Genomic DNA, 56,011 nt, shown 5'->3' with positions numbered 1-56,011 from the left:
AAGCGTTTCGCATCGTCCACGGTGGTAAAGGCCGCTTCGCTCATTTCCACTTCTTTGCCATCTTCTGAGCCGCCAATCGCGCCCAGTTCAGCTTCCACAGAGACGTGCAGCGGACGCGCCATATCAATCACCCGGCGGGTATTAGCAATATTTTCTTCAATCGGTAAGTGCGAGCCGTCATACATAATCGAGCTGAACCCGGCATCCAGTGCAGTCTGAATCGCCGCCAGATCTGAACAGTGATCCAGATGTAAACAAGTTGGCACATTACGGCTCTCTGAGAGTGAGCAAATAGCATCGACTAATAATTTATGGCCGAGATATTTTGCCGTGCCGGTGGAGATCTGAATCATTAACGGACTATTGGTTTTCTCCGCTGCGGTGAAAAATGCGGGTAACATTTCCAGGCAATGTAAATTAAAGGAACCGAGAGCTTTAAATTCACGTTCTTTAGCCACCTGTAACAGATCGGTAAAGTTATAAAGTTTCATGGAGTTTTTCCTCATGGGGTTTAGTGGATTTTCCGTTAACAAACCAGGCGAGCAGGGTGATAAAGGCAATAAACAGGGCAACGAACAGCCAGTTATTCTGGAAGGCATGGCCCAGTACCAGGCCGGTACTGATCACGTCGGAATCACTGAATGTCACGCCGGTGAAGCCGTAGCTCTCCAGCATCGGTACCAGAATGGCCGGCAGGAAAGTGATAAACAGCCCGTGAACGAAGCCGCCAATCACCGCACCGCGACGGCCACCAAGCGCATTACCGAACACGCCAGCTGTGCCGCCCGCAAAGAAGTTGGTCAGCAGACCCGGCAGGATCATCGCCAGACCAAACATCGGGAAGACCAGCATGCCGACAACAGAGCCGAGCGTGGTGGCAAGGAAGCCGACGATCACGGCGTTGGGTGCGTAAGGGAACATGATCGGGCAGTCGAGAGCCGGTTTAGCATCCGGGACCAGACGCATGGCGATACCCCGGAAGGCAGGCACCAGTTCGTTAAGCAGCAGACGCACGCCGCTATAAAGCACAAAGACACCGGCGACGAACTGAACCGACTGCATAAAGGCATACATCAGGTAGTTCATGCCATTGCTGTACTGGGCGATAAACTGCGGGCCGGCGGCAACTGCCGGGATCAGGTACATCGGCACCATAACCACCGCCATTGACAGGTAGGTGTCCTGCAGGAACTTGAAGTTGTCCGGCAGTTTCAGATCTTCGGTAGAGCGGGAACCTTTGCCGACCACTTTCGCCACTGCCGCCGTCAGCAGATAGCCAATGGTGCAGAAGTGGCCCAGCGCGACGTCGTCAGAATCTGTGATACGGCGCACCACGGGCTGCGCCAGCGCGGGCATCACTACCGCCATGATGCCGCCAAAGATGCCGCCGGTAAGGATCAGAGGTAAGCCTGTCAGCCCCGCTTTGTAGCCAATCACCGCACCAATGGTCGCCATCCATAACAGCGCCTGACCGGTGAGGAAGATGTATTTAAACGGTGTCAGACGCGCGATGATGATGTTGACGATAAAGATCACCAACAGGGTCAACGCCACTTCTGAACCCAGCTCGCGGTTCGCTAACCCGGCAATGGCGGCCACATCGGTGATGTATCCTTTCATGCCAAAGCCGTGGGTAAAAATGGTGTTAAGGAAGGTGAGGGCGCCAACGATGATGTTGATGCCGGCCATCATAATCAAGAAGCCCAGCAGGGTCTTAAAGGTGCCTTCCACCACCTTTCCTGTGGATTTTTTTGCAGCAGCAGACCAATCAGGGCAATAAAGGCGATCAGGATAGAGGCCTGTCCTAATAAGTCTTTTACCAGGAAGTTGAAAACACTATTCATGATGAGCAACCTTCATGTTTCGTTCTTTCATAAACGCCACGATTTTCTCTTCAATTTCGGCCTTATCGGTCAGCCTGTTGAGAATAATCACCCTTTTAATCTGTTCCGGGCTGGCATCCGCATTTAATACATCCGCAAAGGATTTTTGCGTTAAAATCATGTCTGACTTAAAGGCGTTGGCTTCAGAAATTGTGGTGTGATCGATATCTGCTTCGATTTCCAGCTTCTTTAATACTGATTTAGCCGTCATTTCAATTGCGAAGCTTGAACCCAGACCACATCCACAGACACATAATATTTTCAGCATGGTTATTTCCTCACAGAATATGCAATTGTTTAGCGAGTTTGTAATGGTGCCCTTCGGTATCAACCAGGCGTTTTTTCATGCTTATTAAATCAATCGGGATCGGTTTATTGCTGCCATTAATAATAATGGCTTTATTACGCATGCCCGATTGAATACAACGTGCAACTTCACTGGCCATAATGGTGCCCTGATAAATTTCTTCACAGGTGGGTTCACCATTACGCAGGCCATAACCCATAATCGTTTTACGAATACGCACGCCGATTAAAGGTTCAATTTGTTTAATCAGGGTGTCAATTGCGCCCTGGAAGCCCGGTGAATATTCACGGGTGTAACCTTCTGAACACAGGATCACCACGCTGTTCTGTTCAGCCAGACGCTGTGTGATACGCGCCGCCAGCTCCTGCGGGGCTATCTGGCACTCCGGTATCAGGGCGAAATCAGCATTGGATTTAATCGCCGATTGCAGCGTCAGCTCACCACAATACCCACCGAGTAATTCCACCATAAAAACCCGGCCCGTTAATGCGCGTCCGGTATTTCTTATTTTCGCCACTTCTTTCAGAACTTGTTCGCAGGCGGTAGAAAACCCGATGGTATAATCACTGCCGTAAACATCGTTATCTATCGTCATGCCGACGCCAAAACAATTCACGCCAAATTCGCTGAGCGTATGTAAAAATTGCAGTGAACCGTCGCCGCCCGCCATGATCAAGACATCAATGCGCAGCGCTTTTAGATTTTTGACAATAACTTCATATTCCGGGCGGATTAATTTTCTCGTTGTCCTTCCGGATTGCATGATCGGAATAGAGGCAACGGCATAATCCACCAGGTCGCGCTGTGCTATCTCCTGATGATTATTTTCCATTAAACCCGGAATGCCCCCGTTAAACAGAATCATGGTGGATTGCGTTAAACGCGAAACCTGATAAATGAAATTATTAATGCCGGTAACATCACCACCGCTAATTGCTATTCCAATTCTCATTGTGACAACCCTTTAAGCTGTGCGTCTGACTACCATTCTTCCGGCGATGGGATTTTTGAGTTGCAACGGATGTCACACTTTTATGACGAATTTAATGAGCAGGATCGTTGACAAGGGGGGCGGCAGGGTTATTTATGTGAAGTGAATCACATTAGATGATCAAGGAATTTACAGGGATTATTATTAAATTCATGGGGTTATATTTAATTTTCACCCAGAATGCATTCTGCAATTGTCTCCTGTTCAGCACCTGACTTCTTTAGCTCTATTTTGTGATTCCCCGCGCATTTTTATCGGTACGCCACGGGTTCCCGCAAAAAATAAAGGGGTAATTTTATAAACGGTTATTTTACCGGCAGGGCCAGAGAATAATTAACTCCAGGTTTTCCTGTGCCAGCTAATTGGGTAGTCCGCCCGCTCGGAAGCGTTTTATAACTGCTGTACCAGCGTTTTTAATTGCGTTATCAGCAGTTCCCGCCCGGGGGTTTCACTGAACTTTGCCGTGGACTGGCGAATTTTCAATTGCGTGGGTAAGAGTTCCAGCAGCGGTTTTTCAGGTCGTTCCGTCATCTCAATCAGGGCTGATACCGCCTGCCTGCCCAACAGATCAAAATCCTGGGCCACGGTGGTCAGCGCGGGCTGAAAATACTGGCTGTCTGGCGTGTCGTCATAACCAATCACCGAGACTGTCTCCGGTACCTTTCTGTTGAGCTGATTCAGAGCGCTCAGTACGCCTAACGCCATTTGATCGTTGGCTACCAGCACCGCACTGATTTCAGGATTGGCACGGAACAGCTCAAGGGTTTTTTCCCAACCCTGATGCGCACTCCAGTCACCATGTGCAACAGGGACATGGGTGATGTTGAAATGCAGCAGGGCCTCACGCCAGCTCTGTAATCTCAGCCGTGCTGAAATAGCGTTCTCAGGCCCGGCGAGCAAAGCAAAATGACGGTGGCCCAGCGCAAATAAGTGCGAAACGCTTAACCGGGTGCCATCGCGATGATCAAAGCCCAGATGAGAGACGCGGCTTTCTGGTGGTACATCAAGAAACAGGCAGTGAATATCCGCATTATCCGCCACCAGTTGCTCCGCAACCTCTGCCTCCACTGGCATACTCACGATCACGCTGCCCACGCGTTGCGCACGAAACTCGTTGAGTGCCGCCTGCAGGGTGTCTTTATCTGACGCCTGCAGCATGGCGATAGTGACCTGAAACCCTACCGCTGCGGCATGGCTTTTCACCGCAGAGGCAATCTGCGAAGGCGCATGAAACTGGAGCGAAGCGGTGATCAGGCCCAGCGCAGGCAGCATTTTACCGGCCAGCAACTGCGCTGAACGGTTGGGCACGTAATTCAGCCCGTTCATCGCTTTCATCACTTTGGTTCTTGTGCGCGGGGAAACCCTGTCCGGCGTATTGAGCACCCTCGAAACGGTTTGCTGCGAGACGTTCGCTTCTTTCGCCACATCCCCTAACGTTGCCAGTCGCTGTTTCATATCCGATCCTGAATTATTTTTGTTTAACGCTAACATTCTGTGTCGTGGGCGCGACAAACACAACCGTTGTGATTTTAATTCTGTGATTAAGAGCATGTTATCAGCATCGCCACATTGCTTCTGTAAAGGCGGCAGTATTAATTATTGTTAAAATGTATAGCGCTAAACAAATTTAAGGATGCCCATGACATTCCCCCTCTCTGCCACAGGCAAAATCGCGTTTAAAGATGTTATCGCCCGTCAGGACTGGCAGGACCCCTCGGTTACTCAGGTCAACCGGCTGGAAGCCCATCCGCGCTTTTTCAGCTGGCGTGATGAAGTTTCCGCGCGTGAAAACCGGGCATCCGCACAAACCCTGTCGCTGGATGGTGAGTGGCAATTCAGCTACGCCACGCGTCCGGAAGCGGTCAATCCTGAATGGCTGAACGGGGATTTACCCGACAGCCGCGCGATAAGCGTGCCGGGGAACTGGCAAATGGCGGGATACGACCGGCCGATTTACACCAACGTGCGTTACCCCATTGATACCGTGCCGCCGCAGGTTCCTGAAGAAAACGCTACCGGCTGCTATTCGCAGATTTTCGAGCTTGATGAAAAGTGGCCTGAGGGGAGTCAGACGCGGGTTATTTTCGAGGGCGTGAACTCGGCATTTTATTTGTGGTGTAACGGTGTCTGGGTGGGCTATTCGCAAGACAGCCGTTTGCCCGCCGAGTTTGATTTGACCCATTTTCTTCAGCCCGGTAAAAACCGCCTGTGCGTAATGGTGATGCGCTGGAGCGCCGGCACCTGGCTGGAAGATCAGGATATGTGGCGCATGAGCGGCATTTTCCGGTCGGTAACGCTGCTGAATAAACCGCTGACCCAGCTTGCTGATGTCCAGATCACCCCGGTACTGGATGCGCTCTGCCGCGATGGCACAATCAATGCGCTGGTAAAAGTCACGGCGCCTGCAGAAAACCTGGCAGGGTTAACCGTGGCGCTTTCGCTGTGGGACGGCGAGCAGGAAATAGCGACCTGCCGTAGCCCGCTGGGGACGCAGGCAATTGACGAACGCGGCAGCTACGCCGAACGCGTGGCGTTTTCGCTTCCCGTCACGACTCCGCAGTTATGGAGTGCAGAGCATCCACACTGCTATCGGGTAGTGGTCGCGCTTTACGATCGGCACGAACAGCTGATCGAAGCGGAAGCTTACGACACTGGTTTCCGCCGCATTGAGATTCAGGACGGATTGCTCAAACTCAACGGCAAGCCTTTACTGATCCGTGGCGTCAACCGCCATGAGCACCATCCTGAACGCGGTCAGGTGGTGACCGAAGAGGATATGATTGAAGATATCAGGCTGATGAAACAGCACAACTTCAATGCGGTACGCTGCTCTCATTATCCTAATCATCCCCGCTGGTATGAGCTGTGTAACCGCTATGGCCTGTACGTGGTGGATGAGGCCAATATTGAAACGCACGGCATGGTGCCGATGAACCGGCTTTCTGACGATCCTCAGTGGTTTGCCGCGTTTTCAGTCCGGGTCACGCGCATGGTGCAGTGCCATCGCAATCACCCCAGCATTATTATCTGGTCGCTGGGGAATGAATCAGGCCACGGCGCAACGCACGATGCGCTCTATCGCTGGATCAAAAGCAGCGATCCCAGCCGTCCCGTACAGTACGAAGGCGGCGGGGCGGATACCGCAGCCACGGATATTATCTGCCCGATGTATGCGCGGGTGGACAGCGATCAAGCCATCCCGGCCGTGCCCAAGTGGGCCATTAAAAAGTGGATTTCTCAGCCTGGTGAACAACGTCCGCTGATCCTGTGTGAGTATGCTCACGCCATGGGCAACAGCCTGGGGAATTTCCATGAATACTGGCAGGCATTCCGTGAGTATCCTCGTCTGCAGGGCGGTTTTATCTGGGACTGGGCCGATCAGGCACTGACCAAAGAATTTGACGACGGCACTACCGGCTGGGCTTACGGCGGCGATTTTGGTGATAAACCCAACGATCGTCAGTTCTGCCTGAACGGGCTGGTCTTCCCCGATCGCACGCCCCATCCTTCGCTGATCGAAGCTAAACACGCGCAGCAATTTTTCCAGTTCTCCCTGCTTGAACAGCAGCCGCTGCGCGTAAAAATCAGCAGCGAATACCTGTTCCGCACCACCGACAATGAAAGGCTGCACTGGCAGATTGAGCAGGGCGGTCAGCCGCTTCACAGCGGTGAAGTAACGCTGAACATTGCCGCACAGGGTGACGTGGTGCTGACACTGGCAGAGACGCTCACGCTTCCGGCCAGCAACGGAGATATCTGGCTGACGCTGCATGTAGAGCAACCTGATCAAACCCCGTGGTCTGACGCGGGGCATCGCGTCGCCTGGCAACAGTTTTCCTTACAGAGCGCCCTGGCACTTCCTGAAGCCCCCGCTGCTGGCAGCGCGCCGGAGCTGGTGGTGCAGGAACAGGCCTTTATCGTGCAGCATCAACAACAGCAATGGACGATCGATCGTCATTCAGGCCAGCTCAGCCAGTGGCAGGTTGATGGCTGCGAACAGATGCTGACGCCGCTGCGCGATCAGTTTGTTCGCGCCCCGCTGGACAACGACATTGGCGTCAGTGAAGTAGAACGCATCGATCCCAATGCGTGGGTTGAACGCTGGAAAAGTGCCGGGTTGTACCAGCTGGAAAGCCAGTGCATCTCCTGCCGGGCAAGTACGGTGAATGAAGAAGTGGTGATCCACAGCCGCTGGCATTACCTGTTCCAGGATTCCGTGCTGATCATCAGTGAATGGCAGATGCGCTTTGACGCACAGGGTCAACTGCATCTCACCGTGAAAGGCGAGCGTGCGGGCAACATTCCTCCTCTGCCCCGGGTGGGCGTGGTGTTCCAGGCACGCAACCAGTCAGACGAGGTGGAGTGGCTTGGGCTGGGGCCGCATGAGAACTACCCGGATCGCCAGAGCAGCGCCTGTTTTTCACGCTGGCGTCAGCCTTTAAGCGCTATGCATACCCCTTACATCTTCCCCACCGAAAACGGCCTGCGTGGCGGCACGCGCGAGCTGAACTGGGGCGGCTGGCAGGTCGGAGGTCACTTCGCGTTCTCGGTGATGCCTTACAGCACTCAGCAACTGATGGAAACCGATCACTGGCATGAGTTGCAGCCGGAGGAGGGGGTGTGGCTGACGCTGGACGGCCTGCACATGGGCATTGGCGGTGATGATTCCTGGACGCCAAGTGTTCATGAAAAATGGGTGCTGCAACAAACCCAATGGCATTACGAATTGACCCTGTCACATCAATAATGCGCCGGGGAGACGCCGTCTCCCCGTATCCCAATACCCAAGGTGATGCCATGAAACTTGCTCTTCTCGCGCCAAGAGAACGCCATAATTTTATCTATTTTATGCTGTTCTTCTTTTTTTATTATTTCATCATGTCGGCTTATTTCCCGTTTTTCCCGGTGTGGCTGACCGACGTTAATCATCTGACCAAAACAGATACCGGCATTGTCTTTTCTTCCATCGCCCTGTTTTCCATTGTCTTTCAACCGGTATTTGGCCTGCTGGCCGACAAGCTCGGCCTGCGAAAACACCTGCTGTGGAGCATCGTCGTTTTACTGATCCTGTTTGCACCCTTCTTTATTTACGTGCTGTCGCCGTTGCTGCAATACAATATTTATCTTGGCGCCTTAGCGGGCGGGATGTATCTGGGGTTCGTCTTCTCCGGGGGATCGGGGGCCGTGGAAGCCTATATCGAGCGGGTCAGCCGCACCAACCGGTTTGAATATGGCCGCGTGCGTGTTTCAGGCTGCGTGGGCTGGGCGATTTGTGCTTCACTGACTGGCGTGCTGTTCAGCATCAATCCCAATATCACTTTCTGGATCGCCTCCGGATTTGCCGTGGTGCTGGCAGTGCTGCTGCTTTTATCTAAACCCGAAGCCAGTCAGACGGCGCAGGTCATAGATAAGCTGGGCGCAAACTCGCGTGGCTTTTCCCTGAAAATGGCCGCAGAGCTGCTGACCATGCCGCGCTTCTGGGGCTTCATGCTCTATGTTGTTGGCGTGGCCAGTATTTACGATGTGTTTGATCAGCAGTTCGCCAACTTCTTTAAAAGCTTCTTCTCTTCGCCTCAGAAGGGCACCGAGATATTTGGCTATGTCACCACCGGCGGCGAGTTGCTGAACGGGTTGATCATGTTTTTTGCCCCATTCATTATCAACCGCATTGGCGCTAAAAATGCGTTGCTGATCGCCGGTGCCATCATGTCCGCGCGCATTATTGGCTCCTCGTTCGCCACCACCAGTTACGAAGTTATCCTGCTGAAAACACTGCATATGTTTGAACTGCCGTTCCTGCTGGTGGGTACCTTCAAATATATCTCCAGCGTGTTTGACCCGCGCCTGTCGGCAACGCTGTTCCTGATTGGGTTTAACTTATCCAAACAGCTTTCTGGCGTGGTGCTGTCGGTGTGGGTGGGTCGCATGTATGACACGGTAGGTTTTCACCAGGCCTATCTGATCCTGGGCTTGATTACCGCCACCTTTACCGTGATTTCGATTTTTGCACTGACCTCCCGGACCGTACAACGTTCGGTGGCGCTGGAGAGCAATTAAGGCACTTCCAGCTGTCACTACTCTCTATCTGAACCGGCTTAAGGCCGGTTTTTCTATGCTGCTCTGTAACCGCATAAAATACTCACCGCTATGTTGACGTCCTTATTGAAAGTGAAGAAGCAGCCATTTCATCATCTGCCGTTACTGCACAACTTTCATACGCATAATAATTCCTCTTCAGGCATTTGGTAAAACGAACTCAGAAATTTCGTTAATGCTCAGGTGTAGCTTTTGGTCTTACTGCCTAAACCATGGTAAGGCAAGGGAAATTATGGCGTTAATATTTACAGGATTGTTCAGCATCATGTTTGCTTTCCGCGTTAACCGGAGGCTGACGCTCAGTGAAAAAAACTAACGTTGAGCAATATTGTCCTGATCTGACGCCACTTTTAATGGCCTCAGATGCCCTTTTGTCAGCTGTTCTGCCAGCGTAAAGGAATAATGGCCGGGCATATCAATATGTCCATAACCAGGCGGGGACCGGAAAAATGGGGAACAGGATGATTACCCTTAAATTCAGGAAGACGGGAAAGCAGCTGAGCGCGTCCGGATGACGGCATTAAATTTTGGTTAAGTGATTACTTCTGGTTACTATACGCACTTAACCCACAAGGAAAAGAGGGATTTGATATGGAAATACAGTACTCCCACGAACTTACCCCAGAAATGCTGTCGGCATTTGAATCGTCACCCTTCACCACTGAACAATTCGCCGGAATGGGCAAGGTCAGGAAAATAGTCCGGGCAGGAACAGTTCCCTCTGACGGCTTTTTAAAATAAGGATACTGGCGATGGCAACAGGATATTTTCTTCGTCTTGGTGACAAAACTACCTGTGGTGGTCAAATCCTGACGGGCGATCAGTCATTCAGCTGGTATGGCGTTGCCGGTGCCCGTGAGGGGGATCTGGTATCCTGCGGTAAACATCCGGGGGCTTATGAAATTCATGGAGGCGTTTACGATATGTGGGACGAGGGGCGTGCGCTGGCCGGGTCGCTGGATAGCGTCAGCGGCTGCCCCTGTCGGTCACAGCTTATCCCTTCCATTACGGACAGCTATGAAAAAGAGTCGACCCAGGCTGTAGGATCTCTTTCAGTTCCTACGGCAGATGCCACACAATTCGGGCAAAGCGCCCGGCATAAAGACGAGCCGGAGCAGCACGCGCAGGCGGCGAAGAAAAAGAAACGTGAGATCACGCTGACCATTGGCGTATTTTTCGACGGCACCGGCAACAACGCGGATAACAGTGCAGACCGTCAAAAGGCCTGCACCGGTGAGCATTTTGGGATGAATGATGCAGACGCTCAGTCTGCTTTAATTCAATGCACCCGGATAAAGCGGGGTCACAGCGGCACCGCAGCCGGCAGTTATCTCGGCTATTACACCAACGTGCACTGGCTCAATACGCTGTATACCACCGATTTCCCCGATGACGGAACGCAAGGGCAGCAGGCGATTTATATTGAGGGGATCGGCACGGAAAGCGGGGAAGGTGACAGCGCCTACGGGATGGGCACCGGTCGGGGTAACACCGGCGTGGTGAGAAAAACCGACAAGGCGGTCACCGCGCTGGTTGCCGCTATCAAAGACTATTTAGCCAGGCCATCCGAAACAGATGTCGGACTTATCAGGGAATTGCAGTTTGATATATTCGGGTTCAGTCGCGGCGCGGCGGCGGCGCGGCATTTTGCCAACCGGGTATTCAGTCAGGACAGCGCGATTATTGCGGCGATTAAGAGCGGACTGGCTGGCACTGAATTTTCCGGTACGCCCGGCGGTAAAACCCGCTTTCTGGGGATATTTGACACCGTGGCCGCTATCGGAACGCCGGTTAACGGCCTCAACCCGCACAGTGCGGACACCGGCGAGGTTAATCTGGTGCTGCGCCCGGGCGTTGCGGAGAAGGTTTTCCACATCACCGCGCAGCACGAGTGCCGTTTTAACTTCGCGCTGAACAGCGTAAAACCGGCGTGGCCGGAGCTGGCGCTGCCCGGTGTACACTCTGATATTGGCGGCGGCTACAACCCTGACGAGCATGAAGCCTGTTTTCTGACCCGACCGCAGTTTCAAACCGTGCCGCTTTCCACCCCGGATACGGAAACGCGAATTTACCGGCAGACCTGCATGCAGCTTAAAGCGATGGATGGTTATCCGGCGATATCGCCGCTGCTGAATGCGGTGGCGGTGAGTGCGGATACCTGGCATGACGGCAGAATGCCCGCCGACCGCTACGGCACGCTGCAAAAGCGCAGCGGCGCGGCGCTAATCATCGACAGGCCGACGCGTAACGACTGGTCGAAGGTGGTGCTGCGGGTAATGCTCGACGCGGCGCAGGATGCGGGTGTGGTATTCGATCCTATACAGCCTAAAGATGACAATCTGTCATTGCGATCTGAGTTAAACAGCCTGTGTGAAAAAGCGATAGTGATGGGTCGTGCCATCCGTAGCGGTCAGTCTGCTACCGGATTCACCACCCCGGAAATCCATGCGCTGGCGGAACGCTATCTGCACTGCTCGGCCAACTGGAACAGCGTGATAAGAGACGGTCAGGGAATGGTCACCGGGGCGGTCAAACCGGCGAAGCTGGTGACCTTTACCAACCGACCGGACGTGCGCTGGCAGCGGACGGTCTACGATATGGATGGGAATAAAACATGGAAATAACCCGTCTGGACGGGCTGCTTTCGGTACTGGCGCTGACGGCCTGCCACGGTGCGGTCCAGCCTGACGCTGCTGCCGTCAAAATCGATGTGCCCAACGAGTGGAAATTTAATTTTTTCACGCCTAAGGCACTGCCCGCAGTGGTAACGTTTGCCGTTGTCCTGGGGACTGATGGGACGATTTATCGCTTTAATACTCTCGACAGCACGAAGGCCCTGAATGGCGTGATTGGTGAATGGAACGATAGTGCTCGCGCCCTCAACGGGCACTGGAATCACGTTGATAGCGCCCCAAAGCATATTCTTTTTTGCTGGGACTCGGTGATAGATAAAAAGGTGTATGAAACCCACCTGACCCTCCCTGAGAGCGTTGTGGAAAAAATGCAGAATCCTGATGGGGAACATTATCCACACAATGCCGTGCAAATTGGACTGGCTCCGGAAGGAAAGGTGGCTGTCTGGTTAAGTGGGGTAGCCAGGGGGAACTTAGTTATCGCGTAACGCCATCAGTTATGAAAACAGTGTCTGGAGATAAACTGGATATTTGCAAAGGAATAACGCGGTTTTCTAACGGCTATGAGTACGGAAAAGATATAAAAGATTTTATCAAAGGGAAAAAATATCCTTACGGTAGTTGGTAAGCAACTTATTAAACCCAGGAGGATCTTCCCAAGATTCTCCTGGGGCTTGGTGGTCAATTTTTAGCCTTAACGAACAGCGTGGTGCGGGACGGTCAGGGAATGGTCACCGGGGCGGTCAAACCGGCGAAGCTGGTGACCTTTACCAACCGACCGGACGTGCGCTGGCAGCGGACGGTCTACGATATGGACGGGAATAAAACATGGAAATAACTCGTCTGGCAGGGCTGCTTTCGGTACTGGCGCTGACAGCCTGCAACGGTGTCGGTCAGCCCAATGCCGTTGCCGCTAAAAGCGATGTGGCCACCGAGTGGAAATTTGATTTTTTCACGCCGAAGGCGCTACCTGCGCTGGTGACGTTTGCCGTTGTTCAGGATGCTGACGGAACGATTTATCGGTTTAATACGCTGAACAGTACCCCCGCTCTGCCTAAAGTTATCGGTGAGTGGAATGACAAGGATCGCCCCCCGGAGGCTACTGGAATCATGTTGAGCGTCCTCCTAAACATATTCTTTTTTGCTGGGATTCCATCATTGATAAAAAGGTGTATGAAACGCATCTCACTTAATCCGCAGCCGTTGTGGAAAAGATGCGCAGTCCCAGCGGGAAAAGTGATCCGTATAATAATGCCTATGACACCTTGCAAATTGGTCTGGCACCGGAATGAAAGGTGGCTGTCTGGCTACAGGGCATAGGATTTGAGCCTAATTATCGTGTAACGCCATCAGTTATGAAAACAGTGTCTGGAGATAAACTGGATATTTGCAAAGGGATAACCAGGCACCCTGATGGATATAAATATTACGGTGACACTCCTGGTTTTATTAAGGGTAAAACATATCCCTATGGTAACTGGTAAGGCCACTGACAAGGAGCCGTACAGGGTCCTTTAAGTACTGTCGAAATCTCTTAACGTGAGTTTTTGTTCCACTGAGCGTCAGACCCCTTACCAGCCAAATTCATCTCCCGGACACGGCGCGTTAACCGCGCTGTCATATTCTCACGCCAACATACCTGCATTGAAAAAGTCAGGTCGCCGGGTTTTGCCTCAGCGTCCTGAGCCTCCTCCCGGTGATTGAGGATTTTTATATGCAGAACCTGTCCAGACATCCGACCACTGTATATCAGGCTATCGCCGCCCAGCTGGAGGCGGAGCTGAGCCACCAGTATCGCTGTGGCGAATACCTTCCTTCTGAAAAACTGCTCGCTGAGCGTTATGCGGTGAACCGCCACACGCTGCGCCGTGCGGTGGATGAACTGGTCAATAAAGGCCTGGTTCAGCGCCGTCAGGGCGTGGGCATTCTGGTGCTGATGCGCCCGTATAACTATCCGCTGCATGCTCAGGCCCGCTTCAGTCAGAACCTGATGGAGCAGGGGAGCCATCCCACCAGCGAGCGTCTGCTGGCCGTGCTGCGGCCCTGCAACGCAGAAATTGCGGCAGCGCTTGGCTGCGTGGAAGGCGAAACGGTGATTCATCTGCGGACGCTGCGCCGGGTTAATGGCGTGCCGGTCTGCGTGATCAACCATTACCTCGCTGACCTGAGCTGGTGGCCGACGCTGCAAAAATTCAACAGCGGCTCGCTGCATGACTTTATGCAGCAGGAACTGTCGCTCTCTTTATCACGTAAACAGACCCGAATCACTGCGCGCCGCGCCCAGGCAAAAGAGAGCAGGCTGCTGGAAGTAGCGCTGAACTCTCCGCTGCTGAGCGTGCGCACGCTGAATATCACCGGCGACAGTCAGCTGGCGGAATACTCCGTCAGCCTGGCGCGTGCCGATATGATCGAACTGACGCTGGAGCATTAATGGACGCACTCAAGGCAAGACAGCGCTGGCTTTCCGTTCTCGCCCACAGCCAGCCTGCACGGCTGCTGGCTCACTGGCAACCGCTGAATCTTCACCCGCACTATGAGCGTCTGCGCGCACCCGAAACCGGTCTGACCCGGTTGCAGGCGCGGATGGGCGGCACCGGTCGTCGCTTTATTCTGGGGGACACCACCGTGACCCGCGCCGTGGTGCGGCTGGAGGGGGGCATCTGTGGCTACAGCTACGTGCTCACCCGCAATAAAGAACACGCTGAACTCTGTGCCCTGCTGGATGCCCTGCTGCAACAAAGCAGCAGCGCGGAGCTGATACAGCAAAAAATCATCACGCCGCTGGCCGCCGCGCGCCAGGAGCAACTTACCCTGCGCGCCCGCGAAATCGCCAGCAGCCGTGTCGACTTCTTCACCCTTGTCCGGGGAGACAACTGATGACCTTACTGGCCAGCTTTACCCATCCTGTAGCCGATTCACAACAGGCCTTCCGCCGTATCCTCAAAGCGATGAGCGAACCCGGCGTGATGGTTTCCCTGCCGCAGCTTCCCGCGTGGGGAATGGCTTCTTCCGCTGCAACCGCCGTACTGATGACGCTGGTGGATCGTGAAACGCCGCTGTATCTGGACAGCACGCTGAGCAATGAAGCACTGCTGACCAACCTGCGTTTTCATACCGGTGCGCCAGTGACTGAGCAGACGGACGCGCCCTTTGCTTTGCTTCATGCTAAATCCGATACCCCCATTCAGCAGTTCTCGCCCGGCGATAACCTCTCGCCCGAGAAAAGCACCACCATCATCATTGAAGTCCCCAGCCTCAACGGCGGCCTGACGCTGCGCCTCAGTGGACCTGGCCTGATGGAATCCCGCGCCATTGCGCCGCAGCTGCCGGAAAGCGTGCTGCAATATCTGCGCGAGCGCCCGCACAGTTTCCCGCAGGGAATCGACCTGATCTTCACCTGTGGGGAAAACATGATGGCGCTGCCACGCACCACTGATGTGAGGGTCTGCTGATGTACGTTGCCGTCAAGGGGGGCGAGAAAGCGATTGAAGCCGCGCATCAACTCCAGGAAAGCCTGCGCCGGGGAGAGGGCAGTGATGAACTTCAGTGCCAGCAGATCGATCGGCAACTTGGCCTGGCGGTGGATCGCGTGATGACCGAAGGCGGTATTCACGATCGTGAGCTGGCTTCGCTGGCGATCAAACAGGCCAGCGGCGATCTGGTTGAAGCGATCTTCCTGCTGCGTGCCTACCGCACCACGCTGCCTCGCCTGGCGGACAGCCTGCCGCTGGCGACGGAAAACATGCGTCTGGAGCGACGCATCTCGGCGGTTTATAAAGATCTGCCCGGCGGCCAGGTCCTTGGCCCGACGTATGACTATACCCACCGTCTGCTGGATTTCGCGCTGCTGGCGGAAGGCAAAGCCCCTCAGGCCCCGCGTGCTGAACAGCCGCTGGATGAACACTGTCCGCATATGTTTGAGTTGATGACTCGCGAAGGGCTGGCGGTGAAAGAGCAGGATGATGGCAGCGAGCCGGCAGACATTACCCGCGAACCGCCTTCCTGGCCGGCACCGCGTTCCGCGCGGCTGCAACAGCTGGTGCGGGGCGATGAAGGGTATCTGCTGGCGCTGGGCTACTCCACCCAGCGTGGCTACGGACGGACTCACCCTTTTGCCGGGGAAATACGCACCGGCTATGTCACGGTGGAGATTGAGCCGGAAGAGCTGGGTTTCCCGCTGGAGATTGGTGAAATCCTGCTGACCGAGTGCGAAATGGTCAATGGCTTTACCGCACCTGCCGACCAGGCGCCGCATCTGACCCGTGGCTATGGTCTGGTCTTTGGCCGTGCCGAACGTAAAGCGATGGCGATGGCGCTGGTCGATCGCGCCCTGCAAACCGACGAGTACGGCGAGCGCGTTACCAGCCCGGCGCAGGATGAAGAGTTCGTGCTGGCGCATGCTGACAACGTGGAGGCGGCGGGCTTCGTCTCACACCTCAAACTTCCGCACTATGTTGATTTCCAGGCCGAGCTTGAGCTGCTCAACCGCCTGCGTGCCGACTATCAGGAGAAGCACCGTGACTGAACTCAGCGGTTACAACCCCGGTTACCTGGATGAGCAGAGCAAACGCACCATCCGCCGCGCCATCCTTAAGGCGGTGGCTATTCCTGGCTATCAGGTGCCGTTTGGCGGGCGCGAGATGCCGATGCCCTATGGCTGGGGAACGGGCGGGATTCAGCTTACGGCCAGCGTGATTGGCGAACACGACGTGCTGAAGGTGATCGACCAGGGCGCGGATGACACCACCAATGCAGTTTCCATCCGCCGCTTCTTTAAGCGCGTGAGTGGGGCAGCCACTACGGAACGCACGGTGGATGCAACGCTGATCCAGACGCGCCACCGTATTCCGGAAACGCCGCTGACCGAAGATCAAATCCTGATTTATCAGGTGCCGATCCCGGAGCCGCTGCGCTTTATTGAACCGCGTGAAACCGAGACCCGCACCCTGCACGCGCTGGAGGAGTACGGCATCATGCAGGTCAAGCTGTATGAGGATATCGCCCGCTACGGCCATATCGCCACAACTTATGCCTATCCGGTAAAGGTCAACGATCGCTACGTGATGGACCCGTCGCCGATCCCGAAATTTGATAACCCGAAAATGCATATGATGCCCGCTTTGCAGCTGTTCGGTGCGGGCCGGGAAAAGCGTATCTACGCTCTGCCGCCCTACACCAAAGTGGAGAGTCTGGATTTCGACGATCATCCGTTCACCGTGCAGCAGTGGTCTGAACCCTGTGCGATTTGCGGTTCGCGCGACAGCTATCTGGATGAAGTGGTGCTGGATGACCAGGGATCCCGGCTGTTTGTCTGTTCCGATACCGATTACTGTCATCAGCAACAAGAGGCACAGGCATGATTGGCGAAAAACCGCTGCTGGCGGTCAACCAGTTAACCCATCTTTACGCGCCAGGCAAAGGCTTCAGCGATGTGTCGTTTGAACTTTATCCGGGCGAAGTGCTGGGCATTGTCGGGGAATCCGGCTCCGGTAAAACCACGCTGCTGAAGACGATTTCAGCCCGCCTGGCACCGCAGCAGGGCACCATTCTCTATCAGGGCGAGGATCTCTACGCGCTGAGTGAAAGCGAACGCCGCCGTCTGCTGCGTACCGAATGGGGCGTGGTGCATCAGTATCCGATGGATGGCCTGCGGGCGCAGGTTTCTGCCGGGGGAAATATCGGTGAACGGCTGATGGCAGTGGGCGAGCGTCATTACGGCGCAATCCGCGAGACCGCAGGCAAGTGGCTGCAGGATGTGGAGATCCCCCTGGCGCGCATTGACGATCTGCCCGGCACTTTCTCCGGCGGGATGCAGCAGCGCCTGCAAATCGCCCGCAATCTGGTGACGCATCCGAAAGTGGTCTTTATGGATGAACCCACCGGTGGGCTGGATGTTTCGGTGCAGGCCCGCCTGCTGGATCTGCTGCGAAGCCTGGTGCGGGATCTGAATCTGGCGGTGGTGATTGTGACTCACGATCTCGGCGTGGCGCGCCTGCTGGCACACCGGCTGCTGGTGATGAAAGAGGGCGAAGTGGTGGAGAGCGGTCTCACCGACCGCGTGCTGGACGATCCGCATCATCCCTACACGCAGCTTCTGGTTTCTTCGGTGTTGGGCTAATGACGTTAATCCGGGATTTAACATGACTCTTCAGTTACGTGTCGACAATTTATCTAAAACCTTCGTGCTGCATAACCAGCACGGTGCGGAGCTGCCTGTGTTGCAGAACGCCAGCCTGGAGGTCTCTGCCGGGGAATGCGTGGTGCTGCATGGTCACTCAGGCAGTGGGAAATCGACCTTACTCCGCTCGCTGTACGCCAATTATCTGCCGGACAGCGGCCATATCTGGGTGAAGCATCAGCAGGAGTGGGTCGATCTGGTCAGCGCTCCGGCCCGGCAGATCCTCGCCCTGCGCCGCGACACCATCGGCTGGGTCAGTCAGTTTCTGCGGGTGATCCCACGGATCACCACGCTGGAGGTGGTGATGCAACCGCTGCTGGAGCGGGGCACCGATCGTCAGGAGAGCGAAGAGCGGGCTAAAGCGCTACTGAGTCGCCTGAACGTGCCGTCCCGCCTCTGGGCGCTGGCCCCTTCGACCTTTTCCGGTGGAGAGCAGCAGCGGGTGAATATCGCCAGGGGCTTTATCGCTGACTACCCCCTGCTGTTGCTGGATGAGCCTACTGCCTCGCTGGACAGCACCAACAGCGCCGCCGTGGTCAGCCTGATTGAACAAGCCCGCGATCGCGGGGCCGCCGTGGTCGGCATTTTCCACGATAACGCGGTCCGGGATCGGATCGCCAACCGTCTGCACGTGATGAATTCCCCTGCTGAGAGCGCCGTATGATCATCAATAACGTCAAACTGATTCTGGAAAACGAAGTGGTCAGCGGTTCGCTGGCCTGTGAAAACGGCGTGATTCGGGCCTTCTCCGACACGGTGAGCCAGTTGCCCGGCGCGGTGGACGGTGAAGGCGGCTGGCTGATGCCGGGCATGGTTGAGCTGCACACCGATAACCTTGACAAATTTTTCACGCCACGGCCTAAAGTGGACTGGCCTGCGCACTCCGCGATGAGCAGCCACGATGCGCTGATGGTGGCTAACGGCATCACTACCGTGCTGGATGCGATCGGCGTGGGCGATGTGCGTGATGGCGGTCACCGTATTGAAAATCTGGACAAGATGATCGGTGCCATCCGCCACAGCCAGAAACACGGGCTGAACCGGGCGGAGCACCGGCTGCATCTGCGCTGCGAGCTGCCGCACGATTCAACACTGCCGCTGTTTGAGCAGCTGATGTGCATTCCTGAGCTGTCGCTGGTGTCGCTGATGGACCACTCGCCGGGTCAGCGCCAGTACACCTCGCTGGAGAAGTATCGCGTCTATTTTCAGGGTAAATACAATCTCAATGACCTGGAAATGGATGAGTTTGAATCCAGCCAGCTTCGCTTTGCTGAGCGCTGGTCGCAGCCCAACCGCGAGGCGATCTCCGCCTGGTGCCGCCAGCACGCTATTCCGCTGGCCAGCCACGACGATGCGACGCTGGCGCATGTGCAGGAATCCAAAGCCATCGGCAGCGTAATTGCCGAGTTCCCCACCACCGAAGAGGCGGCACTTGCCTCGCGGGAAGCGGGATTGCAGGTGCTGATGGGGGCGCCGAACATTGTGCGGGGCGGCTCGCACTCCGGCAACGTGGCGGCACATCATCTCGCCTCGCTGGGGATGCTGGATATTCTCTCTTCCGACTACTATCCGGCCAGCCTGCTGGATGCCGCTTTCCGTCTGGCGCGCGACGAAAGTAACGCTTATCAGCTGCCTGACACAGTAGCGATGGTGACCCGCAATCCGGCCCGTTCGATTGGCCTGCACGACCGGGGTGTGATTGCCGAAGGAAAACGCGCGGATCTGGTGCTGGTGAAAGAGCATCAGAACCAGGTTTACGTCAGATCGGTCTGGGCGCAGGGGCGGGCGGTCTGGTAATGGCAAGGTTAATCTGGCTGATGGGCGCGTCGGGTTCAGGCAAGGACAGCCTGCTGGACGCGCTGCGGGAAAAGGCGCCTGAAGGGGTGCTGGTGGCTCACCGTTATATCACCCGTGCGGCGGATGCCGGGGGCGAAAATCATATCGCCCTCAGCGAAGCCGAGTTTCGCCGCCGCCGGGAGACCGGGCTGTTTGCCATCGACTGGCAGGCCCATCAGCACGCTTATGCGCTGGGGATCGAGATTGATTTGTGGCTGGCGCAGGGGCTGGATGTGGTGGTAAACGGTTCGCGGCTGCACCTGCCGGTGGTGGAGAGGCGTTACGGCCCGCAGTTGCTGCCTGTCTGCCTTGAAGTCTCTTCGGAGGTGCTTAAAGAGCGCCTGCGTAAGCGTGGACGGGAAGGGGAGGAGCAGATCGCCCAGCGTCTGCGCCGTGCGGCGGAAGGTGCGCCGCAAGCCTGCATCAGACTCAATAACGACGGGCCGCTGGATCAGACGCTGAACCAGTTTCTGGCGCTGCTGGCGGAACGGGAATTGCTCTGATGGCGATGCAATTTACTTTCCTGGGCACCGGTGATGTTCGTCAGGTTCCGGTCTTTGGCTGCGGTTGCGCCGCCTGTGTGCGGGCGCAGCAGCAGCCCGAACGTCGGCGGGGGCCCACCAGCGCGCTGATCCGCCATGATGGCCAGACCACGCTGCTGGATGCCGGCCTCTGCCATCTGGAAAAGCAGTTTGCACCTGGCGAACTGGACCGGATTTTTTAACCCACTTCCATATGGATCATGTGCAGGGACTGTTTGCGCTACGTTGGGGAATGGGGCCGAACATCCCGGTTTACTGCCCACCGGATGAGCAGGGTTGCGACGATCTCTACCGCCATCCCGGCCTGCTGGCTTTTCAGCCGTTTCTGCGTCCTTTCGATCCCGTGCCCTGCGGTGATTTACTGGTTACGCCACTGCCGCTGATCCACTCAAAAATCACCTTCGGCTACCTGATTGAACACCGGCGAAAACGGCTGGCTTATCTGACCGATACCGTCGGGCTTCCTGCCGGAACGCTGAGCTGGCTGCAACAGCGGAAGATTGACCATCTGGTGCTGGATTGCAGTTATGCCCCGGCTGACTCTGCGCCGCGGAATCACAACGATATTTCAATGGCGCTGGCGCTTCATCAGCAGCTTTCGCCTGCCCAAACATGGCTGACCCATATCAGCCATGAAGTGGATAACTGGCTGGCAGACAATGCCTTACCTGCGGGTGTTGCGGCGGCCTTTGATGGGCAGATTATTGAGATGTAGCACGATTATTCACGTCCGCCGCCTTTGCCGGACAGGCGGCTCTTGATGATCGCATCCTATCCAATTGTTTGTTTTACATAGGTTATTTAGCCTCCTAACCATTAAATTCCTGCGACTCACTCCCCGAGTTTTATTTTCATCATCCCCTCGTCATTAAAACGTCATCGCGCTCGCCGTTAATAGGGCGCACAAGGCGAAACGCCTGACTCACTACGGGATAAATTATGGCACAGGCATTATTGAAACCGGCCCCCGCTCCAGACGTCGCGCCATTGCGGGCGGCACAGAAAAAAGTGCTGGCCGTTAAAGGTCTGGGAAAAGCTTACAACGCACAGAATCGCGTGCTGCACGACATCAATTTTGATCTGCATGCCGGGGAGCTGGTGGCGGTGGTTGGCCGTTCCGGTGCCGGAAAGTCCACGCTGCTGCATGTGCTGAACGGCACGCTGCCCGCCACCGACGGTGAAATTCTGCATTACCGCGAATCGGGCCAGCAGCAGAACATCGTTGAGCTGAACAGCCGCCAGATGCGTGCATGGCGCAGCGAGTGCGGCATGATCTTCCAGGACTTCTGCCTGGTGCCTCGTCTGGATGTGCTCACCAATGTTCTGCTTGGCCGTCTGAGCCAGACCTCCACGCTGAAATCTTTCTTCAAAGTTTTTCCTGATGCCGATCGTGCCCGCGCCATTGGCCTGCTGGAGTGGCTGAATATGCTGCCGCAGGCGCTGCAACGTGCGGAAAACCTCTCCGGCGGGCAGATGCAGCGCGTGGCAATCTGCCGGGCGTTGATGCAGAACCCGAAAATTCTGCTGGCCGACGAGCCCGTAGCTTCACTGGACCCTAAAAACACCCGCCGCATTATGGATGTGCTGCGCCAGGTGAGCGAAAACGGCATCAGCGTGATGGTCAACCTGCATTCGGTTGAGCTGGTGAAAGAGTACTGTACCCGCGCCATTGGCATTGCCAAAGGGCGCATTGTGTTTGACGGGCATCCGTCGCAGTTAACAGAAGAGCTTCTCCATACCCTGTATGGCGAAGAGATGACGCAACTTAACTAAGACCTTTTTGGGACCCAGCAATGAATAAATTATTTTTGTCGGCAGTTGTGGCCAGCGTAATGATCTCTGGCGTTGCACAGGCTGCCACGCCAAAGGAACTGAACTTAGGCATTTTGGGTGGTCAGAACGCCACGCAGCAGATTGGTGACAACCAGTGCGTGAAGGATTTCTTCGATAAAGAGCTGGGCGTGGATACCAAACTGCGTAACTCCTCTGATTATTCCGGCGTGATTCAGGGCCTGCTGGGCGGCAAAGTGGATATGGTGCTTAGCATGTCGCCTTCCTCCTACGCCTCCGTATACCTGAAAGATCCCAAAGCGGTGGATGTGATTGGCATCGCGATGGATGATGCGGATCAGTCGCGCGGCTATCACTCCGTGGTGGTGGTAAAAGCGGACAGCCCCTACAAAAAGCTGGAAGACCTCAAGGGCAAATCCTTCGGCATGGCCGATCCGGATTCCACCTCGGGCTTCCTGATGCCAAACCAGGCCTTTAAGAAAGAGTTTGGCGGCAGCGTTGACGATAAATATAACGGCTTCTTCTCCAGCGTGACCTTCTCCGGCGGGCATGAACAGGACGTGCTGGGCGTGCTGAATGGCCAGTTTGAAGGTGCGGTAACCTGGACCTCAATGATCGGGGATTACAATACCGGTTATACCAGCGGCGCGTTTACCCGAATGATCCGCATGGACCAGCCGGATCTGATGAAGAAAATCCGCATCATCTGGCAGTCCCCGCTGATCCCTAACGGCCCGGTACTGGTGAGCAACAAGCTGGATGCTGATTTCAAACCGAAACTGATCGCCGCTATTCATAAACTGGACAGCGAAAACCACAGCTGCTTTATCAAGGCGATGGGCGGCGCGCAGCATATCGGCCCGGCTACCGTGGCGGATTACCAGAACATCATCGATATGAAGCGTGAGCTGACCAAAGGCGCGCGTTAATCCGCGGATAGCCAGGGCCTGCCTGCCGTTAGCAGAAGGGGCCACCCGGAACACAGACACGCCGTGAATCCGTCCAGGGATGCCCGGCTCGCGCATTCCTGCGCTCAACGGTCTGCTTATCCGGGTGGCCCCTCCGCTGCACTCTTTCGGAGTTGCGGGTGGAAGAACACAGGCATCGCGCAATATCACCGTTTTCGTGGCCCGCAGGCGGCTGTTTTAACTGCAATTCATCACCGGTTAACTTATGCAAAACACCGATTTCGAGCGCTATTATCAGCAAATCCGGGGCAGGCAGAAACGCGACACGGTTATCTGGTCGCTGCTGCTGCTGGCCCTTTACCTCGTTTCCGGCAATATCGCCGAATTCAGCCTGCACACAGTCTGGACCTCCTTGCCTCACTTTTTCGATTATCTCGCCGAAACCCTGCCGGTTCTGCACTGGAAGCTGCTGTTTGCTGACGGGCACACCGAAGGATCGCTGGCTTACTGGGGCTACCGGCTGCATATCCAGCTGCCGCTGATCTGGGAAACGCTGAATCTGGCGCTGGCCGCCACGGTGGTTTCGGTGATGGTGGCGGGCGTGCTGGCTTTTCTGGCTGCTGACAACACGCAGGCCCCGGTCGCGCTGCGCTACGCCATCCGCACTATGGTGGCTTTTTTACGCACCATGCCTGAACTGGCCTGGGCAGTAATGTTCGTAATGGCCTTTGGCATCGGGGTGATCCCGGGTTTTCTGGCGCTGGCGCTGCACACCATCGGCAGCCTGACCAAACTGTTTTACGAGGCGATAGAAAGCGCTCAGGACAAACCGGTTCGCGGTCTGGCCTCCTGCGGGGCAGGAACCCTACAGCAAATGCGCTTTGCGTTGTGGCCCCAGGTAAAACCGGTGTTTCTTTCCTACAGCTTTATGCGGCTTGAAGTGAATTTTCGTCAGTCAACAATCCTCGGACTGGTGGGCGCTGGCGGCATCGGTCAGGAGCTGATGACCAACATCAAACTGGACCGTTACGATCAGGTAAGCATGACGCTGTTGCTGATTATCGTGGTGGTCTCCTTACTGGATACGCTATCCGGCCAGTTACGGCGCTGGGTGGTCGAAGGGAAAACAGCATGATCGCATTAGCCTGTTCAGATGCATTGCCGCAGGGGAAAGCAACATGATCGCATTAGCCAGTCCGGACTCATTGCCGCAGGGGAAAACAGCATGATCGCACTAGCCGGCTCGGACTCATTGCAGCAAATGAAAGCGCAGCACAGAGAGCTTTTTGCTGTCCAACGAAAGTATCTGACAAGAACTGGCGTGATAGCGGCTGCCATCCTCCTTTACTACATTTTCTTCTTCAATATGTTCGGCATTTCCTGGGCGCAACTCGCCAGTGGAACCGCGCAGATTGGCCGCTACTTCCTGCGGATGTTTGTCTGGCACGATGTGGCGAACTGGCCTTTTGCTTACTACTTCAGCCAGATCTTTATCACAGTCGCCATCGTATTTGCCGGAACCCTCACCGCCACGCTGGTGGCTTTGCCGGTCTCGTTTCTGGCAGCCCGCAACGTGATGTCGGCAAAAGCGCTGCGCCCGGTTGCGCTGGTCGTGCGGCGGTTGCTGGATGTTTTGCGCGGGATCGATATGGCTATCTGGGGGCTGATTTTCGTCCGCGCCGTTGGCATGGGGCCGCTGGCGGGCGTACTGGCTATCGTCATGCAGGACGTCGGCCTGCTGGGCAAACTCTATGCCGAAGGACACGAGGCGGTCGAACGCTCGCCCAGTCGCGGATTAAATGCGGTTGGGGCCAATGCGCTGCAAAAACATCGCTACGGCATATTCACGCAATCTTTCCCGGCGTTTCTGGCTCTGAGTCTCTATCAGATTGAATCCAACACCCGCTCTGCCGCAGTGCTTGGCTTTGTGGGGGCTGGAGGCGTGGGGCTGGTGTATGCCGAAAACATGCGCTTATGGAACTGGGACGTGGTGATGTTTATCACCCTGATTCTGGTCATGATTGTTATGGCGATGGACTACGCCTCAGCAAAATTACGCAAAAGATACATCACCGGCAAAGCCATTCCGCTATTTGGTCAGGAGTAAGGTGACAGACAAACAGCCAACACAGAAGGTTGGGGGAAGGGAGAGGGGGCTGATAAGCAAAGCTTCTGCGGCATGGACGCCGCAGCAGAGCCCCCAGGGAAGGGTTCACGGCGACTTTGTGTTCAGCCCCCTCTCCCTGACCGTACACCCTGGCAAGCAAGCTACACGCCCTGATCCTCTTCCTGACCGTACACCCTGGCAAGCAAGCTACACGCCCTGATCCTCCACCAGAATATGCAGGCTACCAAGCTTTATGCCCCTGTCAGCTCTTCGCGATATCCCACCACATCTTATTCAACGCGTAATACCTGTCGCTCTTGTCCAACTGCTTCTCCCAGGGCTTATCGATAATGTAGTGAATATTCTTCACCTCTTCGATATCCCACATCGCCGCATGCTGGAACGGCAGGGTTTTTAACGCATTATAAATGTACGGCAGCGGCTGCCAGCGCTGATGGAAATAATCATTCAGAAAATCCTGCTCGGCAAACAAATAGCGGGACAAATCTTCCAGCCCGGCAAGCTGCTCCAGCATATCTTCAAACACGGCCTGATTCGGCGTCAGCACCAGGAAACCGCCATTGAGATAGTTATCCACCTCCTCCAGCTCTTCCGTATGCTCCACGCCGCGACAGTAACTGTAAAAACAGTTCTCAGGCCGCCAGCTTTTCGGATAGCTGGGGATCTTATTCGGATTACACCGGCAGGCATGACAGGCGGCAATCTGATCCTCTTCCAGCGCCAGATCAAACAGCTCATCCATATTCTGCGTAACCAGCATATCCGCATCAAGAAACACCACGCGCTCAAACTCAGTCAGCTTCCAGACCGCCAGCTTGGTCCACACCTCTGAAAAACGGGCGTTGGCGTAATTATTTTGCAGGCTGGTATTGGGGCTAATCGGCTGCACATCACGCAGCAAACACCCCTCACTCTCCAGCGTCTGACGGGATGCAAGATCAATATTCTCCGTCACCATCACCACCAGCGGCCAGGCGCTGCCGACTTTAGCTAACGATCTCTTTAACGCCTGAACGCCAACCAGATAACCCGGCTGTGTCAGCAGGGTAGCCCATGCCTTCATTGGCTTTCTCCTTGAAAATCAGTCAAATAATGCGGCAGTAAACGCATTTTCAAATCGGTGTTGAGGGTCCAGTGCTTCACGGACTTCAGTAAACGCATGCCACTGTGGATAGAGCGTAGCCCAGTCATACAGCGGCGCTTCAAAATATTTCCCCCAGTGCGGCCTGCCACCTTCCTCAGCCAGCAACTCCTCAACTGCCCGCAGGAAGCTGGTACCTTCTTCAGACAGCGAACCGTCTTCGGCGTAATACACCACAAAGCCAAAGAAACAGGTGTCCTGCGCATAAGAAGGGCTGAGCCATGAAGAAGAGGGGCCAGTGCAGCGCAAAATAATCGGGTAGTGCATATGCGGCTGGGTATCGGCATGCCAGGCTTTAATCTTACGGATCACTTCACCCGCACGAGCCAGAGGAATACCAATCTCCACGTTAATTTGTGGGGTGGCAATGCCCCGGCAAAAGACCTGATACACATCACCGGTCACATCTGAGAAATCCTTGAAACGGGTCACGGTACGGAACGGCTTGCCGTCTTCATCCAGGATCCTGGTATCGCTACGCATATGCTCCAGAGTCTGATCGACCGTCTGATTCATCGCATCGCTGGTCTCTTCCTGCTTCACCAGATCATCATTATTGTCATGATAAAGCCGGGTCTCTTCGCTGGTGGCTTCACGCGCCGCCCAGACGTGAACCTGATTCTCATTCGGGAACCACCAGGCTTTGCTCAGGGCATAATTCTGGTTCCAGTCCAGCAGATCCTGCTCCAGCGTATCGGCGGTGACCGCATTCTTAAAACAGGTGTAGACCAGAGAGGGCTGCGTGCGCAACGTCACCTGCGTAACCACACCTAACGAGCCAAGACCTAACTGCACGGCGGAAAACCAGCGATGATCGCGATCGAACTCGGCGATGCTGCCATCTGCCAGCACCATACGGATGCTTAAGGCTTCGTCGGCAATGGAACTTTGCTGTAAACCCTGGCCGTGAGTTCCTGTGGCCAGCGCACCGGCCAGAGACTGAGAGGCGATCACCCCCGGTGAAGCGGGAAGCATCCTGCCCACACCGGAAAGCACCTCATACACTTCATGCAGCGGAGTACCGCCTGCAAAGGTGGCGCTATCATCAGTGATATCCAGCAGTCCACGTAGCTGGCTGAGGTCCAGTAAGGTGTCGCCTTTAGCGGCTGTCTCAATCATCCGGCCTGGCGACATTTTACTGCCCATCATACGGATTTTGCCCTGGCTGGCGGCAACAATGGCCTGAACCTCCGCCTCGGTTGTCGGGGCTTTAACCGAACTTTTATCTCCAAGGGTCGCATTCTGCGCCCAGTTCCACACTTTACCGTCAGCACTCAGCTTAGGTTCGCGGAGGGGATATCCGGCAATTTCGCTCGTCATCGACTACTCCTTCCATAAGGACAATAACAATTCAGTAAGGGGAAAAACGCAGGGCGCTTCGGAAGTCTACTTCTGAAGCGGTAAGCATAGTTGAAAAGCCCCGAAACTACAGCCTTCGGGGCGCGAAAAGTTGTACATGAGTTGGGTTTTTTGTACAGATAAACACTCAGACCGGACGCAGATACCGCAGGGTGGCATCCACCACCAACTGGCGATTACGGGCGATACTTTGCTGCTCGCTCTCATTGCCGCCAAACAGGGTATGGAAGGTATAGCGGTTAGAGACATTGTGCGTGCAGATGCTGCTGATCAGCCTGTGCACGTCAACGGTATCCACCTGATGGTCGAACACGCCAGCTTCTTTACCGCGGGCCAGAATGTTCTCCAGAACATTCAACGCACTCTGATTCAGCTCTTTAATCCTTGGGGACTGACTGATGTAGCGGCCACGCATCAGGTTTTCGCTACAGACCAGCCGCATAAAATCCGGATGGGAGATATGGTAGTCGAAGCTGGCTTCAGCCAGGCGTGCCATTGCCACCACCGGCGGCATTTCGGCCAGGTTCAGGCCGGTTTCATGCTGACGGATAGCCTGATACACCTGCTCCAGCACTTCCATATAAAGCGTTTCTTTATTACTGAAATGATAAACCACCATTCGCTTGGTGGTCTGAGCATGTTCGGCGATCTGTTCCATGCGGGCACCCTGTAGCCCGAACTCGGCAAAAGTGGCAAGCGCTCCTGCAAGGATGCGTTTTTTTAACCCTTCCGGGTCATTTTTTCGTTTGGCATTCGCGGGCATAACAACTCAGTCATATCATCCGTCAGGACCCTGACAGTGGGCCGGACTCATTATATTACCACATAAACGCTGAGGATTCGTCAGCAGGCCACTCAGCGTCATTGTGGGCGCACAGTCTGTTATGGAGGTGACAAGCAAAATATCAAACGCGCAATAACAAATCTTTTCAGGATAATTAAAAACGGACAGCGTTAAAAATAGGGATGAGTGCCGTCAATGACGCTGGTGTAATGGCCTTTGATCTTCGCCGTTAATTCCGCTTCTGATGGCAGCTTGCGCCCGCGTAACACCGCTTCCGTAGTGAAACAGAAAATCAAAATTCCCCGACTACAGATATTTGCAGCTTCGGCGTAACTTTCCAGCGACTGGAAATAGTCATCGCTGCTGGCCGCTTTCTCTTTGCTCTCCTCCATCACCGAAACCAGCATGTGGTAGACATCTATGGCATCGCCCAGCACCGGGATTTTACTGATGGAAAATGCCAGGATCTGACCAATGCGCAGGAACAGGAGCTGCCTGCCAGGTGCGATAAACAACTCTTCCAGCGTATCAAACCACAGCGTAAAGGTGGTGGAGAACAGGTCATTCTGCACCATCTGCAGGCTGGCATGCTGCCAGGAAAACGAGGCGGCAAGCAGGGAAAAATCGCGCTGATAGCTCAGAAAAGCCTGTTCATCGGCTTCATCCGCCAACGGGAGCTGATTGCTGGCCTGTTCAAACTTTTGTAACTCCTGCTGGCTGTCATTTTCATGCCAGTCGATCAGCCTCGCCTTTCGCTGTTGCAGGGTTTTCAACGCTTCAAGATCGTGAAACGTCGCCATGGCTATTTCGCTGGCAAGCAGGGCTTTATTAATGGTCTTAATGAGCACGGATGACGTCACCACAGAACGTTCCGCCAGCAATTCGTTGCGGCGGTTAAGGTAAGCAGCGGCGGGAGTGAGGAAATTGCTCATGGGATTTCTCGTCAGCAGGTGGGAACAGGGGGGCTAAACCTGTACAGAGGGTCTCAGTATGGCATAAGTTTTCGCTGAGAAAATCAGGGCTTATCGCTTTTAAGGATTATACCCTGCCTTTTGAGCCGCCAGCGTTTTGGCGGCAGATCGTCGGGACTGGCACTGTGAATATCAGAGGAGTCTGGCTTTAGCCATTTTCAGGCTACTCTTTGAACAACAAAGCATTTCCTTCAGCGGGGCCGAAAGGGTTCAATGAGTTTCCATAAGCTTTTCGGTCCTGGTCCAACGCTGGAGAACATCATGAAGACCCTTATCCGCTTACTCAAAAAGTCGTTTTCAGCCCTGGGGGGCTTCTCTACCTTCAGCGCATATTCTGAAGAACCGGTGGATATTTCACGTCTGACAGAATCGCTGCTGCCGGTCAGCCAGCTATACGGCGTTGAAATGAGCTATCTTCATTCGCGGGCTACCTATGATAAATAGCCGTTACCCTCACTCAATCCGATACAGTTACTGGAATGAACTGTGCAAAACCATTTAAATTTCATGTAACCCTTACTGGAAAAATAAGGCTTATTCAGGCTGATTTATGACCAGTGAAAGACACACTGTCTGGCTGTCTTATTTCCGGGTTGCAGGTTTTTTTAGACTATTCCTAATGCCGCTGGCGGGGTAATAAGAGGCGGAAGCAATAAAGATGAGGATTAACAGCGCTGCCCCGGAGCGAAAATGCGGTGCAGCGCCCGAAAATCTTATTTCAGCTCGGTGGCGTAATCATCCACCGGCGTAATTTTCTTTATCAGCTTATTAGCAAACAGGAACTGCTCATAGGCCTGATAGCGTGCTTTATCCAGATGTGACGGATCCCGGGCAAACATCGGCAGGGTTTTCATCCAGGCTTCTTTATTCAACGGGGTGTTAAGTTCCGCATGGCTGCTGGCAAACTTATTCCAGGTCTCCTGAGGATGTGCGTGCAGATAATCACTGCCTTGTTTCAGCGCGGTGAGGAATTTTTTGATTTTTGGCGCATCCGCCTTATCACGGTTGGCGACGATAATCAGCTCGTCATAAGCGGGGACACCATAATCCTCCACGTTAAAAACCACCGGCTTCTTGCCGTGCAGCTCCAGCTCAAGCGCTTCTATATTGCGGTAGCCGCCGATTACCGCATCCACCTGACCGGCCATCAGTGCGCTGGTCAGCTGAAAATTGACGTTTACCATCCTGACCTGGTCCACCGTGACGTGCTCCTTATTCAGCATGGTGCCCAGCGTGGCCTGCTCAATCCCACTGACCGAATAGCCCACTTTTTTGCCTTTTAATCCCGCCGGAGAGGTGATGCTTTTATCCAGCGTCATGACCGTGTTCAGCGGAGAATTGATCAGCGTACCTACCCGCATCAGCGGCAGCCCCTGATCGGCAAAGAAGTGGAGCTGGGGCTGATAGGTGATCGCCAGATCGGCCTGCCCGGCGGCCACCAGCCTTGGGGGCAGAGCAGGATCTGAAGGCGGAACAATTTTCACCTCAAGTCCCTGCTCTTTGAAAGCGCCGATCTGCTCCGCGACCATAATAGGTGCGTGATCGGGATTGATATACCAGTCGAGGACCAGCGTCAGTTTGTCGGTGGCATTGGCAGTGGAAGCAAACGCCGCAGTAAACAGGATCCCGCAGAGGGTCTTTTTAAACATTGTCATCCCTTGATTGTTGTTGTCACTCATCGTCGGGCGCCCAGTTGATCAGGCGCTTCAGCAGGGCATCGACCGTCAGCCAGAGCATCAGGGTCATCACCACCAGAATAAACAGCGCAGCAAAACAGACATCTGTCTGCATACGCGCATTAGCATTAAGCATCACGTAGCCCAGCCCCTCTCCCGAGCCAACCCATTCACCAATAATCGCGCCTATTGGGGCCACGGCAGCGGCCATCCGCAGCCCTGAACCCAGCGAGGGTAGTGCTGCCATCAGCCTGACATGGCGCAGCAAAGCCCAGCGGGAAGCCCCCATGGTGTGGGCCAGATCGAGCCAGTCGTTGTTAACCCTGCGCAGGCCATCGAAAAAGGCCGAGGTGACCGGGAAGAAGATCACCAGCACCGCCATCGCCACTTTGGCGCTGATGCCGAAGCCAAACCACAGCACCAGTAAGGGGGCCAGTGCAAAGACCGGAATGGCCTGGCTGGTCAGCACCAGCGGCATCAGCCAGCGTTGCAGACGGGGGAAAACACCATACACAACGCAAGCGCCGCGCCGAGCACTATCCCGGCAACCAGGCCTGCGGCGATTTCCAGCGCGGTGATCAGCGTGTGAAACGCCAGGAAAGATCGGCCCTGCCATAAAGCCTCCGCCACGGCGGCCGGAGAGGGAAGCAGAAAGGCGGGGATGCCGCTGCGGGTGATAAGCCACCAGACAGCCAGTAAACCGGTGAAAACTGTCAGGCCACGACCCCATGAGGTTGCTGTTATCGCTTTCATGCTGAAGCCCTGAGCAGTTGCTGAAGGAGTTGACCCTGACTTTGCAGCAAGCTGGCATCGTCGGGGGCTCTTGGGGGATGACCGGCAATCTGATGGCTGGCATCAATGCCGCCGGGTGGGGGCGACAGCACCAGCAGCTGGTGGCTAAGCCGGCAGGCTTCCATAGGATCGTGCGTTATCAGCAGCACGGTATGGCCGGCCAGCAACTCTGCCGCCAGCGTCTGGATGGAAGCGCGCGTGATGGCGTCCAGCGCAGAAAAGGGCTCATCCATCAAAACGATGGGCTGACGCTGATAAAGCGTTCGCGCCAGGGCAACCCGCTGACGCATACCGCCGGATAAAGCCGCAGGCAGGCTGTTGCCATAGCCCGTTAAGCCTACGCGTTCGAGCAGGTCGCCTGCCCACTCCCGATCGGCTTTTTTGCCCTGCAACCTTGAGGCAAGAGTGATATTTTCTTCAACGGTGAGCCAGGGATAAAGCAGGTCTTTCTGTCCCATATAAGCCACACGACCTTTAACCGGCTGCCCATCACTGCCTGTCACCCTGCCTGAGGTTGGCTTAGTCAGCCCGGCAATAATTTTCAGCAGGCTGGTTTTCCCCACGCCGCTGGCGCCTAAAAGCGTGGTGAAATGCCCTGAAGGAATAGCAAAACTCAGCGACTCAAAAACGGGCTTGTCTCCGAAGCGCAGCGTTAAATCATGGACGTCGATACCCGAAATCAGGGCGGGTGAGAAGGGGGGACGTTTCATTCTGCATGGCCCCTGGCCTGCCCGGCGCTGGCATTCAGACCCATTTGCCAGAAGGCGGTTTCTAAGCGCGTCGCGGTAGTAAATATCTGTGAAAGTTCACCGATGCGACTCTGCGCACCACGCTGTTGACCCACGGTTTCAAGCAGGTCGATCGCTTTCTGCACGCTGGACAGATAAGTTTTATCGCCGTAGTTGGCAATCCATGAGCTGTAAGGGTTGCCCTGGTTTACTGTAGCCGGATTGTTCAGCAGACCCAGCCCAATCTCGGCATACCCCGCCACGCAGGGCATCAGCGCAACGAGCAGATCGAGAGCATCACCACTGTGGCCGATATCCAGCACATAGCGGGTATAATTCAGGGTTTCAAAAGCTTCAGGTTCGTCAGCCATTTCCGCTTCGCTCAATCCCCAGCCCGCGCAATAACTTACGTGAAGCGGCAGCTCAGCCACGATGGCATTCAGGGAAGCCGTGGCGGCCCGCATTTCCGGCAGGGTACGAAATTTACTGACCAGCAGGGCATAAGCGCGGGCGAAATGGATCAGAAACAGGTAATCCTGGGTCAGATAACGCCGGAAAGCGGTTTCAGGAAGCGTTCCCTGCGAAAGCTGCCGGAGAAAGGGATGGGCTACGTAATCCTGCCAGTCAGAACCGGCCTGGTGGCGAAGCTGGCCGTAAAGACCACGGGTAAACATGTTATCGGACATGGGACCTCCAGAAGTGAGTGGAGATCCGGGCGTGCAGAGGTATGAACAGGCAATGACTGAGGCTTATTGCCAACCCGTCCCTTCGCTGGCATGACCCAGATCAGGTTCAAAGGGTTCGGCTTACTGCGCCATCTCAGCCCATACAGGACACCCCTCGGAGCAGCCTGTTATACGATATTTACTTTTTGATTACAATCTGATGTCTGAAAATTCAGTCCGCCAGCGAGGCGTTAGATGTTGCACCTGAGAACATCTGGCCTCCGTGCTATCGCTGATCTCCTTCCGGCGCAGCCCGGATACGGAAGCTGCGCCGCATTTCCTTTATCCGATCCGTCATAATCCTTTGAACCGCAAAATCGGTTTTCTATTGTCGGCTTTCTTCACGCATTATCACGCTAAGGAAATCACAATGAATCTGATGAATAATTGTGCATCGCCTGCTGTAGATGTTATATTAAAATATAATATCTGGAGGTGCTCTATGTATATAACTCGCCTGAAAAAGGTTGGTGGATCCATCATGCTGGCGGTTCCTCCCGCCGTGCTGAAAACGCTGGCGCTGTCGACGGACAGCGAAGTGGGTATGACCATTGATAATGGCTGCCTGATTATTGAACCTCAGAAACGCCCCCATTATTCGCTTGAGGAACTGCTGGCGCAGTGCGATCCGCACGCCGAAATGAGCGAAGAGGATCGTGAATGGATTGATGCGCCTGTGGTGGGCAAGGAGATCCTGTAAATGGACAGAGGGGAAATCTGGCTTGTTTCACTGGATCCGATTGCCGGGCACGAGCAAAGCGGAAAACGTCCGGTGCTTGTTGTATCGAAGGCATCGTTTAACAAGCTGACCCGGCTACCCGTTGTTGTTCCCGTCACCAGCGGTGGAAACTTCGCCCGTACAGCCGGTTTTACCGTTTCGCTGGACGGGGCGGGGACAAAAACAACGGGCGTGATCCGCTGCGACCAGCCCAGAACCATCGATATGGGAGCCTGCAACGGTAAGCGACTGGAACGTATACCCGACGATGTCGGGAATGAAGTGCTGGCCCGACTGGAAGCCATTCTGAGCTGATGTTTTTTATGTGACAGAAACCGCTTTTTTATTGAATCGGAATCACACAGAGATTCGTAAAGAGGCAGAAAACAAAAAGCCCGCTCGGGTTTCCCTGAGCGGGCTTCTCTGAATATGGCTCCTCTGACTGGACTCGAACCAGTGACATACGGATTAACAGTCCGCCGTTCTACCGACTGAACTACAGAGGAATCGGTTTCGATGGGGCGCATATTAACGGGGGCGTTCCGGACTGTCAACAGCAAAAAACACGCTGGCTTTCAACTGGCTACGTTTAAAACAACCGGATGCTTTAGTGAACAATATCCCCTTTGTTTTGCTGATTCTCTGACCCGGCGTAGCGGCGCGCAGGATCCTGGCGATAAAACAGCGTAAAGCGTTTGTAGAGTGCAGGGAAACGTTCAAGCAATAATTCAGGGGCGGTGAAAAAGTATTCAGAGAGCACTGCAAAGCATTCCGCGCCATCACGGGCCGCATAGGCATCAATACTGGCAGCATTCTCACCAACCGTATCAATTTCATTCTGAATATTCTGCATCGCCTGCTGGAGATCTTTCTCCCAGCCTGCAACATCACGCAGGGCTATAGAAGGCACGCCGTTGGCATGTCCGCTTCCACGGCTGTCGAGTTTGTGGGCCACTTCGTGAATAATTAAATTGTAGCCGGAAAGGTCGAAGGAGTCCTGTACGTCGAGCCAGTTCAGCACCACCGGACCCTGTTGCCAGCTCTGACCCGAATGCACCAGACGTTCATGGTGAACCAGCCCAAATTCATCCTGCCACTCGTCATCCACCATAAAAGGAGAAGGGTAGAGCAGCACTTCATGAAAACCATCCAGCCAGTCATAGCCCAGATTCAGCACTGGCAGGCAGAACAGCAGAGCGAGCCGGCAGCTTTTCAGCTCATCAAGCTGGAAATCCTGCAGGGGGACCAGCCGCTTCTGTTGCAGAAATCGTCTGGCAAGTTGGATCAGGGAGTGTTGTTCAGCGGTCGTCAGGGAGCTCAGCAGGGGGATCGCCATCGCCTGATGCCAGGGTAGGGCATCCTGCACCTCTTCATCAGATTTCCATGGCCACTTGATCATGATGTCATCCAGCTCGCTGAAGGGATCTTAACCATGCCGTAGCGCGAACGTCTGCGCAACTGCTGCGTATGCAGCCGTTGCGCAAGACAGGGTCTGAAAACGAGTGCGCACCGGCTTAAAGGCGCATATTCAAACAGTTAATCGAAGTTTTGTCTGTGACCGGGCCCAAAATATAGCCTGTGACTTCAGACTCGCTCGAACTCTATGACCCAAACCCAGGGGTTCACTTCCCAGCTTGTTCCGCCGTACTGCAACGCCCACTGTTTGCGGTAGGCATCTTTCGAAGAGACAGTTTCGCTGTGCATAGTGAAAAAATTATTCAGGAAGTGAGAGTCCGTCTGTACGCCTTCGGCAATCACATCGTCATCGCTGATATCCTGAATTTTTTCTACGCGAATGCCTTTTACCACCAGATCTATACGACTTGCCCAGCGCGGCATATGGATACCCGCCTGCCAGCCGAACTGGTCATCCTCATCCTCTGCGGAAGAGAACTGGCTGGTATCAGCACGATACTGACAATATCTGGCCGTTTTGAACTGGGCTGGCGAACGCTGGTATTCCGCCATATCTTCGGGTTCAACAACCGGACCACGCCAGGTTTCTCTCACCCAGAGCCTGTCACCAGGCTGACCGTATGGGCAATGGTAACTTAAGTTTTCCATCCCCATCACCCGGTTGCCCTGCAGGTGATTATTTAGCACATCAATACCATAGCACCCCTCATGGTTATCCTGACCGGGACCAAAGAGTTGTGACTTCATTATGCGCCGAGTTTGGCTCTGTTGGCCTGAGAGCAGCGCTCGCACCCGTTGATCATTAAATAAAATCGGGCGTTCTTTCATGGTTTGACCTCTGTTTCTTACTTGTGGAACCGCTGTTCACAGCAACGCTAAAAAGACAATACAGATTAATCCGAACATTAGTCTGAAAAAAATAAAGTGCGTCAAAAAATTAGATAAACATTAGCTGTGCTTGTTAGTTTTATTGCTGGTGTAGTGCCATATGGCCGGTCAGACAGCAGGTGAAACTCTCCCGGTCTGACCAGATCACTATACCCTTAAACCGGCCAGGGTCACAAATTTGACATATGTCGTCTTTACAATCTCTTACAGACAGAGTGCCGAACAGGTGCCAGCCTGGCAGGCTGCAGCACGGCGGAGCGAACCTCTGCCGTGCCCGGCTAATTCTAACCTGGTATGCCTGGAAAAGCAGAAAGTTAATTTCACCGCGTACATTATGTCTGTTTAACCATTTGGCTGAAAATTAATCAATAATTTATCAATGGCAAAAGACTGAAAAGTGAAAAAATGTTGTGATTTCGTTAAAACTGGCGTTATAAACATGATGTGGATCTCGTTTTTGACCCTATGGTCTGGTTTGAGACCATCCACAGTGGACTGACCCTGACCCACTGGCATCTCTACAAGTCCAAACAATAAGGAGAAGTCTATGTCGCTTATTACCTGGCAATTACGTTTTGAAAGCTGGCTCCATGAAACCTGGCCACAGGATGACAAGGCCCATGATGTGGCTCATCTGCGGCGTGTCTGGCTGACAGCACAGCGTATAATGAAAGGGAGCACGGCCGATGAGCTGGTTGTGCTGGCCGGTTGTTATTTCCACGATATCGTTAACCTTCCCAAAAACCATCCGGAGCGTCATCTCGCGTCTGCACAGGCTGCCGTTGAAACGCGACGAGTTTTACGTGAGGTGTTTCCCGACTTCCCTGCAGAGAAATATGAAGCGGTTGCCCATGCTGTGCACGCCCACAGTTTCAGTGCTGCTGTAACGGCGGAAACCCTTGAGGCGAAAATTGTTCAGGATGCTGACAGGCTGGAGTCGTTAGGAGCAATAGGGCTGGCTCGCGTATTTTATGTTTCGGGGGCTTTGGGGCGTTCGCTGTTTGACAGTAGCGATCCCCTGGGTCGGGAGCGTCAGCTTAATGACACCGAATGGGCGCTGGACCATTTCCAGAAAAAATTACTCAAACTGCCCGAGACCATGCAGACGGAGGAGGGAAGGCGGCTGGCTGAGCACAATGCTGATTTTCTGGTGACCTATATGGCCAAGCTGTGCGCCGAGTTGAAAGGGGATTTCTGTGCGCTGGATGAAGACGTTTTACGCGAATTCAGCCCGGTTTTAGAGAAATATTAAATTTTTATGACTGTATGGTTAAGCTGCACGATTCAGGCTACGTTGTCTGGGACATTTCTCAGGAGAATCAAGTATGACCGACAACGTTAGCCTTACAATTAAGATCGATCCCGCTTTAAAGGAGACGCTGAAAGCGCTTGCCCTTGAAAATCAGATTTCACTCAGCCAGGAAGTTTGTCAGCGTCTGCAAAGCAGCCTGACCACCCACCAGCATCCGGCCATCGATAACCAGGATACTGAAGAAGAGGTTGATCCTCAGTTATCAGCCATCGAGCTTAAGCAGATCCGCGCTTTACTGAAAAAGAGTAAGAAGAAAAAGTAACCCCGCCTCTGTTGGCCCCTCTTACCCTGAGGGGCATCTCTTCGCTATAAAACAAACTGACTGATGCTTTGCGACAGCCGTTGTGCCTGAGAAACCAGGTCTTCAGACGCTTTGGCACTGTGTCGGGTCAGCGCCTCGCTGTTTTTAACCTGCTTATTTAACCTGCTGATTTCTTCGGCAACATTGTTAACTCGTTTGCTCTGCGCGCTGGCATTCTGCTGTAACTCATCCAGCAGGGCCACCACGTCCGTTACGGCACCGGCTATCTTCATATACAGACTTTCCAGCGCCTGAACTTTGCTGAAGCCGTTATCAATATGCTGATGGGTGCCGGCGATCAGCCGGTCAATATTCCGGGTGGAAGCGCCGCTTTTCTCAGAAAGCAGACCAATTTCCCTGGCGACAATCGAGAAACTCCGGCCATAAATGCCAGCATGTGCAGACTCGATAGCGGCATTCAGCGCCAGCAGTTTTGTTTGCAATGACAGGCTGTCCAGTAGCGTTACAATCCCGGCAATTTCTCCGGAGGCCGCAACGATTTCCCGCATCTGACTGTCCACATCGGCCACCATAACGCCGCAGCGTTGGGTCAGCTGATGGGTTTCCTGCACCTGCCTGGTGGCGTGGCCGGCAAACTCCACGCTGAGCGCCACCTCTTCTGCCACCCGGTCCAGTCTCTGGCTGATATGCGCAAACGCCTCGGTTTGTTGCTGATTATGGGCGCTGAATTCGTTGTTCTGATCGGCCATCTGGTCCGCACTGCGCATTACCGCTACTGAGATAGCGTTAATCTCACCCACCATATGTTGTAACCCATGCTGCATTGCAGCGATCCCCCCGGTTAACTGACGGATTTCACTGGCCTGCCAGCCTTTTACCAACGTTTGCTGCGAGAGGTCACCGGTAGCGATACGTGACAGCTGGCTGGAGACCTGATTAAGAGGCAGGATCACCCCGCGTAGCAGCATCACCCCACCGGCAATCAGCAATGCCAGCAGCAGGGCCGAGATGCTGAGCGAAACGTTGCGGCTAAGCGTCAGTGACGCCAGCGTGGAGCGATTGGCCTGTGAAGCGTCGGTATCAGACTGACTGAGGGTATGATAAAAGGCTTCGTTGAATTGCTGCTGAAAAGCCTGCATGGGCACCCTGAAAAAAGCCTCTATGTCCCTGTTTTTCAGTCCTCTCAACTGCTCACCCAACCCTTCTGTCAGCAGCGTAAAATTCTGAGCCAGGGGGCTGTTGCTTTCCGCGTGGTACTGCGCAAAGAGGTGACGGGCATTATCCAGCGACGTCTGAGCGGATTCAGCCAGGCTTTTCCAGCTGTCCACCGATCCGGTCTGATTATCCTGCATCAGGTAAATGCCGGCACCCTGGCTGTTATCGCTGGCGGTGAGCAACTCCATCCGGGCTTTAGCCAGCAGAGATTGCCGCTGGACGAGCTGTTGCGAAACGCTGATATTTTGCCGGGTGTCTGCCACCTGTCGGCTCAACAGCCAGGCGCTGGCACATTGCAGCAGAACAAACAGCACAAGAAAAAGAGTAAACGCGCCTTTCAGACTCTGTAACCCGCCGGGAAGTTTCAGAGATAAAAGGCCACGGGGAAGAGCACGCAGGGGCAGGAGGGTAAGCAGCGACATACACGAACTCCGAAAAAAGAGAGAGTATTCGCTCTCTTTATTTCAGTGGTGTTACGGCGCGCGAACAGGAGCAGTAAACAGATTTAGATCCGCTGTTAAGGCAAACTCCCCGGCGAAATTCCGTTATTTATTGCTCATCATCTCCGTAATAGAGCACGCCCAGTTTGATTAATTGTCGGCCCTGGCTTTTGCGGTGAAGGTTGGTGTCGCGCAGGGAGTAGACGCAACCGCAATATTCCTGCTGATAAAAGCGTTCACGCTTGCTGATCTCAATCATGCGTGCCGATCCGCCTTTTTTACGCCAGTTGTAGTCCCAGTAGGCCATTTCAGGGTAGGGGGCTGCCGCTCTTGCGCCACAGTCATTGATCTGCTGCATGTTTTTCCAGCGGGAGATGCCAAGCGAGCTGGAGATGACCGGGAAACCATGCTCATGGGCATAAAGCGCCGTGCGCTCAAAACGCATATCAAAGCACATGGTGCAACGCACGCCCCGTTCCGGCTCCCACTCCATCCCTTTAGCCCGGGCAAACCAGTTGTCGGTATCGTAGTCGGCATCGACAAACGGAATACCGTGCTGCTCAGCAAAACGGATGTTCTCATCTTTACGCAGCAGATACTCTTTCTGCGGATGAATGTTGGGGTTGTAGAAGAAGATAGTGTACTCAATGCCTGCGGCCTGAATGGCCTCCATCACTTCGCCGGAACAGGGCGCGCAGCAGGAGTGCAGCAGCAATTTTTTTGCGCCGTTGGGCAGGCTGAGTGGCGGACGTGAGATGTCGCTCATAACGTCGGACTCCGGTAATCAGGGAAAAAACAGGCCCAGTTTAGGACGCTGTCACCGGCTTGTCACGTCAGCGGCGGCCTGAGTGAAGGAAAACACGGTATCCGCTGTTTTCCGCCTGGCGCAGGCACCGTGAAGTGATAGACTGGCGTCGTTTATTTCTTGATGTTGGATGATTATGAGCGAGTCAGACAGTTTAGCGATGCCGTTAGCGCAACAGGCAGAGCGGCAGGCACAGCAAAAAATGGAACAGGACGGCGAACTGGTACAGAAAGTCCTCGAAATTTATGACCAGAAAACCGTAGTCGCTACCCTGAATGGTGCCGGTAATGTCTGGACGCGTGAGGCATTAAGCCGCTGGCTGGCTGGCCGCAGCGGAACGTCCCCGCTGAGTGAGGCTGAACATCTTGCCCTGCAAAAGATGCTGCCCACTCCGCCGCCCCATCATCCGCAGTACGGTTTTCGCTTTATCGATCTCTTTGCCGGAATCGGCGGGATCCGCAGCGGCTTTGAAGCCATTGGTGGGCAGTGCGTCTTTACCAGCGAGTGGAACAAGTATTCCGTCAGAACCTATAAGGCGAACTGGTACTGCGATCCTGCCTCCCATACCTTTAACCAGGATATCCGGGATGTGACCCTGAGCGGCAATCCGGCAATCAGCGAAGAGCAGGCATATCAGCATATAGATCAGCATATTCCCCAACATGATGTGCTGCTGGCGGGCTTCCCCTGCCAGCCTTTTTCGCTGGCTGGCGTATCAAAGAAAAATGCGCTGGGACGTGCCCACGGTTTTGAGTGCGAAGCGCAGGGCACGCTGTTTTTTGATGTAGCCAGAATTATCACTGCCAAAAAACCCGCCATTTTTGTGCTGGAAAACGTCAAAAACCTCAAGAGTCACGATAAGGGCAAAACCTTCCGCATTATCATGGAGACGCTGGACGAATTAGGGTATGACGTTGCCGATGCCCGGACCAGCGGGGCGGCAGATCCGAAAATTGTTGATGGCAAATACTTTCTGCCGCAACACCGGGAACGTATTGTGCTGGTCGGTTTCCGCCGCGATCTGAAACTTCCCGAATTCACTCTGAAAGCGCTTCCGGCCCTTTATCCGCAACAGCGCACGCCTTTGAAAGCCTTACTGGAGCCGGAGGTCGACAGCAAATATATCCTGACCCCGACGCTGTGGAAGTACCTCTATAACTACGCCAAAAAACACCAGGCTAAAGGCAACGGTTTTGGCTACGGGCTGGTGGATCCGCAGGTGGAGAAAGGTGTGGTGCGTACGCTCTCCGCGCGGTATTACAAGGATGGTTCGGAGATACTGATCGATCGGGGCTGGGACAAGCAGAAGGGCGAAGCCGATTTCGACCACCCTGAAAACCAGCTTCGTCGGCCCCGTCGTCTGACGCCAAGAGAGTGCGCCAGGCTGATGGGTTTTGAAGCGCCAGGGGGTACAATTTCCGCATTCCGGTTTCAGACACTCAGGCTTACCGTCAGTTTGGCAACTCGGTTGTCGTGCCGGCTTTCGCCGCGGTGGCAAAACTGTTGCAGCCATGGATTAAGCAGGCGGTGAAGCAGCGCTGAAAAACGGGTCAGATCCCGGAGTGATCTATACTTAGCCAAAGCATAAGGATGATACCGATGGCCGACGTACACTCTTCAGAAACCCGTAGCAAAAATATGCGCGCGATCCGTACGCGTGATACCGCTATTGAGACCCGGCTGGCCGAGCTGATGACCGGCCTCGGGTTCAGCTATCGGGTGCAGGACAAAATGCTGCCGGGGCGCCCCGACTTCATTCTCGATCAGTATAAAACCATTATTTTTGTCCACGGCTGTTTCTGGCACAAACATCACTGTCACCTCTTTAAGGTGCCGGCGACGCGCACGGCATTCTGGCTGGGGAAAATTGACAGTAATGTCGCCCGCGACAAACGTTATATTGCCGAGCTGACGGCGGCAGGGTGGAAGGTGCTGCTGGTGTGGGAATGTTCACTGCGTGGAAAAACACGGCTGGAGGAAGAAGCCCTGACCAGCCGTCTTGAAGAGTGGATTTGCGCAGGGTCGGGCAATGCGGAAATCGATTCCGAGGGTATCCGCCAGCTGTAACGGCAGCCCGTTATGCTGAGGGCTGTTTCCAGCCGCCCGCCAGATTATTTATAATCCGTACTCAGCGTCACCTCCCGCCACCTCGCCACATCGCGGTCGAATGCAGCCTGCATTTTCTCTCTCCTCTGCAGGGCATCACTGCCCAGCAGCAGATGCAGAGGGGGCTCGGCCTGAACCACCGCAATTATCGCTTCGGCGGCGCGCTGTGGATCACCCAGTTGCTTACCGGCGAAATCGTCCAGCTTACTGACCACCGCTCCGGCAGTGGCGGCATAGTCTGCAATTTCTGAAGGGCTGCGACGCAATGAATGATCGGAAAGAAAATCGGTGCGGAAAGCTCCCGGCTCTACCAGCGTGACACTAATCCCCAGCGGGGCCACTTCCTGCGCCAGGCCTTTCGACATTCCTTCAACGGCGAATTTTGCCGCCGAATACATGCCTGAACCTGAATTTGGCGCGATGCCTGCAATGGAAGTGATGTTGATGATGTGCCCGCTACGCTGCTGACGAAGATGCGGCAGGGCTGCCTGAATCACCCGGCGCGTACCGTGAAAGTTTACGTCGAAGAGGTGCGCGACCTGCTCTTCGGTGGCTTCTTCCACTGAACCCAGCAGGCCATAACCTGCATTGTTGACCAGCACATCTAGTGTTCCGGTAAGGCTGAAAGCCTTATCAACCACCTGCCTGATGCCCGCGGCATCGGTCACATCCAGTGAAAGCCAGTGAAAATTGGAACGGGTTGCGGCAAAGGCCGGGGGCTGGTCACGCGTGGTGCCAATAACAGTATCACCACGATCCAGTACCGCTTTAGCCAGCGCTTCGCCAAGCCCACGAGAGACGCCAGTAATAAACCAGGTTTTTGCAGCAGACATTGTGTTTCTCCGTTAAATGAATGACGGAGAGCAGTTTGCCAGAGAACACTATGCAGATAATCTGCCAGAGTGCGAATGCACTATGTGGATTTTTGGGTAGAATTAACGGAGCGGAAAAACTCACTGAAAGCTTTTATCGTTGGAGAAGCGACGCTCTGCTGCGGGTAGTAGAGATAAAACCCGTCGAAGGGGTGGCTGAACGCTTCCAGCACTAACTCCAGCTCGCCGCGTGCCACATAATCTGCCACCCGATCGTGAAGCCAGAAGCCAATACCCATCCCCTGAAGCGCCGCATTCAGTCCGATACGGCGATCCGAAACAATTAACGGGCCTTTTACCGCTACGGCCACCCAGTGACCTTCCTGCCACATTTCCCAGTCATATAACCGCTGGCTGGCAGGATAGCGCCAGTTGATGCACTGATGCTTTTGCAAATCGGCAAGGGTTTGCGGACGGCCGTGCAGGTTAAGATAGGCGGGCGTGGCAAAGGCGACTTCACGCAGTTCGCCCCCAATCGGATGAGCGATCATATCATTCGCCAACATTTCGCCCAGCCGGATACCGATATCATAACCACTACTGACGATATCAATGGCGGTATCGTCAATGGTCAGCTCCAGCACGATATCGGGCCAGGCCCGGTGAAACTCAGCGAGAAAAGGTTGCAGATAAAGCTCCGCAGCGATGCGGGAAGTATGTACCCGTAGCATCCCTGCAACTTTCCCGCTTCTGGACGTGGTTTCGCTGACCGCCTCATCCATTGCCTGCATCGCTGGTTTCAGTTTTGCCAGTAACGCAGCGCCCGGTTCAGTGAGCGATAAACTGCGGGTTGTGCGATTCAGCAGACGGACGCCAAGCCGCTTCTCAAGCTGCCGCAGGATCTGGCTTAACGTCGAGGGCTTGATGTTTAACTGCACCGAGGCACGGGTGAAGCTGCCCTGTTCCACAATGGTGACAAACGCCTTGAGTTCACTGTAATCACTGCCCCGCATAATCGGTTACTTCTCCAGGACGCAGGGTTTTACTACAGGTTTAGCCGGGAGCAGGTATTTGCCCAGCGTCACCAGAATCACCGCCAGCACAATGACGGCCAGCGCCAGCCACTCAACGGAAGTCAGGCTTTCGCCGGCAAAGCTGATCCCCAGCAGGACAGCCACTACCGGGTTAACGTAGGCGTAGCTGGTGGCAATAGCGGGCGTGACGTTGCGGATTAAAAACATATAGGCATTGATGGCGATAACCGAGCCAAACAGGCTGAGATAAGCCAGCGCCAGTAATCCCTGTAAGCCGGGACGGGTGGTAAGATGTTCTCCGCTGAGCGTGCTCGCAATCAGCAGTACCACACCAGCCGTCAGCATCTCAATCGCCCCCGCCATCATGCCGTGGGGCAGGGTAACGCGGGAACCCCAGACCGAGCCGAAGGCCCAGCTCAGCGACCCCACCAGAATCATCACCGCACCCCAGGGGTTTCCTCCAAGGTGGCCGCCGCTGTTAAGTAAAATAATACCAACCAGCCCCACAGCAATTCCAAGCCATTCAATCCAGCGGGTCTGGATGCCAAACATCCGGCTGAAGCACATGGCAAACAGCGGCACGGTAGCCACCATCACCGCGGCAATGCCGGAGGGCACATTCTGATGTTCGGCCACCGTAACGGCCCCGTTACCAATAGCCAGCAGCATAATACCCACCAGCGCAGCATTAAACGCCGGACGCCATGAAGGCAGTTTTTCACCACGCAGCAGCAGATAAACCATCAGGACCGTGCCGGCTAACAGGAATCGCAGGCCGGCCAGCATCATGGGCGGCCAGCTTTCGACCCCAAGGCGAATCACAAAATAAGTCGATCCCCAGATGAAATACAGGGCGAACAGCGCGGCTATTAAAGGGAGCAAAGCAGGGGCACGGCGTAACATTTTTTTATCCAGGCCTGTTAAAGGAGGGTTAACTTAACGCTAAAAATTAGTTTCAACCAGATGAAAAATGGCTTTTTTTTTGCAGTTAATGCAAATCTGGTCACACAATTTGCATCCCTCGTACATAATTGCTTAGATCACACTCTTTAACATCTCTGTGCAGGGTGAACCGTGTCCAGTATCAAACTTACCGTAAAACGGCTGTATAAAATCAGCGGCGAACGCATGGTGAATACGCATGCCACCGCACGAATCTTTGTGGGGGACGAGCTGGTCGCCACCGAAGAGGTCACCGGCATGACGGAGAGCCCGGTCAGCAAATATCTGCATCATCAGCAGGCAGAAGGCCAGCCGGTGCGGGTTGAGTGGGAGTGTGACGGCATCGCCGATATGGTGGTGACAGAAATGCAGGTTTGTCCCTGTTGTCGGCAACAATAATAAGGAACGAAATTTTGGCAGGAACGAGCTTACTGACGCTATTGGACGATATTGCCACGCTGCTGGATGATATCTCGGTGATGGGCAAAGTTGCGGCAAAGAAGACCGCAGGAGTACTGGGAGATGACCTGTCGTTAAACGCACAGCAGGTTAGTGGCGTAAAGGCTAACCGTGAATTACCGGTCGTCTGGGGAGTGGCGAAAGGCTCCTTTCTTAACAAGCTGATCCTCGTGCCGCTGGCGCTGATCATCAGCGCATGGGCACCCTGGGCAATTACCCCTTTGTTGATGGTGGGAGGAGCCTACCTCTGTTACGAAGGCTTTGAAAAAGTGCTGCACAGCCTGCACAAAGATAAAGGGGAGAAGAGCCCGGAAGCGCGGGAACAGCGGATCAAAAACCTTTCGCAGCAAAACCTGGCAGAGTTTGAAAAGAAGAAGGTGAAAGGGGCTATTCGCACCGACTTTATCCTCTCCGCTGAGATAGTGGCGATCACCCTTGGGATTGTCTCCGAAGCACCGCTGATGAATCAGGTTCTGATCCTCTCCGGTATTGCCATTCTGGTGACCATTGGCGTGTATGGCATTGTGGCCTGCATCGTGAAAATCGATGACCTTGGTCTGTGGCTGAAAGAGAAATCCTCAACCCTGGCCCAGGCTATCGGCGGCGCATTGTTAGCCCTGGCCCCCTGGATGATGAAAATCCTGACCGTGGTGGGCACTATCGCGATGTTCCTTGTCGGCGGTGGGATTATTGCTCACGGCGTACCGGCAATTCATCATTTCATTGAACATTACACTGCGGATTATGCCGGACTGATCGGCACCGTGGTGAGCAATCTGGCCAACCTGATTCTGGGCCTGATTGTGGGGGCAATCGTGCTGTTGGTGGTAAATTTGATTGCCAGAGTGCGGGGGAAGTCAGTATAAAGGCAGCTTATTAGCAAGCTAAGTACTCTGGAGTGATGATGAAAGACGACATTTTTGAATTTGATATTGATGCCGAGCTGGAACAAGCCGAAGCCCATGCAGAAAAAAAGGCCAGTGAAGTCCCGACTGACCTGAGCGATGAAGCGGATTGTGAAGGTTGCAAAATCTGACGCCAGAGCGCCAGTAACCCCTTTAAAAAGCGAGTGATTAAGTCACTCGCTTTTTTTATTGCCTGAGAATTTAACGGCTTAACTAAAATTAACATATATTTTACTTGCTTTTAACAGATTAAACCTGGCCTGCCTGCTATACCTTAATTTCCGGTGTAAGGTCTGCTAACCCAAATTAAGAGGTAAGTCATGATCATGGTCAGTGAGGAAGTGCAGCTTAAAGAAGGTGGCCCGGCAATGGTGGTCACAGGCTATGCCAGTGGTATGGTGGAATGTCGCTGGTATGACGGCTACAGCGTCAAACGCGAAGCGTTCAGGGAAGAAGAACTTTGCCCGCTGCGCTCAGGCGGGAACCAACTGGCCAGTTAACACCCCCCAGACAGGACGATCCTCTTCGTCCTGCTTTCTGTTCCTTCCTTGATCCATCACCTGGCAGGAAATTCCTGCGCACTCTACACTTGAAAATTCGCGCATTTTTTCCTCAGGAACCCCATTTTCGTGATGTTATCCCGGTTGCGATCGATCGCCCCTGAACACCTGGTACAGAGTTGTTTCTGCCTGGTTTTTCTCATCGCCACCACGCTGACCTGGCGGGAAGGCTTAATCCTGAAAGAAACTTACGAAATCACTCAGCGCGATCAGCTGAATACTACCTCCAATACCATTGACCGTCAGGGCCAGCGAAGCATTGATGAGCTTATCTTTTTTCGCAATATGCTGCAGCACGCGATCCAGAGTCCGGCGAGAAATAACACCCTTCGTAGGCAGTTGAACGAGTTTGAACGGATCAGACATCTCCCCGTATGGCAGCTGGCTAATCCTTCTCATCGCAGTATGCCGATTAATGGGGTAGCGGATACCTGGCTGGAGGGGCGCGCCCTTTTGCAGCGGAGTGACGGACCCCAGCTCGAAGATGAGCTGACGGCGGCGCTGGAGATGAGCATTATCCTCCAGTTGCACGATCCCTCCACGAATTACCATGCCAGGCTCTGGTACATCTCCCGTGCCGGCTTTTACCTGAGTTCAACGCCGCCGCTCAACGCGGCTGAAACGCTGGAAAACTACTCGCATATGGTCACGCGGCCCTATTTCACGCGTATGTCTCCTGAGGCAAATCCTGCCCGTAAGCTGGACTGGACAGGGCTTTATGACGGGATTATGCAGGAGGGGAAAGTGATTACCGTCAGCATCCCTGTCGATCAACAGGGTCACTGGTACGGTGTGCTGGCGATGGATTTTTCCGCAGAGCGAATCCGCTCATTTCTGATGCAGGCACGGCCTAAAGGGATGAGCGGTAACGTGCTGCTCTATAACAACCGCCTGGAGCTGGTGGCAAAGACCGACGACAAAATCTTACCCGGTCACGAATTTACAACAGAAGAATTTCAGCGCTTTACTGCTGCGGTAGCCCACGACCGTCAGGGGGCGATGCGGTTTGGCTCGCGGTTCGTGACCTGGACCAGAGACAGCCAGTTCAAATCGGTGATAGTGAATATTCAGACTTTCAGGGAGGGGGTTCAGGGGCATACCGGGCGTGCCTCTGTGGTTCTGGTTCTGATGTGGCTGCTGTTCAGCCTGTCGTTGCTGTTTGCCTATCAGCTGATTACACGCCTGATCAGACGCATGCTTACCCTGCAGAACACCCTGAGCTGGCGGGCACATTATGACAATCTTACCCGGTTACTTAACCGGGGAGCCTTCTTCGAGCGGGCCGAACAGTTTGCCAGCCAGGGCCAGCTCGGCCAGCGTCCCTTCTCAGTGATCCAGCTCGATATTGACCGTTTTAAATCCGTCAACGATACCCACGGCCATCAGGCAGGCGATCTTGTGCTGAGCTATGCCGCCGGGATTATTCAGTCAGCTATCCGGAAAGTGGACGTGGTAGGCAGAGTGGGTGGCGAGGAGTTCTGTATCGTCCTGCCGGACACGGGACTTCAGGAGGCGCTGGAAGTGGCAGAGCGGGTGAGGACAAAGCTGGCAAACAAAGAGGTGTCGGTTAATGCCTCTGTCAGCCTGAAAGTGACCGTCTCGCTGGGCGTTGCTTCCAGTGAAGAGCAGGGCGTTTACGAATTTGAAAGCCTGCAGTCAGTGGCTGACGGCAGGCTTTATCAGGCCAAGCTTAACGGACGCAACCGCGTCTGTGGGGAGGGCTAGACGTTACCTGCGTTATCCTCTTCCACCGCTTCATAAATCCGGTGCAGAATGTCAGGGAAGGCAGACTGCACGCGGCTCCAGCTCGGAATAAAGGGTTTTTCGTTGGGACGTTCAATAAAGGACTGACCCGCTTCCAGAATCGACTGGGTAAACATCTCCACGGCGGCTTCTTCCGCATGTTGATCGAACTTCAGCCCGTTCATCGTCGCCTCATGACTGTAGATTTCCATCATATCCAGCGCGTTACGATAGTAGGTCGCTTTCAGTACGCGGAAGGAGTCGCTGGTGATACTGACCCCCATAGTCGCCATCTTACGTAACAGAGACTGCACAATATCGTTGCTCATTCTGCGGAGGCCGCCCGTACCATCCTCCTCGGACAGGGGCTGATGCTTGTGATCGTAATTGTGGGCAATCTCCACCTGGCAACTCTGTCGCGTGGTGTAATTACGGAAAATCTCGGAGAGCACCCCAATTTCCAGCCCCCAGTCGCCGGGCAATTTAATGCCGTTCAACACGTGGGTGCGCATGGCAAACTCGCCGGAAAGGGGATAACGGAAGCTGGTCAGATAGTCCAGATAATCTGAATGGCCGTAAACTTTCTGCAGCGAACGTAACAACGGCCCTACGAGCAAACGGCCAACCCGCCCGTTGAGTTTGTTATCGGCTACACGGGCATAAAATCCTTTACAAAATTCATACTGGAAAGAGGGGTTGGCCAGCGGGTAGAGCAGACGGGCCAGCATGCCGCGTTCGTATGTCACGATATCGCAGTCATGCAGGGCTACGCAGGTCGATCTGTCGGAAGCCAGCGTGTATCCGGTACAGAACCAGACGTTGCGGCCTTTGCCAGGCTGTGAGGGGGAGAGGCCTTCTTTGTCCAGTTCGGCATCCAGCGCCTTCAGCCTTGGGCCATCATTCCACAAAATACGGTGGCGCTGGGGCAGGCGTGAAAAGAATTCCCGCGCAAAGAGGAACTGGTCGCGATCGGCTTTATCCAGGCCAATAACGATCTCCTCCAGGTAGGGGACTTTCGCCAACTCATCGACGATATGGCTCAGCGCCGGCCCCTCCAGTTCGGAGAAAAGTGAAGGCAGGATCAGGGCCATTTTTCGCTTCTCTGAGAAGCGCACCAGATCTTTCTCAAGATCCTCTACAGGTCGTCCGGTAAGATTATGGAAGTTAGTAATTACGCCATTCTGATAAAAATCACTCATTCTGCTCCCCTTAATAAGATGCCTGATGGCTAACCCTGGCTTATAAAGTGCGACAGGCCTTCACTCCAGCCCTCCGGGCCGTATAGCGCACTGTGAAATAAATGCTCGTTATCCTGACGTTTTAACGTCACCGGCGTTTTACTGTAGCCCTGAACAACCACCGCATAGTCAACCTTATCCAGCATCGGCGCGTCGTTCGGGCCGTCTCCCAGCCCCAGAGTGATCCAGCGTTCTCCGTGAGGATGGGGGAAATGGCTGAGAAGAAAATCGAGTGCCTCGCCTTTCCCGGCACCCTGATTCATCACATGCCAGAAACGCCCACCCTGCACCAGCATTAATCCCTGCTGCTTCAGCGCCTCAAGAAAAGCTGCAAACTGTTCAGCGGTGTCGCGCCAGATAATACTTTCCGACCCTTCACGCATTCTGGCCAGGGAGGCGTCATGAGGGGTAAGGCCCGTCCACTCAGCCACCTCTTTTTCCGTGACATCAGAGAAACCGGTGAATTTAAAATGATAGCGTTCGCGCAGGCTCTGCAGGCTGTCGCAGAGACCGCTATAACTGAGCTGGTGGCCACTTGTGAGCGTGGCATCAGATCCTTGCCAGTGAACGATGGCACCGTTTTCGGCAATATACGGCGATCCGGAAAGGCCCATCTGGCGCTGTAAGGGCAGGATCTCGGCGGCAGTTTTACTGGAACAGATCACCACCGGGATACCCTGCTCAGTCAGCCGCTCCAGCCAGAGTCGGGCAGGTTCCCAACTGTAAGTATGATGATCGAGCAGCGAGCCATCCAAATCCGTCACAATCATCAGGGGATCATTTAGCGCAGGCATAACCCGTCCTCCTCGTTAAGCACGGAAAAAAAGCAGGATAATCAGAGAGTATAACGTTGCTGACAACTCTGAGGAGGAGAATTGCAGAAAAAGCGGGCAGCGTGGTTTGAGTACCAGGAATAATCTCAAAAAACAGCTACGGCAGGAAAGCAAAATAAAAGTGAGAAGGGTGTCTCAAAGCCCGCCCGCACTGCTTTTGCCCCGGTTAACGCTGTACAGTTTCAGGTGCGTTGTACAACTTGTTGTACAGGTTAGGACTTGTCTTAACCTGCAAACAGGGTAATCTTACGTCGTCAGAGAATTTCCTGTGTAACGAATTTTATTTCAATGAAATTTCATTCCCGGCTAAAAGCCGGGATTTTTTTAGCGATTTAACTCCGCCACGGTAAAATCCCGGATATCCAGTTCAAACGCATCCGCCAGCTCGGTGTAAGAATGGTAGTTCCGGCCGTCAACGCTGACTTTCTGTCCCTGACCGGCCTCCATAAATTCTTTCACCTCGCCGCTTGAACGATCGTGAATCGCTTCCAGAAGGGCTTCAATATCAATAGTGACTTCACGCTGAGCGTTGTCGCTGTACTCTTTTGCTGTAGACATGATCCTGTTCCTCAGCTCACCTGATGAACTAAGTATAGAGGGTTGCGGCGGGGCAGAAAGGCAGGGCAAAAAAAGCCCGCGCTGCGCGGGCAAAAATCCTTGTTACTTTTTAGGTTGACTGCGCCTTTGGGGTTGGTGCAGTAGGAAGAGTGTAAACCTGCTTCCTGTCAGAAGTCCCACCGCGAAACGTTAAGAAAGCGAAAAGCCGCGCGGAACATTACGATGATTTACACGGCTGATGACGCCGGTTCTTTTGTTAACGGCTATAATTATCAACCGATTACATTATAAATTTATCCACGCTATGGAGGCGACATGGACTTATTACGCATCATTATTGCTATTATTTTACCCCCGGTAGGCGTGTTTATGCAGGTAGGTTTTGGCGGGGCTTTCTGGCTGAATATCCTGCTGACCCTTTGCGGTTATATTCCGGGTATCGTGCATGCCGTCTGGGTTATTGCGCGCCGCTAACACCCCTGTCACAGGCGTTGATTTCAGGTAAACTTGGCGCACTAACCAGGGGAGAAACGCGATGAAAGTGAACGATTGTGTGACGGTTAAAACCGATGGCGGGCCACGGCGGCCAGGTAAAGTGTTGGCCGTTGAAGACTTCAGCGAGGGAACGATGTATCTGGTGGCGCTGGAGGATTATCCTTTGGGGATCTGGTTCTTCAATGAGATTGGCCACGATGACGGCATTTTTGTTCAGCCTCATCCGGCAGGCTGAATCACACAGTCAACGCGTTTATCAGGGCTGAAGCCCCGGTGGCAGAACAATAAAGGGGCGATTATTCGCCCCTTTTGTCGTCAGAAGGTTTCCCAGTTGTCACCGTTAGCCAGTGCCGGGCGGGGGGCTGGCGCCAGCGCTTCAGATTTTCTGCTGCTGGCTGCCGGAGCTGCTGCACGGCGTATGCCCGTGTCGCTTAAATGGAAGGCGGCCACGGCCTGAGTCAGACGCGAGGCCTGCTCTTCCAGTGAAGTTGCGGCCGCTGATGCCTCTTCCACCAGCGAGGCGTTCTGCTGGGTGACGTTATCCATCTCGGTTACCGCCAGACTGACCTGCTGAATACCCCGGCTCTGCTCATCCGAAGCGGCAGCGATTTCCGCCATAATGTCCGTTACGCGGCGTACGGCATCCACGATATCGGTCATGGTGTCACCGGCATGGCTGACCTGAGACGAGCCTTTGCCAATCAAATCCACCGATTCCGAAATTAACGCTTCAATCTCTTTAGCGGCACCGGCACTGCGCTGCGCCAGATTACGCACTTCGCTGGCTACCACGGCAAAACCGCGACCCTGTTCACCAGCCCTGGCCGCTTCCACCGCCGCATTAAGTGCCAGAATGTTGGTCTGGAAGGCGATGCTGTTTATCACGGTGGTGATTTCAGCAATTTTCTTCGAGCTGGTGGAGATATTGTTCATGGTGTTAATCACGCCAGTGACAATATCGCCGCCGTCGCGTGCTTTGCCCGAGGCATCCGCCGCCAGCTGGCTGGCGTGGTGGGCGTTCTCAGCATTCTGTTTCACGGTGGCGGTTAACTGCTCCATGCTGGCAGCCGTTTCTTCCAGCGCTGCAGCCTGCTGTTCGGTACGGGAGGAGAGGTCGGTATTACCGGCAGAAATTTCGCTGGAGCCCTGATAAATTGCCACCGCGCCTTCACGGACGGTGCCAACGGTCTTCACCAGTGACTGCTGCATAGTCTGCAGGTTGCTGCCCAGCGTGCCGATTTCACTGCGGCCCCAGCTTTGCAGCGGCGCGGTAAGATCGCCGCGAGAAATATGTTCAATCCGGTCCACCGCCTGGCGCAGAGGCGTGATCACTACGCGACGCAGGAAGATAAAGGTAGCCAGAGTCAGTAATAAAGCGGCACCGAAGGCACAGGCCATCATAATAAAGCCCAGTCGGGTTTGCGCCGTGGCGGTCTGATTAATGGCGTCGGCACGCTGGGTCCGGATAGCGATGGCCTTCAGCAGAATGGCGTTATAAGCATCATCAAATCTGCGGGTGTTATCAGTTTCCTGGGCAATCACCCCCTCAAAACTGCCATCTTTGGCGCTTTTTAACATAGGCTGCAAACCCTGAGTGACGTAAGCGCCGAAGCGGGTTTTCAGTTCGCCATCCAGCGCTTCATCAGCGGGTGATTTTACCCGGCGGTTAAGATAGCTGTTAAAGCTGTCAGTGGCCTGTTGGATCCGCTTTTCAGTTTGTTTGATGCTGCTGTTAAAGGCGTCCATCTCGCCGATGCGGGCGGAGGCGCCGGCATGAATAACATTGAGTCGCGCGGTGCGAAGGTGGTTTGAGCTGTTTGAGATGGCCATACGCACCTGGATCTCTTCAGTCACATCTTTCAGTGACTGATTACTCTGTACCAGAAAGTAGCTTGCCATCCCGATACAGAGGGCAAACAGCAGCAGAATGCCGCCCAGGATGACGGAGAATAGAGGCACCAGTCGCAGATGTTGCCAGAAACTGATCCCGTTTTGGTCGGCACTCAGGTGAGAAGATTTCATGTCCTTTGGCTCTCTGTAAGGGAGGAACCGAAGCAGGGCGCTCCGGTCTGTCTAAAGAGCATCGGCAGGGATAGGAAAAGTCTTAACCTGAAAATGGGATCTGGTTAACAGTTTTGTAAAAAGAAAAAAACCGGCCTGAGCCGGTTTTTTTGCAACGTCGGGTGATTATCTCACATTGACATAGATGCCACTGGTGACGTTATCAGTCAGACGTACCACATGATAAATAACTTGTTTGTTGTGTGTTTTAATTTTACGTTTAATGTTTCCTTTATGAGAGGAAACCGTCTTGGCCTTAATTTGCATTTTATCCGATATCTGAATCGTATCGTGGCCAGACATCCACATCTTTAACATATTCGATTCTGTCTGGCTGAGCGTCAATGGGTGGACGTCGAAACCGGCAGAATAGCGTGGTGCAACATTGAGTTTCTTTTGAAAATAAGAAACCAGTAAATTATCCAGAGTGGCTGGTTTTATCGATTTTGAGGTAATAATCAAGTTCTTACGAACGTAGAGGTATTCCTCGAAATGGATATTAGAGATAGCCATAAAGATGAAAAATAACGTGTCAGGGTTCTGCATAATAATAGTTCTTATGCGCTGACTGGCATCTGCTTCACGAATGAAACAGTCTTCATTGATAAAAACCACGCCTGGCTGATACTGCTGGCATTTAGCCTGTAATTGATCAATGTCGGTAACAGAGGTGATATTCTTCTTTTTCACACCTTTCACTGACATATAATCTGTAAGACCTAACCGTGTATAGCTGCATGAATCCATTATTATCGTTGGCATTGTAGCGACCCTCACCAATTTGTTATCCGTTTAAATCAACGATGAATTACGCGTTTGTGTAATACGAGAGTAAAGTTGTTTTATTGCGTTATTATTATTTACCCGGATTTTAAATTTGCTGGAGAAAATGCCCGGCAATTTTATCCATATCCGAAGTAATATTTGCGTCAGAACATGACAATGTCTGGCTCCGGCACGCTGAAAAAGTTATTCAGAATGAGAGTCTGACCGGTTGTTCTGGCACAGCATGTTGCGTGTAGTTTGTGAGCCACGTCACTATCGCGTAAAACACCGAAAAGTCTGATAGGACGAATCCTAAAAAACATTCAGTACACGAATGAGTGACGCTGTGCGGAGTGTTGACAATGCCGTAAAACTCGAATTTACACAAGATAAACCATTAAAAATAAAAAATCCAATAAAAACAGGCATTTGTACGTTTTGTGAACATTAACGTTCTCGCAACATTTCATCCGTTTCGAGAAACAAAATACGCTAAGTGGGATTTAATAAGAATAATTTTCATTGTGACGCCGCACTTATCAGAATTTCCTTAGTGAAATTCTGTTAACTTTGGTTCGAAAAATGCACGCAATCATTTCTGTTTCTTAACAGTGGTTGTTTAAAGTACAGCGGATACTTAAGCTTATCTACGGGGCATTTCACTGAGTACTGTAGCGAGTAAATCAAACACTTCGCTGAACAGATGCTCACAGAATGGGGCAAGGAGGGGCATCATCAGGCTGATGAAGATGATCCCCAAAGATAAGGTCACGGGGAAGCCGATGGCAAAAACCGACAGCTGAGGTGAAACGCGGTTTAACAAACCCAGTGCCAGATTAAGGGTGAGGAGCAAAGTTATAAGGGGTAACGCTAATCGCATACCGTTAAGGAAAATCAGACTGGCAGCTTTCGTCAGGGCCAGAAATGCATTGCCGTTAACCGGATCGCCACCAATCGGAAGGGTATGAAAACTGT

Annotated in this window: 54 protein-coding genes, 1 tRNA gene, 5 pseudogenes and 1 riboswitch (2 of these 61 running past the window's edge); of the genes and pseudogenes, 33 read left to right on the top strand and 27 right to left on the bottom strand. The window is 54.0% G+C overall.

The annotated features are described in order from the left end of the window. The 5 genes and pseudogenes from VRC33_RS13865 to VRC33_RS13845 all read right to left on the bottom strand — a co-directional run. Window positions 1-491, bottom strand: partial view of a class II fructose-bisphosphate aldolase gene (locus tag VRC33_RS13865; protein WP_338556764.1) — the 5' portion only. Its footprint begins 352 nt before the window's first position; the window shows 491 of its 843 coding nt (coding positions 1-491); its start codon is at window positions 489-491; its stop codon lies off the left edge, out of view. Further along, a pseudogene (locus VRC33_RS13860) lies at window positions 478-1,844 on the bottom strand (PTS sugar transporter subunit IIC). Before VRC33_RS13860 ends, VRC33_RS13865 begins: the two are co-directional and overlap by 14 nt. After that, window positions 1,837-2,151 carry a PTS sugar transporter subunit IIB gene (locus VRC33_RS13855; protein WP_338556762.1) on the bottom strand — a complete coding sequence of 105 codons (315 nt, stop codon included), beginning with the start codon at window positions 2,149-2,151 and terminating at the stop codon, window positions 1,837-1,839. Before VRC33_RS13855 ends, VRC33_RS13860 begins: the two are co-directional and overlap by 8 nt. A gap of 10 nt (window positions 2,152-2,161) precedes the next feature. After that, on the bottom strand, window positions 2,162-3,142 hold the full coding sequence (locus VRC33_RS13850) for a 6-phosphofructokinase (RefSeq protein WP_338556760.1): 981 nt from the start codon (window positions 3,140-3,142) through the stop codon (window positions 2,162-2,164). A 429-nt stretch (window positions 3,143-3,571) separates the two neighbouring features. Beyond that, entirely contained in the window at window positions 3,572-4,636 is a 1,065-nt protein-coding gene (locus VRC33_RS13845; RefSeq protein ID WP_338556758.1) for a LacI family DNA-binding transcriptional regulator, read from the bottom strand. A 184-nt stretch (window positions 4,637-4,820) separates the two neighbouring features. Between VRC33_RS13845 and VRC33_RS13840 the strand changes: the two genes are divergently transcribed. From VRC33_RS13840 to phnE (VRC33_RS13750), 19 genes and pseudogenes are all read left to right on the top strand, one after another. Beyond that, entirely contained in the window at window positions 4,821-7,928 is a 3,108-nt protein-coding gene (locus VRC33_RS13840; protein WP_338556756.1) for a beta-galactosidase, read from the top strand. Window positions 7,929-7,978: 50 nt separating this feature from the next. Beyond that, on the top strand, window positions 7,979-9,238 hold the full coding sequence (locus tag VRC33_RS13835) for an oligosaccharide MFS transporter (protein ID WP_338556754.1): 1,260 nt from the start codon (window positions 7,979-7,981) through the stop codon (window positions 9,236-9,238). 791 nt (window positions 9,239-10,029) lie between these two features. Beyond that, on the top strand, window positions 10,030-11,901 hold the full coding sequence (locus VRC33_RS13830; protein ID WP_338556752.1) for a DUF2235 domain-containing protein: 1,872 nt from the start codon (window positions 10,030-10,032) through the stop codon (window positions 11,899-11,901). Further along, the gene (locus VRC33_RS13825; RefSeq protein ID WP_338556750.1) at window positions 11,892-12,398 is read left to right on the top strand and encodes a DUF2931 family protein; all 507 of its coding nucleotides are present in this window, start codon (window positions 11,892-11,894) and stop codon (window positions 12,396-12,398) included. The genes VRC33_RS13830 and VRC33_RS13825 overlap by 10 nt, the downstream gene beginning before the upstream one ends. 340 nt (window positions 12,399-12,738) lie before the next feature. After that, a pseudogene (locus tag VRC33_RS13820) lies at window positions 12,739-13,394 on the top strand (DUF2931 family protein). 230 nt (window positions 13,395-13,624) lie between these two features. Beyond that, window positions 13,625-14,341 carry a phosphonate metabolism transcriptional regulator PhnF gene (gene phnF / locus VRC33_RS13815; RefSeq protein ID WP_338556748.1) on the top strand — a complete coding sequence of 239 codons (717 nt, stop codon included), beginning with the start codon at window positions 13,625-13,627 and terminating at the stop codon, window positions 14,339-14,341. Continuing rightward, window positions 14,341-14,787, top strand: coding sequence for a phosphonate C-P lyase system protein PhnG (phnG, locus tag VRC33_RS13810; RefSeq protein WP_338556746.1), 447 nt, complete (start codon window positions 14,341-14,343; stop codon window positions 14,785-14,787). Before phnF ends, phnG begins: the two co-directional genes overlap by 1 nt. Then, window positions 14,787-15,362 carry a phosphonate C-P lyase system protein PhnH gene (gene phnH / locus VRC33_RS13805; protein ID WP_338556744.1) on the top strand — a complete coding sequence of 192 codons (576 nt, stop codon included), beginning with the start codon at window positions 14,787-14,789 and terminating at the stop codon, window positions 15,360-15,362. Before phnG ends, phnH begins: the two co-directional genes overlap by 1 nt. Beyond that, complete coding sequence (locus VRC33_RS13800) at window positions 15,362-16,435, top strand: carbon-phosphorus lyase complex subunit PhnI (protein WP_338556742.1); 1,074 nt, start codon at window positions 15,362-15,364, stop codon at window positions 16,433-16,435. Before phnH ends, VRC33_RS13800 begins: the two co-directional genes overlap by 1 nt. Beyond that, the gene (locus VRC33_RS13795; protein WP_338556740.1) at window positions 16,428-17,270 is read left to right on the top strand and encodes an alpha-D-ribose 1-methylphosphonate 5-phosphate C-P-lyase PhnJ; all 843 of its coding nucleotides are present in this window, start codon (window positions 16,428-16,430) and stop codon (window positions 17,268-17,270) included. The genes VRC33_RS13800 and VRC33_RS13795 overlap by 8 nt, the downstream gene beginning before the upstream one ends. Then, window positions 17,267-18,028, top strand: coding sequence for a phosphonate C-P lyase system protein PhnK (gene phnK, locus VRC33_RS13790; protein ID WP_338556738.1), 762 nt, complete (start codon window positions 17,267-17,269; stop codon window positions 18,026-18,028). The genes VRC33_RS13795 and phnK overlap by 4 nt, the downstream gene beginning before the upstream one ends. A 22-nt stretch (window positions 18,029-18,050) precedes the next feature. Beyond that, a complete protein-coding gene (gene phnL / locus VRC33_RS13785) occupies window positions 18,051-18,752 on the top strand; it encodes a phosphonate C-P lyase system protein PhnL (protein WP_338556736.1) in 702 nt (233 codons plus the stop codon). After that, on the top strand, window positions 18,749-19,885 hold the full coding sequence (gene phnM, locus VRC33_RS13780; RefSeq protein WP_338556734.1) for an alpha-D-ribose 1-methylphosphonate 5-triphosphate diphosphatase: 1,137 nt from the start codon (window positions 18,749-18,751) through the stop codon (window positions 19,883-19,885). Before phnL ends, phnM begins: the two co-directional genes overlap by 4 nt. Further along, window positions 19,885-20,427 (top strand): ribose 1,5-bisphosphokinase, encoded by a 543-nt coding sequence (gene phnN / locus VRC33_RS13775; protein ID WP_338556733.1) that lies wholly within the window; start codon window positions 19,885-19,887, stop codon window positions 20,425-20,427. Before phnM ends, phnN begins: the two co-directional genes overlap by 1 nt. 5 nt (window positions 20,428-20,432) lie before the next feature. Next, a pseudogene (gene phnP / locus VRC33_RS13770) lies at window positions 20,433-21,181 on the top strand (phosphonate metabolism protein PhnP). 224 nt (window positions 21,182-21,405) lie between these two features. Then, the gene (gene phnC / locus VRC33_RS13765) at window positions 21,406-22,239 is read left to right on the top strand and encodes a phosphonate ABC transporter ATP-binding protein (protein WP_338556731.1); all 834 of its coding nucleotides are present in this window, start codon (window positions 21,406-21,408) and stop codon (window positions 22,237-22,239) included. 20 nt (window positions 22,240-22,259) lie between these two features. Further along, window positions 22,260-23,186 (top strand): phosphonate ABC transporter substrate-binding protein, encoded by a 927-nt coding sequence (gene phnD / locus VRC33_RS13760; protein ID WP_338556729.1) that lies wholly within the window; start codon window positions 22,260-22,262, stop codon window positions 23,184-23,186. A gap of 244 nt (window positions 23,187-23,430) precedes the next feature. Then, the gene (gene phnE / locus VRC33_RS13755; RefSeq protein ID WP_338556727.1) at window positions 23,431-24,300 is read left to right on the top strand and encodes a phosphonate ABC transporter, permease protein PhnE; all 870 of its coding nucleotides are present in this window, start codon (window positions 23,431-23,433) and stop codon (window positions 24,298-24,300) included. 90 nt (window positions 24,301-24,390) lie between these two features. Further along, the gene (gene phnE / locus VRC33_RS13750; RefSeq protein ID WP_338556725.1) at window positions 24,391-25,272 is read left to right on the top strand and encodes a phosphonate ABC transporter, permease protein PhnE; all 882 of its coding nucleotides are present in this window, start codon (window positions 24,391-24,393) and stop codon (window positions 25,270-25,272) included. A gap of 262 nt (window positions 25,273-25,534) precedes the next feature. Here the strand turns inward: phnE (VRC33_RS13750) and VRC33_RS13745 are convergent, their stop codons facing one another. The 4 genes from VRC33_RS13745 to VRC33_RS13730 form a co-directional block, all read right to left on the bottom strand. Then, window positions 25,535-26,356, bottom strand: a complete 822-nt coding sequence (locus VRC33_RS13745; RefSeq protein WP_338556723.1) for a glycosyltransferase family 8 protein — start codon at window positions 26,354-26,356, stop codon at window positions 25,535-25,537. Between the two features lie 18 nt (window positions 26,357-26,374). Next, on the bottom strand, window positions 26,375-27,754 hold the full coding sequence (locus VRC33_RS13740) for a D-arabinono-1,4-lactone oxidase (protein ID WP_338556721.1): 1,380 nt from the start codon (window positions 27,752-27,754) through the stop codon (window positions 26,375-26,377). A 166-nt stretch (window positions 27,755-27,920) separates the two neighbouring features. Further along, on the bottom strand, window positions 27,921-28,556 hold the full coding sequence (locus VRC33_RS13735) for a TetR family transcriptional regulator (RefSeq protein WP_338556719.1): 636 nt from the start codon (window positions 28,554-28,556) through the stop codon (window positions 27,921-27,923). Window positions 28,557-28,747: 191 nt separating this feature from the next. Then, complete coding sequence (locus tag VRC33_RS13730; protein ID WP_338556718.1) at window positions 28,748-29,509, bottom strand: hypothetical protein; 762 nt, start codon at window positions 29,507-29,509, stop codon at window positions 28,748-28,750. A gap of 300 nt (window positions 29,510-29,809) precedes the next feature. Between VRC33_RS13730 and VRC33_RS13725 the strand changes: the two genes are divergently transcribed. Beyond that, entirely contained in the window at window positions 29,810-29,992 is a 183-nt protein-coding gene (locus VRC33_RS13725) for a hypothetical protein (RefSeq protein WP_338556716.1), read from the top strand. 269 nt (window positions 29,993-30,261) lie between these two features. On the opposite strand, the gene VRC33_RS13720 is transcribed toward VRC33_RS13725, so the two are convergent. The 4 genes and pseudogenes from VRC33_RS13720 to VRC33_RS13705 all read right to left on the bottom strand — a co-directional run bounded on the left by VRC33_RS13720 (window position 30,262) and on the right by VRC33_RS13705 (window position 33,430). After that, window positions 30,262-31,197: an ABC transporter substrate-binding protein gene (locus VRC33_RS13720; RefSeq protein ID WP_338556714.1), complete on the bottom strand. Its 936-nt coding sequence runs from the start codon at window positions 31,195-31,197 to the stop codon at window positions 30,262-30,264. 22 nt (window positions 31,198-31,219) lie between these two features. Beyond that, window positions 31,220-31,977: pseudogene (locus VRC33_RS13715) on the bottom strand (ABC transporter permease). After that, on the bottom strand, window positions 31,974-32,726 hold the full coding sequence (locus VRC33_RS13710) for an ABC transporter ATP-binding protein (protein WP_338556712.1): 753 nt from the start codon (window positions 32,724-32,726) through the stop codon (window positions 31,974-31,976). The pseudogene VRC33_RS13715 and the gene VRC33_RS13710 overlap by 4 nt, the downstream one beginning before the upstream one ends. After that, a complete protein-coding gene (locus tag VRC33_RS13705) occupies window positions 32,723-33,430 on the bottom strand; it encodes a TenA family protein (protein WP_338556710.1) in 708 nt (235 codons plus the stop codon). The genes VRC33_RS13710 and VRC33_RS13705 overlap by 4 nt, the downstream gene beginning before the upstream one ends. Before the next feature lie 60 nt (window positions 33,431-33,490). Beyond that, a riboswitch (TPP riboswitch) is annotated at window positions 33,491-33,595 on the bottom strand. Between the two features lie 316 nt (window positions 33,596-33,911). Between VRC33_RS13705 and VRC33_RS13700 the strand changes: the two genes are divergently transcribed. Together VRC33_RS13700 and VRC33_RS13695 are read left to right on the top strand one after the other, a co-directional pair. Continuing rightward, complete coding sequence (locus tag VRC33_RS13700) at window positions 33,912-34,169, top strand: antitoxin (protein ID WP_338556709.1); 258 nt, start codon at window positions 33,912-33,914, stop codon at window positions 34,167-34,169. Next, window positions 34,170-34,502 (top strand): type II toxin-antitoxin system PemK/MazF family toxin, encoded by a 333-nt coding sequence (locus VRC33_RS13695; protein WP_338556708.1) that lies wholly within the window; start codon window positions 34,170-34,172, stop codon window positions 34,500-34,502. It abuts the gene before it with no gap. 115 nt (window positions 34,503-34,617) lie between these two features. On the opposite strand, the gene VRC33_RS13690 is transcribed toward VRC33_RS13695, so the two are convergent. The 3 genes from VRC33_RS13690 to VRC33_RS13680 all read right to left on the bottom strand — a co-directional run bounded on the left by VRC33_RS13690 (window position 34,618) and on the right by VRC33_RS13680 (window position 36,431). After that, window positions 34,618-34,693, bottom strand: a tRNA-Asn gene (locus VRC33_RS13690). 101 nt (window positions 34,694-34,794) lie between these two features. Next, on the bottom strand, window positions 34,795-35,586 hold the full coding sequence (gene mtfA, locus VRC33_RS13685) for a DgsA anti-repressor MtfA (RefSeq protein ID WP_338556707.1): 792 nt from the start codon (window positions 35,584-35,586) through the stop codon (window positions 34,795-34,797). Window positions 35,587-35,771: 185 nt separating this feature from the next. After that, window positions 35,772-36,431 (bottom strand): hypothetical protein, encoded by a 660-nt coding sequence (locus VRC33_RS13680; RefSeq protein WP_338556706.1) that lies wholly within the window; start codon window positions 36,429-36,431, stop codon window positions 35,772-35,774. A gap of 607 nt (window positions 36,432-37,038) precedes the next feature. Here VRC33_RS13680 and VRC33_RS13675 point away from each other — a divergent pair. Together VRC33_RS13675 and VRC33_RS13670 are read left to right on the top strand one after the other, a co-directional pair. Then, window positions 37,039-37,743 carry a phosphohydrolase gene (locus VRC33_RS13675; protein ID WP_338556705.1) on the top strand — a complete coding sequence of 235 codons (705 nt, stop codon included), beginning with the start codon at window positions 37,039-37,041 and terminating at the stop codon, window positions 37,741-37,743. A gap of 73 nt (window positions 37,744-37,816) precedes the next feature. Then, complete coding sequence (locus VRC33_RS13670; RefSeq protein ID WP_338556704.1) at window positions 37,817-38,065, top strand: hypothetical protein; 249 nt, start codon at window positions 37,817-37,819, stop codon at window positions 38,063-38,065. A 44-nt stretch (window positions 38,066-38,109) separates the two neighbouring features. Here VRC33_RS13670 and VRC33_RS13665 read toward each other — a convergent pair whose 3' ends face one another. Then, entirely contained in the window at window positions 38,110-39,702 is a 1,593-nt protein-coding gene (locus VRC33_RS13665; protein WP_338556702.1) for a methyl-accepting chemotaxis protein, read from the bottom strand. Between the two features lie 127 nt (window positions 39,703-39,829). Next, window positions 39,830-40,486, bottom strand: a complete 657-nt coding sequence (locus VRC33_RS13660; protein ID WP_338556700.1) for an epoxyqueuosine reductase QueH — start codon at window positions 40,484-40,486, stop codon at window positions 39,830-39,832. 175 nt (window positions 40,487-40,661) lie between these two features. On the opposite strand from VRC33_RS13660, the pseudogene VRC33_RS13655 reads away from it, so the two are divergent. Then, a pseudogene (locus tag VRC33_RS13655) lies at window positions 40,662-42,067 on the top strand (DNA cytosine methyltransferase). Between the two features lie 57 nt (window positions 42,068-42,124). Then, the gene (gene vsr / locus VRC33_RS13650; RefSeq protein WP_338556698.1) at window positions 42,125-42,592 is read left to right on the top strand and encodes a DNA mismatch endonuclease Vsr; all 468 of its coding nucleotides are present in this window, start codon (window positions 42,125-42,127) and stop codon (window positions 42,590-42,592) included. Between the two features lie 44 nt (window positions 42,593-42,636). Here vsr and VRC33_RS13645 read toward each other — a convergent pair whose 3' ends face one another. The 3 genes from VRC33_RS13645 to yedA all read right to left on the bottom strand — a co-directional run bounded on the left by VRC33_RS13645 (window position 42,637) and on the right by yedA (window position 45,380). Next, window positions 42,637-43,464 (bottom strand): oxidoreductase, encoded by an 828-nt coding sequence (locus VRC33_RS13645; protein WP_338556696.1) that lies wholly within the window; start codon window positions 43,462-43,464, stop codon window positions 42,637-42,639. 80 nt (window positions 43,465-43,544) lie between these two features. Then, window positions 43,545-44,456 (bottom strand): LysR family transcriptional regulator, encoded by a 912-nt coding sequence (locus tag VRC33_RS13640; RefSeq protein WP_338556694.1) that lies wholly within the window; start codon window positions 44,454-44,456, stop codon window positions 43,545-43,547. Window positions 44,457-44,462: 6 nt separating this feature from the next. After that, window positions 44,463-45,380: a drug/metabolite exporter YedA gene (gene yedA, locus VRC33_RS13635; protein ID WP_338556692.1), complete on the bottom strand. Its 918-nt coding sequence runs from the start codon at window positions 45,378-45,380 to the stop codon at window positions 44,463-44,465. Window positions 45,381-45,551: 171 nt separating this feature from the next. On the opposite strand from yedA, the gene VRC33_RS13630 reads away from it, so the two are divergent. The 5 genes from VRC33_RS13630 (at window position 45,552) to dgcQ (ending at window position 49,068) form a co-directional block, all read left to right on the top strand. Further along, the gene (locus tag VRC33_RS13630) at window positions 45,552-45,818 is read left to right on the top strand and encodes a hypothetical protein (RefSeq protein ID WP_338556690.1); all 267 of its coding nucleotides are present in this window, start codon (window positions 45,552-45,554) and stop codon (window positions 45,816-45,818) included. 14 nt (window positions 45,819-45,832) lie between these two features. Continuing rightward, window positions 45,833-46,744: a DUF808 domain-containing protein gene (locus VRC33_RS13625; RefSeq protein ID WP_338556688.1), complete on the top strand. Its 912-nt coding sequence runs from the start codon at window positions 45,833-45,835 to the stop codon at window positions 46,742-46,744. Window positions 46,745-46,779: 35 nt separating this feature from the next. Continuing rightward, window positions 46,780-46,914 carry a hypothetical protein gene (locus VRC33_RS13620; RefSeq protein ID WP_338564414.1) on the top strand — a complete coding sequence of 45 codons (135 nt, stop codon included), beginning with the start codon at window positions 46,780-46,782 and terminating at the stop codon, window positions 46,912-46,914. Between the two features lie 189 nt (window positions 46,915-47,103). Continuing rightward, window positions 47,104-47,283, top strand: coding sequence for a DUF2158 domain-containing protein (locus tag VRC33_RS13615; protein WP_338556686.1), 180 nt, complete (start codon window positions 47,104-47,106; stop codon window positions 47,281-47,283). A 132-nt stretch (window positions 47,284-47,415) separates the two neighbouring features. Then, entirely contained in the window at window positions 47,416-49,068 is a 1,653-nt protein-coding gene (dgcQ, locus tag VRC33_RS13610) for a cellulose biosynthesis regulator diguanylate cyclase DgcQ (protein WP_338564301.1), read from the top strand. Here the strand turns inward: dgcQ and VRC33_RS13605 are convergent. The 3 genes from VRC33_RS13605 to yodD form a co-directional block, all read right to left on the bottom strand. Beyond that, the gene (locus tag VRC33_RS13605; protein ID WP_338556684.1) at window positions 49,065-50,285 is read right to left on the bottom strand and encodes a glycosyl transferase; all 1,221 of its coding nucleotides are present in this window, start codon (window positions 50,283-50,285) and stop codon (window positions 49,065-49,067) included. The genes dgcQ and VRC33_RS13605 overlap by 4 nt on opposite strands. Before the next feature lie 29 nt (window positions 50,286-50,314). Continuing rightward, entirely contained in the window at window positions 50,315-51,118 is an 804-nt protein-coding gene (locus tag VRC33_RS13600; RefSeq protein WP_338556683.1) for a mannosyl-3-phosphoglycerate phosphatase-related protein, read from the bottom strand. 363 nt (window positions 51,119-51,481) lie between these two features. Beyond that, on the bottom strand, window positions 51,482-51,715 hold the full coding sequence (gene yodD / locus VRC33_RS13595; RefSeq protein WP_338556681.1) for a YodD family peroxide/acid resistance protein: 234 nt from the start codon (window positions 51,713-51,715) through the stop codon (window positions 51,482-51,484). 315 nt (window positions 51,716-52,030) lie between these two features. Here yodD and VRC33_RS13590 point away from each other — a divergent pair, with 315 nt between their 5' ends. Together VRC33_RS13590 and dsrB are read left to right on the top strand one after the other, a co-directional pair. Then, window positions 52,031-52,189 carry a YqaE/Pmp3 family membrane protein gene (locus tag VRC33_RS13590; RefSeq protein ID WP_038381456.1) on the top strand — a complete coding sequence of 53 codons (159 nt, stop codon included), beginning with the start codon at window positions 52,031-52,033 and terminating at the stop codon, window positions 52,187-52,189. A gap of 61 nt (window positions 52,190-52,250) precedes the next feature. Beyond that, window positions 52,251-52,445 carry a protein DsrB gene (gene dsrB / locus VRC33_RS13585; protein WP_338556678.1) on the top strand — a complete coding sequence of 65 codons (195 nt, stop codon included), beginning with the start codon at window positions 52,251-52,253 and terminating at the stop codon, window positions 52,443-52,445. An 80-nt stretch (window positions 52,446-52,525) separates the two neighbouring features. On the opposite strand, the gene VRC33_RS13580 is transcribed toward dsrB, so the two are convergent. From VRC33_RS13580 to fliR, 3 genes are all read right to left on the bottom strand, one after another. After that, the gene (locus tag VRC33_RS13580; RefSeq protein ID WP_338556676.1) at window positions 52,526-54,232 is read right to left on the bottom strand and encodes a methyl-accepting chemotaxis protein; all 1,707 of its coding nucleotides are present in this window, start codon (window positions 54,230-54,232) and stop codon (window positions 52,526-52,528) included. A 165-nt stretch (window positions 54,233-54,397) separates the two neighbouring features. Continuing rightward, the gene (gene rcsA / locus VRC33_RS13575; protein WP_338556675.1) at window positions 54,398-55,033 is read right to left on the bottom strand and encodes a transcriptional regulator RcsA; all 636 of its coding nucleotides are present in this window, start codon (window positions 55,031-55,033) and stop codon (window positions 54,398-54,400) included. Window positions 55,034-55,679: 646 nt separating this feature from the next. Continuing rightward, window positions 55,680-56,011, bottom strand: the final stretch of a protein-coding gene (gene fliR / locus VRC33_RS13570; protein WP_338556673.1) for a flagellar biosynthetic protein FliR. Its footprint extends 454 nt past the window's final position; only the last 332 of its 786 coding nucleotides appear in the window; its start codon lies off the right edge, out of view; it ends in the stop codon at window positions 55,680-55,682.

The sequence above is a fragment of the Erwinia sp. E_sp_B01_1 genome (genome assembly GCF_036865545.1).
In the GTDB taxonomy this organism is placed as follows: domain Bacteria; phylum Pseudomonadota; class Gammaproteobacteria; order Enterobacterales; family Enterobacteriaceae; genus Erwinia.
This window is presented reverse-complemented; position numbering and strand designations above follow the sequence as displayed.

Bases quoted from the DNA above. Each gene is read 5' to 3' on its own strand.
- phnL (WP_338556736.1), top strand. From the start codon at position 18,051: ATGACTCTTCAGTTACGTGTCGACAATTTATCTAAAACCTTCGTGCTG.
- VRC33_RS13800 (WP_338556742.1), top strand. From the start codon at position 15,362: ATGTACGTTGCCGTCAAGGGGGGCGAGAAAGCGATTGAAGCCGCGCAT.
- VRC33_RS13740 (WP_338556721.1), bottom strand. From the start codon at position 27,754: ATGACGAGCGAAATTGCCGGATATCCCCTCCGCGAACCTAAGCTGAGT.
- VRC33_RS13745 (WP_338556723.1), bottom strand. From the start codon at position 26,356: ATGAAGGCATGGGCTACCCTGCTGACACAGCCGGGTTATCTGGTTGGC.
- phnE (WP_338556725.1), top strand. From the start codon at position 24,391: ATGATCGCACTAGCCGGCTCGGACTCATTGCAGCAAATGAAAGCGCAG.
- VRC33_RS13665 (WP_338556702.1), bottom strand. From the start codon at position 39,702: ATGTCGCTGCTTACCCTCCTGCCCCTGCGTGCTCTTCCCCGTGGCCTT.
- phnG (WP_338556746.1), top strand. From the start codon at position 14,341: ATGGACGCACTCAAGGCAAGACAGCGCTGGCTTTCCGTTCTCGCCCAC.
- dsrB (WP_338556678.1), top strand. From the start codon at position 52,251: ATGAAAGTGAACGATTGTGTGACGGTTAAAACCGATGGCGGGCCACGG.
- VRC33_RS13605 (WP_338556684.1), bottom strand. From the start codon at position 50,285: ATGAGTGATTTTTATCAGAATGGCGTAATTACTAACTTCCATAATCTT.
- VRC33_RS13840 (WP_338556756.1), top strand. From the start codon at position 4,821: ATGACATTCCCCCTCTCTGCCACAGGCAAAATCGCGTTTAAAGATGTT.
- VRC33_RS13640 (WP_338556694.1), bottom strand. From the start codon at position 44,456: ATGCGGGGCAGTGATTACAGTGAACTCAAGGCGTTTGTCACCATTGTG.
- phnK (WP_338556738.1), top strand. From the start codon at position 17,267: ATGATTGGCGAAAAACCGCTGCTGGCGGTCAACCAGTTAACCCATCTT.
- VRC33_RS13710 (WP_338556712.1), bottom strand. From the start codon at position 32,726: ATGAAACGTCCCCCCTTCTCACCCGCCCTGATTTCGGGTATCGACGTC.
- VRC33_RS13580 (WP_338556676.1), bottom strand. From the start codon at position 54,232: ATGAAATCTTCTCACCTGAGTGCCGACCAAAACGGGATCAGTTTCTGG.
- VRC33_RS13725 (WP_338556716.1), top strand. From the start codon at position 29,810: ATGAAGACCCTTATCCGCTTACTCAAAAAGTCGTTTTCAGCCCTGGGG.
- VRC33_RS13700 (WP_338556709.1), top strand. From the start codon at position 33,912: ATGTATATAACTCGCCTGAAAAAGGTTGGTGGATCCATCATGCTGGCG.
- VRC33_RS13695 (WP_338556708.1), top strand. From the start codon at position 34,170: ATGGACAGAGGGGAAATCTGGCTTGTTTCACTGGATCCGATTGCCGGG.
- VRC33_RS13645 (WP_338556696.1), bottom strand. From the start codon at position 43,464: ATGTCTGCTGCAAAAACCTGGTTTATTACTGGCGTCTCTCGTGGGCTT.
- vsr (WP_338556698.1), top strand. From the start codon at position 42,125: ATGGCCGACGTACACTCTTCAGAAACCCGTAGCAAAAATATGCGCGCG.
- yedA (WP_338556692.1), bottom strand. From the start codon at position 45,380: ATGTTACGCCGTGCCCCTGCTTTGCTCCCTTTAATAGCCGCGCTGTTC.
- VRC33_RS13705 (WP_338556710.1), bottom strand. From the start codon at position 33,430: ATGTCCGATAACATGTTTACCCGTGGTCTTTACGGCCAGCTTCGCCAC.
- VRC33_RS13590 (WP_038381456.1), top strand. From the start codon at position 52,031: ATGGACTTATTACGCATCATTATTGCTATTATTTTACCCCCGGTAGGC.
- VRC33_RS13735 (WP_338556719.1), bottom strand. From the start codon at position 28,556: ATGCCCGCGAATGCCAAACGAAAAAATGACCCGGAAGGGTTAAAAAAA.
- VRC33_RS13660 (WP_338556700.1), bottom strand. From the start codon at position 40,486: ATGAGCGACATCTCACGTCCGCCACTCAGCCTGCCCAACGGCGCAAAA.
- VRC33_RS13620 (WP_338564414.1), top strand. From the start codon at position 46,780: ATGATGAAAGACGACATTTTTGAATTTGATATTGATGCCGAGCTGGAA.
- dgcQ (WP_338564301.1), top strand. From the start codon at position 47,416: ATGTTATCCCGGTTGCGATCGATCGCCCCTGAACACCTGGTACAGAGT.
- VRC33_RS13730 (WP_338556718.1), bottom strand. From the start codon at position 29,509: ATGAGCAATTTCCTCACTCCCGCCGCTGCTTACCTTAACCGCCGCAAC.
- VRC33_RS13615 (WP_338556686.1), top strand. From the start codon at position 47,104: ATGATCATGGTCAGTGAGGAAGTGCAGCTTAAAGAAGGTGGCCCGGCA.
- yodD (WP_338556681.1), bottom strand. From the start codon at position 51,715: ATGTCTACAGCAAAAGAGTACAGCGACAACGCTCAGCGTGAAGTCACT.
- VRC33_RS13675 (WP_338556705.1), top strand. From the start codon at position 37,039: ATGTCGCTTATTACCTGGCAATTACGTTTTGAAAGCTGGCTCCATGAA.
- mtfA (WP_338556707.1), bottom strand. From the start codon at position 35,586: ATGATCAAGTGGCCATGGAAATCTGATGAAGAGGTGCAGGATGCCCTA.
- VRC33_RS13830 (WP_338556752.1), top strand. From the start codon at position 10,030: ATGGCAACAGGATATTTTCTTCGTCTTGGTGACAAAACTACCTGTGGT.
- VRC33_RS13845 (WP_338556758.1), bottom strand. From the start codon at position 4,636: ATGAAACAGCGACTGGCAACGTTAGGGGATGTGGCGAAAGAAGCGAAC.
- phnF (WP_338556748.1), top strand. From the start codon at position 13,625: ATGCAGAACCTGTCCAGACATCCGACCACTGTATATCAGGCTATCGCC.
- VRC33_RS13855 (WP_338556762.1), bottom strand. From the start codon at position 2,151: ATGCTGAAAATATTATGTGTCTGTGGATGTGGTCTGGGTTCAAGCTTC.
- phnH (WP_338556744.1), top strand. From the start codon at position 14,787: ATGACCTTACTGGCCAGCTTTACCCATCCTGTAGCCGATTCACAACAG.
- VRC33_RS13600 (WP_338556683.1), bottom strand. From the start codon at position 51,118: ATGCCTGCGCTAAATGATCCCCTGATGATTGTGACGGATTTGGATGGC.
- phnN (WP_338556733.1), top strand. From the start codon at position 19,885: ATGGCAAGGTTAATCTGGCTGATGGGCGCGTCGGGTTCAGGCAAGGAC.
- VRC33_RS13680 (WP_338556706.1), bottom strand. From the start codon at position 36,431: ATGAAAGAACGCCCGATTTTATTTAATGATCAACGGGTGCGAGCGCTG.
- VRC33_RS13720 (WP_338556714.1), bottom strand. From the start codon at position 31,197: ATGTTTAAAAAGACCCTCTGCGGGATCCTGTTTACTGCGGCGTTTGCT.
- phnC (WP_338556731.1), top strand. From the start codon at position 21,406: ATGGCACAGGCATTATTGAAACCGGCCCCCGCTCCAGACGTCGCGCCA.
- phnM (WP_338556734.1), top strand. From the start codon at position 18,749: ATGATCATCAATAACGTCAAACTGATTCTGGAAAACGAAGTGGTCAGC.
- phnD (WP_338556729.1), top strand. From the start codon at position 22,260: ATGAATAAATTATTTTTGTCGGCAGTTGTGGCCAGCGTAATGATCTCT.
- rcsA (WP_338556675.1), bottom strand. From the start codon at position 55,033: ATGCCAACGATAATAATGGATTCATGCAGCTATACACGGTTAGGTCTT.
- VRC33_RS13850 (WP_338556760.1), bottom strand. From the start codon at position 3,142: ATGAGAATTGGAATAGCAATTAGCGGTGGTGATGTTACCGGCATTAAT.
- VRC33_RS13670 (WP_338556704.1), top strand. From the start codon at position 37,817: ATGACCGACAACGTTAGCCTTACAATTAAGATCGATCCCGCTTTAAAG.
- VRC33_RS13825 (WP_338556750.1), top strand. From the start codon at position 11,892: ATGGAAATAACCCGTCTGGACGGGCTGCTTTCGGTACTGGCGCTGACG.
- phnE (WP_338556727.1), top strand. From the start codon at position 23,431: ATGCAAAACACCGATTTCGAGCGCTATTATCAGCAAATCCGGGGCAGG.
- VRC33_RS13835 (WP_338556754.1), top strand. From the start codon at position 7,979: ATGAAACTTGCTCTTCTCGCGCCAAGAGAACGCCATAATTTTATCTAT.